The organism is Bacillus mexicanus, assembly GCF_050445615.1.
GTDB lineage: Bacteria > Bacillota > Bacilli > Bacillales > Bacillaceae > Bacillus > Bacillus mexicanus.
This window is the reverse complement of record NZ_JBCEYV010000001.1, coordinates 1,153,432-1,211,102: the sequence shown is the minus strand read 5'-3', so window position 1 is coordinate 1,211,102 and position 57,671 is coordinate 1,153,432. Positions and strand designations below refer to the sequence as shown.

General features: G+C 42.7%; 59 protein-coding genes and 1 pseudogene (2 of these 60 only partly in view). 46 read left to right on the top strand and 14 right to left on the bottom strand.

Going from position 1 to position 57,671, the window contains the following annotated elements:
- Both suhB and AAGG74_RS06370 read left to right on the top strand, forming a co-directional pair.
- Positions 1–716, top strand: partial view of an inositol-1-monophosphatase gene (gene suhB, locus AAGG74_RS06375; RefSeq protein WP_429674834.1) — the 3' portion only. It extends 82 nt beyond the left edge of the window; only the last 716 of its 798 coding nucleotides appear in the window; its start codon lies off the left edge, out of view; the stop codon is at positions 714–716.
- Positions 717–741: 25 nt separating this feature from the next.
- Positions 742–1,170 carry a GNAT family N-acetyltransferase gene (locus AAGG74_RS06370; RefSeq protein WP_429675242.1) on the top strand — a complete coding sequence of 143 codons (429 nt, stop codon included), beginning with the start codon at positions 742–744 and terminating at the stop codon, positions 1,168–1,170.
- A 73-nt stretch (positions 1,171–1,243) separates the two neighbouring features.
- Here the strand turns inward: AAGG74_RS06370 and AAGG74_RS06365 are convergent, their stop codons facing one another.
- The gene (locus AAGG74_RS06365) at positions 1,244–2,158 is read right to left on the bottom strand and encodes a class I SAM-dependent methyltransferase (RefSeq protein ID WP_429674833.1); all 915 of its coding nucleotides are present in this window, start codon (positions 2,156–2,158) and stop codon (positions 1,244–1,246) included.
- A gap of 356 nt (positions 2,159–2,514) precedes the next feature.
- Positions 2,515–4,080 (bottom strand): M4 family metallopeptidase, encoded by a 1,566-nt coding sequence (locus AAGG74_RS06360; RefSeq protein ID WP_429674832.1) that lies wholly within the window; start codon positions 4,078–4,080, stop codon positions 2,515–2,517.
- A gap of 289 nt (positions 4,081–4,369) precedes the next feature.
- Here AAGG74_RS06360 and AAGG74_RS06355 point away from each other — a divergent pair, with 289 nt between their 5' ends.
- Genes AAGG74_RS06355 through AAGG74_RS06340 form a run of 4 tightly spaced genes read left to right on the top strand, consistent with a single transcriptional unit; the run spans position 4,370 to position 7,377 of the window.
- Complete coding sequence (locus AAGG74_RS06355) at positions 4,370–6,307, top strand: hypothetical protein (RefSeq protein WP_429674831.1); 1,938 nt, start codon at positions 4,370–4,372, stop codon at positions 6,305–6,307.
- Complete coding sequence (locus tag AAGG74_RS06350) at positions 6,297–6,566, top strand: hypothetical protein (RefSeq protein ID WP_162101457.1); 270 nt, start codon at positions 6,297–6,299, stop codon at positions 6,564–6,566. The genes AAGG74_RS06355 and AAGG74_RS06350 overlap by 11 nt, the downstream gene beginning before the upstream one ends.
- On the top strand, positions 6,566–7,087 hold the full coding sequence (locus tag AAGG74_RS06345; protein WP_429674830.1) for a sigma-70 family RNA polymerase sigma factor: 522 nt from the start codon (positions 6,566–6,568) through the stop codon (positions 7,085–7,087). Before AAGG74_RS06350 ends, AAGG74_RS06345 begins: the two co-directional genes overlap by 1 nt.
- Positions 7,084–7,377, top strand: a complete 294-nt coding sequence (locus AAGG74_RS06340) for an anti-sigma factor family protein (RefSeq protein ID WP_429674829.1) — start codon at positions 7,084–7,086, stop codon at positions 7,375–7,377. Before AAGG74_RS06345 ends, AAGG74_RS06340 begins: the two co-directional genes overlap by 4 nt.
- A gap of 40 nt (positions 7,378–7,417) precedes the next feature.
- Here AAGG74_RS06340 and AAGG74_RS06335 read toward each other — a convergent pair whose 3' ends face one another.
- Both AAGG74_RS06335 and AAGG74_RS06330 read right to left on the bottom strand, forming a co-directional pair.
- Positions 7,418–8,029, bottom strand: a complete 612-nt coding sequence (locus tag AAGG74_RS06335) for a hypothetical protein (RefSeq protein ID WP_429674828.1) — start codon at positions 8,027–8,029, stop codon at positions 7,418–7,420.
- A 275-nt stretch (positions 8,030–8,304) separates the two neighbouring features.
- Positions 8,305–8,493 carry a YlaF family protein gene (locus AAGG74_RS06330; protein ID WP_429674827.1) on the bottom strand — a complete coding sequence of 63 codons (189 nt, stop codon included), beginning with the start codon at positions 8,491–8,493 and terminating at the stop codon, positions 8,305–8,307.
- Positions 8,494–8,605: 112 nt separating this feature from the next.
- Here AAGG74_RS06330 and typA point away from each other — a divergent pair, with 112 nt between their 5' ends.
- Together typA and AAGG74_RS06320 are read left to right on the top strand one after the other, a co-directional pair.
- Positions 8,606–10,444 (top strand): translational GTPase TypA, encoded by a 1,839-nt coding sequence (gene typA, locus AAGG74_RS06325; RefSeq protein WP_162101461.1) that lies wholly within the window; start codon positions 8,606–8,608, stop codon positions 10,442–10,444.
- A 55-nt stretch (positions 10,445–10,499) separates the two neighbouring features.
- Positions 10,500–10,817: a YlaH-like family protein gene (locus AAGG74_RS06320; protein ID WP_429674826.1), complete on the top strand. Its 318-nt coding sequence runs from the start codon at positions 10,500–10,502 to the stop codon at positions 10,815–10,817.
- Positions 10,818–11,463: 646 nt separating this feature from the next.
- Here the strand turns inward: AAGG74_RS06320 and AAGG74_RS06315 are convergent.
- Positions 11,464–12,096 (bottom strand): DUF1232 domain-containing protein, encoded by a 633-nt coding sequence (locus AAGG74_RS06315; RefSeq protein WP_162101463.1) that lies wholly within the window; start codon positions 12,094–12,096, stop codon positions 11,464–11,466.
- 146 nt (positions 12,097–12,242) lie between these two features.
- On the opposite strand from AAGG74_RS06315, the gene ytaF reads away from it, so the two are divergent.
- The gene (gene ytaF / locus AAGG74_RS06310) at positions 12,243–12,878 is read left to right on the top strand and encodes a sporulation membrane protein YtaF (RefSeq protein ID WP_429674824.1); all 636 of its coding nucleotides are present in this window, start codon (positions 12,243–12,245) and stop codon (positions 12,876–12,878) included.
- Positions 12,879–12,993: 115 nt separating this feature from the next.
- On the opposite strand, the gene AAGG74_RS06305 is transcribed toward ytaF, so the two are convergent.
- Complete coding sequence (locus AAGG74_RS06305; RefSeq protein WP_162101464.1) at positions 12,994–13,203, bottom strand: YlaI family protein; 210 nt, start codon at positions 13,201–13,203, stop codon at positions 12,994–12,996.
- 82 nt (positions 13,204–13,285) lie between these two features.
- The gene (locus AAGG74_RS06300) at positions 13,286–13,915 is read right to left on the bottom strand and encodes a YhcN/YlaJ family sporulation lipoprotein (RefSeq protein ID WP_429674823.1); all 630 of its coding nucleotides are present in this window, start codon (positions 13,913–13,915) and stop codon (positions 13,286–13,288) included.
- A 154-nt stretch (positions 13,916–14,069) separates the two neighbouring features.
- On the opposite strand from AAGG74_RS06300, the gene AAGG74_RS06295 reads away from it, so the two are divergent.
- Complete coding sequence (locus AAGG74_RS06295) at positions 14,070–15,398, top strand: PhoH family protein (RefSeq protein ID WP_162101466.1); 1,329 nt, start codon at positions 14,070–14,072, stop codon at positions 15,396–15,398.
- A 2-nt stretch (positions 15,399–15,400) separates the two neighbouring features.
- On the opposite strand, the gene AAGG74_RS06290 is transcribed toward AAGG74_RS06295, so the two are convergent.
- Positions 15,401–15,886 carry a peptidyl-prolyl cis-trans isomerase gene (locus tag AAGG74_RS06290; protein ID WP_429674821.1) on the bottom strand — a complete coding sequence of 162 codons (486 nt, stop codon included), beginning with the start codon at positions 15,884–15,886 and terminating at the stop codon, positions 15,401–15,403.
- Positions 15,887–15,988: 102 nt separating this feature from the next.
- Between AAGG74_RS06290 and glsA the strand changes: the two genes are divergently transcribed.
- From glsA to pyc, 4 genes are all read left to right on the top strand, one after another.
- Positions 15,989–16,918, top strand: a complete 930-nt coding sequence (gene glsA, locus AAGG74_RS06285; RefSeq protein ID WP_162101468.1) for a glutaminase A — start codon at positions 15,989–15,991, stop codon at positions 16,916–16,918.
- A 97-nt stretch (positions 16,919–17,015) separates the two neighbouring features.
- Positions 17,016–17,297: an Fpa/YlaN family protein gene (locus tag AAGG74_RS06280; protein WP_014663853.1), complete on the top strand. Its 282-nt coding sequence runs from the start codon at positions 17,016–17,018 to the stop codon at positions 17,295–17,297.
- A gap of 200 nt (positions 17,298–17,497) precedes the next feature.
- Positions 17,498–18,709 carry an FtsW/RodA/SpoVE family cell cycle protein gene (locus AAGG74_RS06275; protein WP_162101469.1) on the top strand — a complete coding sequence of 404 codons (1,212 nt, stop codon included), beginning with the start codon at positions 17,498–17,500 and terminating at the stop codon, positions 18,707–18,709.
- Positions 18,710–18,783: 74 nt separating this feature from the next.
- Positions 18,784–22,230, top strand: a complete 3,447-nt coding sequence (gene pyc / locus AAGG74_RS06270) for a pyruvate carboxylase (protein ID WP_429674820.1) — start codon at positions 18,784–18,786, stop codon at positions 22,228–22,230.
- A gap of 399 nt (positions 22,231–22,629) precedes the next feature.
- On the opposite strand, the gene ctaA is transcribed toward pyc, so the two are convergent.
- Positions 22,630–23,550 (bottom strand): heme A synthase CtaA, encoded by a 921-nt coding sequence (gene ctaA / locus AAGG74_RS06265; RefSeq protein ID WP_162101471.1) that lies wholly within the window; start codon positions 23,548–23,550, stop codon positions 22,630–22,632.
- A 350-nt stretch (positions 23,551–23,900) separates the two neighbouring features.
- Here ctaA and cyoE point away from each other — a divergent pair, with 350 nt between their 5' ends.
- The 6 genes from cyoE (at position 23,901) to ctaG (ending at position 29,907) form a co-directional block, all read left to right on the top strand.
- Positions 23,901–24,818, top strand: coding sequence for a heme o synthase (gene cyoE / locus AAGG74_RS06260; protein ID WP_162101472.1), 918 nt, complete (start codon positions 23,901–23,903; stop codon positions 24,816–24,818).
- Between the two features lie 239 nt (positions 24,819–25,057).
- Positions 25,058–26,128, top strand: coding sequence for a cytochrome c oxidase subunit II (gene coxB / locus AAGG74_RS06255; protein WP_162101473.1), 1,071 nt, complete (start codon positions 25,058–25,060; stop codon positions 26,126–26,128).
- 32 nt (positions 26,129–26,160) lie between these two features.
- Complete coding sequence (ctaD, locus tag AAGG74_RS06250; RefSeq protein WP_429674819.1) at positions 26,161–28,029, top strand: cytochrome c oxidase subunit I; 1,869 nt, start codon at positions 26,161–26,163, stop codon at positions 28,027–28,029.
- Complete coding sequence (gene ctaE / locus AAGG74_RS06245) at positions 28,029–28,652, top strand: cytochrome c oxidase subunit III (RefSeq protein WP_162101475.1); 624 nt, start codon at positions 28,029–28,031, stop codon at positions 28,650–28,652. The genes ctaD and ctaE overlap by 1 nt, the downstream gene beginning before the upstream one ends.
- Before the next feature lie 2 nt (positions 28,653–28,654).
- Complete coding sequence (gene ctaF / locus AAGG74_RS06240) at positions 28,655–28,987, top strand: cytochrome c oxidase subunit IVB (RefSeq protein WP_162101476.1); 333 nt, start codon at positions 28,655–28,657, stop codon at positions 28,985–28,987.
- 26 nt (positions 28,988–29,013) lie between these two features.
- Positions 29,014–29,907: a cytochrome c oxidase assembly factor CtaG gene (gene ctaG / locus AAGG74_RS06235; RefSeq protein WP_162101477.1), complete on the top strand. Its 894-nt coding sequence runs from the start codon at positions 29,014–29,016 to the stop codon at positions 29,905–29,907.
- Positions 29,908–29,943: 36 nt separating this feature from the next.
- Here the strand turns inward: ctaG and AAGG74_RS06230 are convergent, their stop codons facing one another.
- Positions 29,944–30,345: a YugN family protein gene (locus AAGG74_RS06230; protein ID WP_429674818.1), complete on the bottom strand. Its 402-nt coding sequence runs from the start codon at positions 30,343–30,345 to the stop codon at positions 29,944–29,946.
- A 100-nt stretch (positions 30,346–30,445) separates the two neighbouring features.
- Between AAGG74_RS06230 and AAGG74_RS06225 the strand changes: the two genes are divergently transcribed.
- From AAGG74_RS06225 to coaD, 8 genes are all read left to right on the top strand, one after another.
- Complete coding sequence (locus AAGG74_RS06225; protein WP_162101479.1) at positions 30,446–30,892, top strand: CBS domain-containing protein; 447 nt, start codon at positions 30,446–30,448, stop codon at positions 30,890–30,892.
- 84 nt (positions 30,893–30,976) lie between these two features.
- Positions 30,977–32,017 (top strand): CAP domain-containing protein, encoded by a 1,041-nt coding sequence (locus tag AAGG74_RS06220; RefSeq protein WP_429674817.1) that lies wholly within the window; start codon positions 30,977–30,979, stop codon positions 32,015–32,017.
- A 236-nt stretch (positions 32,018–32,253) separates the two neighbouring features.
- Complete coding sequence (gene ylbD, locus AAGG74_RS06215; protein ID WP_429674816.1) at positions 32,254–32,652, top strand: YlbD family protein; 399 nt, start codon at positions 32,254–32,256, stop codon at positions 32,650–32,652.
- A 15-nt stretch (positions 32,653–32,667) separates the two neighbouring features.
- A complete protein-coding gene (locus AAGG74_RS06210) occupies positions 32,668–32,907 on the top strand; it encodes a YlbE-like family protein (RefSeq protein WP_429674815.1) in 240 nt (79 codons plus the stop codon).
- 122 nt (positions 32,908–33,029) lie between these two features.
- Positions 33,030–33,479, top strand: a complete 450-nt coding sequence (gene ricF / locus AAGG74_RS06205) for a regulatory iron-sulfur-containing complex subunit RicF (RefSeq protein ID WP_162101483.1) — start codon at positions 33,030–33,032, stop codon at positions 33,477–33,479.
- 54 nt (positions 33,480–33,533) lie between these two features.
- A complete protein-coding gene (locus AAGG74_RS06200) occupies positions 33,534–33,806 on the top strand; it encodes a YlbG family protein (protein ID WP_162101484.1) in 273 nt (90 codons plus the stop codon).
- A 322-nt stretch (positions 33,807–34,128) separates the two neighbouring features.
- Positions 34,129–34,683: a 16S rRNA (guanine(966)-N(2))-methyltransferase RsmD gene (gene rsmD / locus AAGG74_RS06195; protein ID WP_429674814.1), complete on the top strand. Its 555-nt coding sequence runs from the start codon at positions 34,129–34,131 to the stop codon at positions 34,681–34,683.
- Between the two features lie 4 nt (positions 34,684–34,687).
- A complete protein-coding gene (coaD, locus tag AAGG74_RS06190) occupies positions 34,688–35,173 on the top strand; it encodes a pantetheine-phosphate adenylyltransferase (protein ID WP_162101486.1) in 486 nt (161 codons plus the stop codon).
- An 11-nt stretch (positions 35,174–35,184) separates the two neighbouring features.
- Here the strand turns inward: coaD and spoVV are convergent, their stop codons facing one another.
- Positions 35,185–36,411, bottom strand: coding sequence for a dipicolinic acid transporter SpoVV (gene spoVV / locus AAGG74_RS06185; RefSeq protein WP_429674813.1), 1,227 nt, complete (start codon positions 36,409–36,411; stop codon positions 35,185–35,187).
- Between the two features lie 180 nt (positions 36,412–36,591).
- On the opposite strand from spoVV, the gene AAGG74_RS06180 reads away from it, so the two are divergent.
- Positions 36,592–37,374: a patatin family protein gene (locus AAGG74_RS06180; RefSeq protein ID WP_162101488.1), complete on the top strand. Its 783-nt coding sequence runs from the start codon at positions 36,592–36,594 to the stop codon at positions 37,372–37,374.
- A gap of 1 nt (position 37,375) precedes the next feature.
- Positions 37,376–38,401: a protease DdcP gene (gene ddcP, locus AAGG74_RS06175; protein WP_429674812.1), complete on the top strand. Its 1,026-nt coding sequence runs from the start codon at positions 37,376–37,378 to the stop codon at positions 38,399–38,401.
- Between the two features lie 16 nt (positions 38,402–38,417).
- On the opposite strand, the gene AAGG74_RS06170 is transcribed toward ddcP, so the two are convergent.
- Positions 38,418–39,665, bottom strand: coding sequence for a nucleotidyltransferase (locus AAGG74_RS06170; RefSeq protein ID WP_429674811.1), 1,248 nt, complete (start codon positions 39,663–39,665; stop codon positions 38,418–38,420).
- Positions 39,662–39,829, bottom strand: a pseudogene (locus AAGG74_RS06165) (hypothetical protein). The gene AAGG74_RS06170 and the pseudogene AAGG74_RS06165 overlap by 4 nt, the downstream one beginning before the upstream one ends.
- A 45-nt stretch (positions 39,830–39,874) precedes the next feature.
- Here AAGG74_RS06165 and AAGG74_RS06160 point away from each other — a divergent pair.
- The 3 genes from AAGG74_RS06160 to gerR all read left to right on the top strand — a co-directional run bounded on the left by AAGG74_RS06160 (position 39,875) and on the right by gerR (position 41,321).
- A complete protein-coding gene (locus tag AAGG74_RS06160; protein ID WP_162101491.1) occupies positions 39,875–40,393 on the top strand; it encodes a YceD family protein in 519 nt (172 codons plus the stop codon).
- 21 nt (positions 40,394–40,414) lie between these two features.
- Positions 40,415–40,594 (top strand): 50S ribosomal protein L32, encoded by a 180-nt coding sequence (rpmF, locus tag AAGG74_RS06155; RefSeq protein WP_003154457.1) that lies wholly within the window; start codon positions 40,415–40,417, stop codon positions 40,592–40,594.
- Between the two features lie 145 nt (positions 40,595–40,739).
- Entirely contained in the window at positions 40,740–41,321 is a 582-nt protein-coding gene (gerR, locus tag AAGG74_RS06150) for a sporulation-specific transcriptional regulator GerR (RefSeq protein ID WP_429674810.1), read from the top strand.
- Between the two features lie 53 nt (positions 41,322–41,374).
- On the opposite strand, the gene AAGG74_RS06145 is transcribed toward gerR, so the two are convergent.
- Positions 41,375–41,857: an N-acetyltransferase gene (locus AAGG74_RS06145; RefSeq protein ID WP_429674809.1), complete on the bottom strand. Its 483-nt coding sequence runs from the start codon at positions 41,855–41,857 to the stop codon at positions 41,375–41,377.
- A gap of 159 nt (positions 41,858–42,016) precedes the next feature.
- Between AAGG74_RS06145 and AAGG74_RS06140 the strand changes: the two genes are divergently transcribed.
- From AAGG74_RS06140 to murB, 13 genes are all read left to right on the top strand, one after another.
- Positions 42,017–42,913: a 2-dehydropantoate 2-reductase gene (locus tag AAGG74_RS06140; RefSeq protein WP_429674808.1), complete on the top strand. Its 897-nt coding sequence runs from the start codon at positions 42,017–42,019 to the stop codon at positions 42,911–42,913.
- Positions 42,914–42,983: 70 nt separating this feature from the next.
- Positions 42,984–44,603, top strand: a complete 1,620-nt coding sequence (gene bshC / locus AAGG74_RS06135; RefSeq protein ID WP_429674807.1) for a bacillithiol biosynthesis cysteine-adding enzyme BshC — start codon at positions 42,984–42,986, stop codon at positions 44,601–44,603.
- A gap of 125 nt (positions 44,604–44,728) precedes the next feature.
- Complete coding sequence (mraZ, locus tag AAGG74_RS06130; protein ID WP_003221402.1) at positions 44,729–45,160, top strand: division/cell wall cluster transcriptional repressor MraZ; 432 nt, start codon at positions 44,729–44,731, stop codon at positions 45,158–45,160.
- Positions 45,161–45,229: 69 nt separating this feature from the next.
- Entirely contained in the window at positions 45,230–46,165 is a 936-nt protein-coding gene (gene rsmH, locus AAGG74_RS06125; protein WP_162101496.1) for a 16S rRNA (cytosine(1402)-N(4))-methyltransferase RsmH, read from the top strand.
- Between the two features lie 45 nt (positions 46,166–46,210).
- Positions 46,211–46,564 (top strand): cell division protein FtsL, encoded by a 354-nt coding sequence (ftsL, locus tag AAGG74_RS06120; RefSeq protein ID WP_162101497.1) that lies wholly within the window; start codon positions 46,211–46,213, stop codon positions 46,562–46,564.
- 5 nt (positions 46,565–46,569) lie between these two features.
- A complete protein-coding gene (pbpB, locus tag AAGG74_RS06115) occupies positions 46,570–48,711 on the top strand; it encodes a penicillin-binding protein 2B (RefSeq protein ID WP_488167949.1) in 2,142 nt (713 codons plus the stop codon).
- A 113-nt stretch (positions 48,712–48,824) separates the two neighbouring features.
- On the top strand, positions 48,825–50,765 hold the full coding sequence (locus AAGG74_RS06110) for a stage V sporulation protein D (RefSeq protein WP_429674805.1): 1,941 nt from the start codon (positions 48,825–48,827) through the stop codon (positions 50,763–50,765).
- 173 nt (positions 50,766–50,938) lie between these two features.
- A complete protein-coding gene (locus tag AAGG74_RS06105; RefSeq protein ID WP_429674803.1) occupies positions 50,939–52,423 on the top strand; it encodes a UDP-N-acetylmuramoyl-L-alanyl-D-glutamate--2,6-diaminopimelate ligase in 1,485 nt (494 codons plus the stop codon).
- A gap of 111 nt (positions 52,424–52,534) precedes the next feature.
- Positions 52,535–53,509, top strand: coding sequence for a phospho-N-acetylmuramoyl-pentapeptide-transferase (gene mraY, locus AAGG74_RS06100; RefSeq protein WP_429674802.1), 975 nt, complete (start codon positions 52,535–52,537; stop codon positions 53,507–53,509).
- Positions 53,510–54,865, top strand: coding sequence for a UDP-N-acetylmuramoyl-L-alanine--D-glutamate ligase (gene murD, locus AAGG74_RS06095; RefSeq protein WP_429674801.1), 1,356 nt, complete (start codon positions 53,510–53,512; stop codon positions 54,863–54,865).
- A 60-nt stretch (positions 54,866–54,925) separates the two neighbouring features.
- The gene (gene spoVE, locus AAGG74_RS06090) at positions 54,926–56,026 is read left to right on the top strand and encodes a stage V sporulation protein E (protein ID WP_162101502.1); all 1,101 of its coding nucleotides are present in this window, start codon (positions 54,926–54,928) and stop codon (positions 56,024–56,026) included.
- 120 nt (positions 56,027–56,146) lie between these two features.
- Positions 56,147–57,238, top strand: a complete 1,092-nt coding sequence (murG, locus tag AAGG74_RS06085) for an undecaprenyldiphospho-muramoylpentapeptide beta-N-acetylglucosaminyltransferase (protein ID WP_429674800.1) — start codon at positions 56,147–56,149, stop codon at positions 57,236–57,238.
- Positions 57,239–57,269: 31 nt separating this feature from the next.
- Positions 57,270–57,671, top strand: partial view of a UDP-N-acetylmuramate dehydrogenase gene (gene murB, locus AAGG74_RS06080; RefSeq protein WP_429674799.1) — the start only. It continues 510 nt past the right edge of the window; only the first 402 of its 912 coding nucleotides appear in the window; the start codon lies at positions 57,270–57,272; its stop codon lies off the right edge, out of view.

The window sequence follows — 57,671 nt, the reverse complement described above, 5'->3', positions numbered from 1 at the left end:
AAAACCTGACAATTGAAACGAAATCAAATCCAAATGATTTAGTCACCAATATTGACAAAGAAACAGAAATGTTTTTCATTGAACGCATTCAACAAACGTTTCCAGGACACCATATACTCGGTGAAGAAGGCCAAGGAGACAAACTTCACTCTTTGGATGGCATTGTCTGGATTATCGATCCGATTGATGGAACGATGAATTTTGTGCATCAGCAAAGAAATTTTGCCATTTCCATTGGAATTTTTGAAAATGGCGAAGGGAAAATCGGTTTAATTTATGATGTGGTTCATGATGAGCTCTATCATGCATTTAGCGGCAGAGGAGCTTACATGAATGAAACGAAGCTAGCTCCTTTAAAACAAACCGCCATTGAAGAAGCGATTCTTGCAATTAATGCCACGTGGGTAACAGACAATAGAAGAATTGATCCAAACGTGTTGGCGCCCCTTGTGAAAAGGGTCAGAGGCACACGCTCCTACGGTTCTGCCGCTTTAGAGCTAGCAAGTGTCGCGGCAGGAAGAATAGATGCTTACATCACAATGCGGCTTGCGCCATGGGATTATGCAGCCGGCTGTGTGCTGTTAAATGAAGTGGGGGGCATCTATACAACCACTGAGGGGGAACCGTTTACCTTTTTAGAAAATCACAGTGTATTGGCCGGAAATCCATCCATACATAAAATTGTATTCGAAGAGTATCTTCATGCTCGAAAGTAGGGCATTTGAACAGGATGATCTCTGCTTGTTAGAGAAGCTCGCGGAGGCTCATTCCATATGGAAAGAGGAGGAGTTTGGGGAAAAAGATGCAGAAAGCTATCTGATCTCCTACTCCATGTATAACGGGTCATGGCTTGTATGGGAAAAGGACGGTCAGCCTGTTGCCGTCAGCTATCATCTCGATTGGGCGCCCTCCAACGGAAAGCCGTGGCTTGGAACGGTGATGATTGACCCAGCTGAAGAAAAAAAGGGACACGCGAGGACAATCATTGAACAGATCAGCAAATGGCTTAGAGCCAAACATAAAGCAATATTTGCGGCAGTTCCCGTTGACCGCAGTGAGTGGATGCTGTTTTTGAGTCAATGCGGCTTTGAACAGCTGAAAATAGAAAAAGATGAGAAAGGCAAATCATTTATGATTTTGGTGAAGCCTTTAGCAGAAGCTGCCGTATGATGACGGCAGCTTTTTTAGTATGTCCATAGTTTAAAAAGCCTCTCGAAAAAGAGAGGCTTTGATGATTAAAAAATTATTTTTTCACCGCATGAATATAATGAATCGTTTCAAACGCTGACAAGTCGTCCGTTCGATTGTCAAAGAATTGATCATCAATATCATCTGGTGATAGGTGTTCATAGATTAGTAAACCCAATGATTCTAACAGGTTTTCAATTGCTTGATAGGTGAAACACGATTTCATCGGTTCTCCGCTTGCGGCAGCCATTTTCACCATATGTTCGACTCGGTTTGATATTCCGGTTGCAGTAAAGAGTGTTTCATCCGCATAATCAAAAACGATAGAGCTTCCTGATGGGACATGAGAAAACAAATCTCTGATCAAGCTTGCGTTTTCTTCTCGTGTTAAATAGTAAGACACTCCGAGAAAACTAAAGAATGTTTTTGTGTTTTTAAATCCTTCATCTATAAGAGGCTGATACGAAAACGTTTTAGTGAAATCCATAGGAACAAAGTGAAGCTGTTCTGGGATTGTCAGGTTTGCATCCTTCAGCTTATTTATTTTGAATTGTTGTGTTGCCAGATGATCAACCTCGAAAACTTGTAAGCTGCTTTTCAATTCAGGGTGCCGAAAACAGAACGTATCCAGTCCGGCTCCAAGAATGGTATACTGTTTTGTTCCTAACGCCAATTCGTTGTGTAAGATTTTTTCGCAAAATGAAGCACGTGCTAACGGCGTTGGCGATAGCTGGATTTGCGTAACCCATTTTAAAATTTTTTCAGGATCATTGTGCAGTCGTTCAGCGATCTCTTTGCTGAAAAACGAGATTCCTCGGATCATATTTTCGCTGATGTTGATAAACTCTTTTTGGTTGATAAGATCTTTTGCGATAACATCATCAAAAATGAGAGGTGTGTCATACCGGCTATGGTACGCACGAGCAAAAGCTGAAATTAAAGATGTTAGGCTGTACTCGTTTTTTTTCATGAAACAAATCCTCCCAAAAAAAATAAGATTCCCCCGGCCGGGAGAATCTTATTATACATACAAATATGTTAATGGTAAATTATAGCACAAATAAATTTTTTTGTCAACTTTTAACTCGTTCTTTCGTTCGTGTGATCAGAAGTGCCGGCTGTCTGTCGGAAGACCCTTCCCTTAGTCTGTGCCAATATAATAAGCTGCACCGGTTTTGCGGCTGAACGGATTATTCATATCACCGCTTTCCTGTACGGCGCGCTTGCAGCTGTGATAAATCAGCACCCTTCGTGGTAATGAATGTGATTTACAATAAAGGAAAAAGACGACCAAGAAGCCTGAGGGATCTCAGGCTTCTTGTTATATTACAATCCAACAGCCTTCCATGCTGCTTCAACTTTAGCTGCATCAGTGGAGCCGTAAAGATCACGGGCAGACTGCATAAGAGCTGCCTTGGCATCTTTGAAGGTGGAAGAAGGCGTGAGGTACGTTGTTAACGCACGATAATAGATCTGCTGTGATTTCGAGACACCAAGCTTTGTAATGGTATTATAGGCGGCTTTGTTAGGGATTCCGCTGTTTATGTGTACGCCGCCATAGTCGCCTTCATCTGTGTTGGGAAGGTTTTGATAATCGGCATAATTGTCAGGCTGGTCATACTTTGTCGGATTAGACAAACTGCGGAGAGCAGGCTGGCTGACTGTAATGTCTTCACCGATATCCCAATTTTCTGTATCGTTAAAATACCCAAATACGTCAGAGAATGATTCGTTTAATGCCCCCGGCTGATTTTCATAACTCAAGTTGGCTGTTTCTTGAGTGACGCCATGTGTCATTTCATGTGCTGTCACATCTAATGAACCGGACAGCGGAGAGAAGAATGAACCGTCGCCGTCACCGTAAATCATTTGATCTCCTGTCCATGCAGCATTATTGTACTTTGAGCCATAGTGGACGGAAGAAACAATATTACTGCCTTTGTTATCGTAGCTGTCCCGTTTAAATGTTGAATAAAAGTAATCGTACACTTTACCGAAGTTATAATGTGCATCAACGGCTGCTCGTTGTGATGAAGTTTTGAACGTTTTCGTTGAGCTTGAGACAAGCGTTCCCGGCAGGCGGCTTTCTCTTTTTTGCAAGTCATATGTAATGATTTGAGTGCCTGTTGGTTTTGAAAGATCTTTTAGAACGTATTTTCTGCTTTCATAAGAGATGTTTAAAGGAACCGTTGCACCCTTTAGTGTTGTTCCGCTTCCGGTGGCAGCAACATGTTCAACCTTGTTTTGCTGTTTTATTATGTTGCCTGTTTCAGAATCAACTATGACCTCCCAGTTGGCAGGTTCGGGTTCGATATAGCGTATCGTCACGTCGTAAGCAAGACGGTAGCTGCCATCTTTTGTTTCTATTGCTTTTAATTCGGCTTTATCGCTGTTTTTAGCGGTTCCATTAGAAACAGCGTCTGGTGATTTGCCAATGGCTTTGAAAGCGAGAGCCAGCGCTTTTTTAGAAGATATTTTTTGGTTGTTTTCTGTTTTTGCAACAGATTGATTTTGTAATTCACCATTGACCGCATAGACATTATCGGATTTATCGGCGTGGACAATCACTTGAGAATCTTTAATAGGTACTCCGTTAATAACAGGCGTATAACGAAAATGCTTATACCCAAGGTCATCAGTCGTGCTTTCAACAAGCTTCAGCCTTTTGGCAGGATCACCTTTGAAAATGTTGCTGTTTTTTTTCAAAAACTGTTTGACAGCTTTGTCATTTGGTGCAGAGAGTTCTGCTTGAGCAATCGTGTTTTTGGAATGGAAATTTGTTTGATTTTCTTTAAGCTGATGATTCTCAGCAGCCTGAACACCAGGAAGGCTGAATGATAAACTCATAAATGAAGCAGTGACAGCAATAGACAGTTTTTTACCTAAACCCATATTGCATCCCCCTTTTTTGCAAATATTGAAAAATCTTCATGTTGTTATATTAGACTAGCATTCTATCATACTCAACAAAAACTAACATTACGCGACAAAATTGATAGAATTGTCCTGGGTTTATTTTTGTTGAATAATATCGAAATGAGTCAAGTGTCATGTGATAGCACATATAAGTTTTCATGTTTGTTGTGTATCAAGGGGGAAGATGAGATATTTTTGTTTCTGATTGAAACTTTTTGATAGGCCCGCTGTCTAACCGAATGAGGCCTTAATAAGAAGTAAAGGATTGTTGGTCGTGTTGGAGTTATTCAGTCATTATGTATTGCATTTCGAACGTTATTTTATATTAAGCAGACAAAGCACCTTGCTCATTCAATGGACAATTGTAGTGTTGGCGGGCTTATATATTTTGGTGCACCATCCTAAGATAAACCAGTACCGCACAATGTTCTTAGCTGGTGTCTTACTGCGGATTGTGTTGCTGGCCGGGGTGTCTGTTGAACTTATTCATCAGGTGCAGGCGACAAACTTTACCAGTGCTTACTTACGGGAGGACGGCAATGAACTGCTGCCACTGGTGCATTTTTTGTTATATGGGTATGTGCTGCTGACGGCTTTTCACTATATGCTGATGCCTCGTAATCTTGGCGGAAAAGGCATGTTTTATATATTTGATCTCGCTGTTGTCAGTTTGCCGATCGTACAAATCGTTTTCAGTTTCTTTTCGTATTGGAAGGAATGTCCTGATGAGGTCAGGCCAATTGAATTCTTGTTTTTATTTTTCATCATTATTCTTCCTATCGTTTTAAATGTACTGTTTTTCAAGCTGTATTGGGGAACAAACAAGATTTTACTAGGTTTATTTTATACGCTGATTATTGGACTGCTTGTCAAGCTGCTTGTTCCATTTTCCCATCAAATCACCATAGATTATGGTGCAACGATGCCATTTACGATTTATTTAGCAATGGCGGGATTTTTAATGAGCTATCATCTGTTCCAAAAGTCAAGAAAATTTTATATACGTGTGAATAAGCGGCTGGCGATGGCTGTTATGGTGTTTTTTGTCTTATTCTTAAATCCAATTTATAACGTAGGATCCGCTGCTTTTGCAGTCTCAAAACCGATAAATGTCCATGATTCATTCAATTTTGTCGGGGAGCACATTTCATCTGAAAAAGCGGAACAAATAGTAAAGTCATTTTTTCCTGCGGATGAAACACTTTATTTGCACGATACAAACATGGATGTGCATTATTCTTATTCATTTGAAAGCAAAAGCTATAAAGCTGAGGTAGACGAAGTCTCACAGCTGATTCGTAATTATCAATACGTAAAAAAACCGCATGGAAAAAAGCTGACGGATCAAGAGTACATGCTTAGGTCTATCGCTTTTCTTGAACGGCGCGGCCGAGTGTTAAATAAGGACCATATCGAAACAAAGGTATCTAAAGAAGACGGTCAGACAGTCGTTCGTATATATCTAAAAAATCAACTTCATAAAAAAGATAATGATGATGGAGCGCTATTTTATTGGGAAAAGGAAACTTTAATGAGTTTTAGTGAAGACCCTTCTATTTATCAGCTTGATTCTCTTCTCCATGTTCATGTAACAGAACAAGATATTCACGACAAAGTGAAGGACATGTTTGCTGCTTTAAACATACCGAAACAGCCTTATCAGATCACTGATATTGAAAGTGATAGCATGTTAGGAAGCGTAGTGCGCGTTGAAACGAAAAGTGGAATTGTGATGGAATTTGAGGGCGAATCCGGTTCTTTACATAGTCTTTCACTTCCAATGAAAAAGAACAGTTCACTGGCTGACAGCCAGCTGCAACAGCAGATATTATCGATCTTCGATACGGATGCATCAAAAATAAAGAAATCAAGCAAGCGGAGTGACACGGTTGTGTATACGGATTCTTCTAAAGCGTATGAGTTTTTTGAAGATCAAAGTCAGCTGCAGGTTTATGTTTACAGTGATACACCTGAGCAGCCTTTCCCATATACGTATCGCAATGGGACATTGGCTTATAAAAAAGTAGCATCTTCATATCAGGATGTGATTTACAAAAAACGTATGCGGCCGATTATCGTTCACAGAGGGGATGAATGGCATTACGCTTGGCTGATCATTATTCAGCCGTTCGGTTCAAACCGTCATGATGCTTATGTGGTGGATGGAGAAACACAAGAGGTGAAAAGTCTTTATGAATCATAAAGAAAAAGAGTCTATTTTTTTAGATTTATATGACCTATATAAAGAAGGAGAACTAGAGGGTGAATCAATGGAGTGGATGAAACAGCATGAGCCCTTATATCAAAAAAATGCGGAATTCTTAAAGAGTGAATCCAGTTCAAAGAGGAGCCCGGGTGCTGAAGAAGAGAGGCAAATCAGACATATGAAAGTATACTTGTCTTCCATGTATATCTGTTTTATTTTATTGGCCATTTGGATGACGGTGTGGTTTTACTTTTAATGAAACATAGGGATTCTATTGAAGACTTGTACCGACAGTATTACCAAGAAATTTTGAATTATTTATATCGAAGGACGCATCATCTTGAAACAGCTAAGGACTTAGCGCAGGACACATTTGTGAAAGCACTTAACGGCTTGGCTTCGTTTAGGGGGCATTCTTCCATCAGAACGTGGCTTTACACGATTGCGCATCACACCTTTGTCAACTGGTACCGCAGAGATATCAAATATCAATTTGCTGATATCAGCACAAATGAAGGATTAACGCAAACAACTTATGAGCAGCCTGAACAGTATTTGTCACGGACGATTAAAAGCGAAATGCTGCGGCAGGAGCTCCTGCAGTTAAAAGATCAGCATCAGTCCGTTTTGATCTTAAAAGAATTCCAAGAGCTTTCTTATGAAGAAATCGCTGAGATATTAGAGTGGAGTCTTTCGAAGGTGAAAACTACGCTGCATCGGGCAAGATTAGAGCTAAAGAAAAACATGATGAAAAGAAGAGAGGAGGAGCGGATATGACCTGCTTTCTAGTAAGAGACCTGCTTCCTCTGTATCTTGAAGGTGATTGTAATAAAGAAACGGAACACGTCGTTGAAGAGCACTTAAAAACTTGCAGCAGATGCAAAGAAATGTATGACCTGATGGCTGAGCCGTTTGAATTGGAAAGTGAACAGGTCGTTGATGAGGTTTTTCTGCCTGAAGAAGAAAGGCGTTTTAAACAAAGGTACTATGGTTTGCAGATCGTTAAAGCTGCCTGCTGGTTTGGAGCGGCGGTCGCCTTGATGCTGATTATCAAACTGCTGATATAAAGAAAAGCGCTTGACCGATTCCGGCAAGCGCTTTTTAATATTAAGCCTGTGGATGAAGAATAGTGTAGACTGCGGCAAGCTGTTCTTGTGACAGAGTACCGAAAAAGTCTTCGTAAGCGTCAGCTTGCTGAGATGTTGCGCCTGCTTGTGCCGCTTTATCTTTATCATAACTGTATACATTATCTTGCAGCACAATGGCAGCCTGAAGAATGTGAATCTTTGAGGAAGCTGCAGTTAAAAATTTTTCAGTTGCAACTGCTTGTTTTTCTGTGATGCCAAGCTCTGCTGCCTTATCTGTATCGAGTTTGTAATTTTCACCTTCGATATACACACATTGTGAAACGGCGCTGAAAAATTTTGGCGCCGACTCCCACATTTTTGCGATGACTTGAGCCTCTTCTTTTGACATTCCTAACTCGACAGCTTTTTCACTATCAAAAGAATACACACCATCTTGTTCAGATATACATTGATTTAATAAAGCAACGTATGTATCAAAATCCTCGTTAGTGATTGTTTGGTGCTCGAGCTGAATAGCTGTGTTATCAACCATTGTTTTGGCGCTGGCTGCATGCGGGCCGAACGTTAATAAAGCAGCTGAAGTTATTGCGACCGTCGTTAGCACAGTCTTTTTTACAAATGTTTTTTTCATGTTTTGCCTCTCCCTTTTATGAATTGTGGTGCGGGTTCCATTATAGGGAGAGATTGGTGTCGAACAAATAGGTTATATGGCATTTTATGTAGAACGTGACCGAACTGCTTTTTGTCGTTCACAGCTGTCATCGCCAGAACAATTGTCTATGTATGAACGCTGCTTTACACCTTCCTGACTAAAGAATAGGGGAAATAAGGCTTAATAAAATGAAAAAACACCGCTTTTTTTTAGCGGTGTTTTTTGATTATAATGTCGCCGGCAGGGCAATGCTTTTAATCAAACAAGCCTTGCTCGCGCATTTTCTTTTTTAATGTAAACCCACCGCCCATTACGGCGCAAACAAGAACAATGCTGGCGATTGTGCCTGCAATGCTTTTTTCAGCGATAAAGACGCCGATCAGCATCATACTGAAAACCGCTGTAAATGCAAATAATAGCAAAAGCCAATTCATTTTTTTCATATTTCCCATCCCCTTTTACGTCTTATATAAAGTTTACAGAAAAACGTGACGCTTTTAAAGAGGATGTGTGATATAATATGAAAGTTATCTAATTTTATTAGGAGATGAAAAAGTGAAACTTAGAAATGACCTTCGCAACATCGCGATTATTGCCCACGTTGACCATGGGAAAACGACTTTAGTCGATCAGCTTTTACATCAGGCTGGTACGTTCCGTGCCAACGAACAGGTTGCTGAACGCGCAATGGACTCTAATGACCTTGAACGTGAACGCGGCATTACAATTTTGGCGAAAAATACTGCGATTAACTATAAAGATACACGCATCAATATTTTGGATACCCCTGGACACGCTGACTTTGGGGGAGAAGTAGAACGGATTATGAAAATGGTTGACGGCGTATTGCTTGTCGTTGACGCATATGAAGGCTGTATGCCTCAAACTCGTTTCGTTCTGAAAAAAGCTCTTGAGCAAAACCTTAATCCGGTTGTTGTTGTCAATAAAATTGACCGTGACTTTGCTCGTCCTGAGGAAGTAATCGATGAGGTTCTTGACCTGTTCATTGAGCTTGATGCCAATGAAGAGCAGCTCGAGTTCCCGGTAGTATACGCTTCAGCAATTAATGGAACAGCGAGTCTTGATCCGAAACAGCAGGATGAGAACATGGAATCTTTATATGAAACCATTATTAAGCATGTTCCTGCACCTGTTGATAATGAAGAGGAGCCGCTTCAATTCCAAGTTGCCCTTCTTGACTACAATGACTATGTAGGGCGTATCGGAATCGGGCGCGTATTCCGCGGCACGATGAAAGTCGGCCAACAGGTTTCTCTTATGAAGCTTGACGGAACGGCTAAGTCATTCCGTGTTACAAAGATTTTCGGTTTCCAAGGCTTAAAGCGTGTGGAAATTGAAGAAGCAAAAGCGGGAGATCTTGTTGCTGTTTCCGGTATGGAAGATATTAATGTTGGTGAAACAGTATGTCCTGTTGACCATCAAGATCCGCTTCCAGTGCTTCGAATTGACGAACCGACACTTCAAATGACATTTGTCGTAAATAACAGTCCGTTTGCAGGCCGTGAAGGCAAATACGTGACATCCCGCAAAATCGAAGAACGACTCCATTCTCAGCTTCAGACTGATGTGAGCTTGCGTGTTGAGCCCACAGCTTCACCTGATGCTTGGGTTGTTTCCGGACGCGGTGAACTCCATTTGTCAATTTTAATTGAAAATATGCGCCGTGAAGGTTATGAGCTTCAAGTTTCAAAACCTGAAGTTATCATAAGAGATATTGACGGTGTACGCTGTGAGCCTGTTGAGCGAGTGCAAATCGATGTTCCTGAAGAGCATACTGGCTCAGTAATGGAATCAATGGGTGCGCGTAAAGGCGAGATGGTTGATATGATCAACAACGGTAACGGGCAAGTTCGTCTCATCTTTACAGTTCCTTCTCGCGGATTAATCGGATACTCTACAGAGTTTTTATCTTTAACACGCGGATTCGGTATCCTGAACCATACGTTTGACAGCTACCAGCCTATGCAGGCGGGCCAAGTTGGCGGACGCCGCCAAGGTGTGCTTGTATCAATGGAAAACGGAAAAGCGACAGCATATGGAATTCAAGGAATTGAAGACCGCGGTGTCATCTTCGTTGAGCCAGGTACTGAAGTATACGAAGGAATGATCGTTGGAGAGCATAACCGCGACAACGACCTTGTTGTTAACGTCAGCAAAATGAAACAGCAGACGAACGTTCGCTCTGCAACAAAAGATCAGACAACAACAATTAAAAAAGCGCGCATCATGTCTCTTGAGGAGTCTCTAGAGTACTTAAACGAAGATGAATACTGTGAAGTAACACCAGAATCCATCCGTTTAAGAAAGAAAATCCTCAATAAGAATGAACGTGAAAAAGCAGCTAAAAAGAAAAAAACAGCAGGATTGTCTTAAGCTCTTGCAGAATTTGAAAAGATAGAACCCGTACGTTTAAGGGGAGGGAATCTTTTTGAATGATGTAAGCGAACGCCTGTCGCTCTTTGCCGCTCTATTTCAAGTAGACCGGCAGCCTGCGCCAGGCATGTGGCTGCTGTATGGCACAATTTTTGTGTTGGCCGTTATTGTATTTAAGCTTGGATTTGCTAAAAGGCTTCCGGTATTAAAATCAGCAGTGGTGTATGTATTTCTGGCTTTGGGCTGCACTGTTTTGACCTTTTTAGGTGTGTTTTTGCCCGTGGCGGAGGGATTGATCGTCGCTGCCCTGATTTTAATTGTTTATAAAATTCGGCTGTATCAGTCGAAAAAGGGACAGTCTGCAAAATCATAAAAAGACTCAGCTGAGAAGCTGAGCCAGCTTGTAGAGAAAACAATGTTTTTTCTACAAGCTTTTTTATTTTGCGCTGCTTTTTTTAGGTATTCACCAGATTTCAAAAAACAGAAAAAGAATTTTTGTGAGGTTTTTCCGTAAAAACACAAACGGTTTTGACTGACCTTTCATTTACGGCCGGAAATCGTTCTGTCTTCGTTTGAATGATAATGTGTCATCGGTGCGAAGAAAGACTGTTTGGTATGTGACATCTCTTTAAGGCTCAACCAGCGCTTTTTTTGTTCCCTTCGCTATTTGTTTTTTTCATGATCGGCTGAACCTTTCTCTATTCGTTTCAGGCGGCAGCAAAGAGGATATGCTTAACTTCTTTCTTATTTTTTATAAGGTTATTTATACACATACGTTTATGCGAAAAAACCATCAATTTTTCTTTTACTCTTTTTTCCACTTTCCTGCGGCGAATATCGTTCCAATCTGAATCACCACACTTAACAGAGCGCATACTGCCACAACTGTGTTGCTGTCCATAGAAGACACCCTCCTTTTTATTAGGTTGATGTATCATATGACAGCTGTCTCTGTTTTGACAAAACTGCAATGCGATGTTTCACATTTTTCAACAAAAAGGGCGCTTTTTTAAGCGCCTTTATTTTTTTTTCAGCCGGTGTAAAACGATTTGAACGGCGATGGCGTCATCCAGATAGCCAATGGGAAACATGTAATCCGGAATAACGTCCGTTTCTAAAATATAATACAGCAGCGCGCTCCCGAGAATCATACGGTCTTCAGTCAGTGTTGCTTCATCCATATACTGACAAAACATGTTTTTTAAATGATCAATAAAAGGGCCGACGCTTTCTTCATTATTTATTTTCTTTTGAAACTGATCGCAAATGAGGCGATGGCCTTGCTGGGTTTTGGCGTATTGTTCATATCTGGTCAGCTCGCGTTCAATTTGCTGCCGGGAAAAAGGCTGATCAAACATCTCCGCCATATTGAGCATATCCTGAATCGCGTGCATCGGATCTTGCGGCGCAGCCTTTTTTTCATGGCCGATATTTATGCCTGATGCCTCGAGTAATTCTTCCAGCGGGGTGCAAAGGTGTTTAGAAAATTCCTGAAGATGCTTTAAATTGGCCTTCTGCTTGCCATTTATAATCCGGGAGATGGTAGCTGTATCAATATTGGTTAAGGTGCTGAGTTTTCTCATGGAGAGCGAGTGCTTAGTAAGCAGTGATTTTAAAAGGGGGCCCAATGTCGTCTTTTTATTTTCTTCCAATGGTGTCACCTCATTTCCAACGGAATGATGATAACCAATCAATCATTTTTGCGAAAAAGGTACCTTTCCTGTGCTGTTGCATAGGATAGGGTAGATTCAACAGCGCAACATGTTGAGAAGACATCAAAGAATGGAGAGATCATAATATGGCTTGGTTATTGATTTTAGGTTTGGCAATATCCTCGAGCATTGATAATTTAGGGGTAGGAATGTCGTACGGTATCAGAAAAATTAAAATATCTCACACATCAAATATGATGATCGCTTTTATCTGTTTTTTATTCAGTTATATCGGAATTTATTTCGGTAAATGGATTTCAGTCATTTTACCGGGCATTCTTCCTGTGTTGCTGGCAGCTTTTATTTTATCTGTTATCGGCATCCGCATCATCCTGCTGGCTGTGCCGAGAAAAAAAGAAAGCTCAGCGTGTGTTGATGTATCATCAAGAAAAAAAGGCCGTTTTGCCGGTCTGTTACAACATCCGGAGACGGCGGATGCTGACCGTTCGGGAGAAATCAGTATATTAGAGTCTATCGTTCTTGGGGTAGCTGTATCTGCAAATGCACTGACCAACGGATTAAGCGCGGGTTTGATCGGGCTTTCTCCTGCTGCAATTTCCATCACTGCAGCGCTCGGCAGTTTCTTGACCATATGGCTCGGCTGCTCGCTCGGAAAAAAAGCTGCCTCATTGCGCATTGGATCTTTTCGTGTCGGACAGTTCAGCACGATGCTGAGCGGAGTCATTATTCTTATCATTGCCGTCAATACGCTGCTCTTTTAAGTTGTCCCGTTCATTTTATGAAAAACATCAAATAAATATGAAGGTTCCTGTTCGGAGAGCGCCTGACTCAGCTAGGAAGCTGAGTCTTTTCTGTTCTGTATGGTAAAGCGTCTGCTTATTTTTTAACTTTTTCTTTCTTCTGTCTGCCTGGATGAAACGTGAATTTCCCCGTTTTCAGCCGTTCTTCTGTTTTTTGGGCAATCCGGTCGTGGCATTTCTGGCACATATATGTATGGATTGGGCGGTTTCGAAGCCGTTTCGCGATCAGGGTGTCATCATTAATTGTTTCAATTTTATCGCAAATAGAGCATTGGACCCTCATCATATCACCTCTTTCACTAACATGTATTATAGCACGGATCAGAAGATGTCCGAAATAAGAAAAAACTAAAGCGCAGGGCTTTAGCTTAATCGTTGGTATTCTTGTTCATATGATGATCGGATTGATCGTTTTGCTCCTGTTCCATTTCCTGCCGTTGCTTTCTGTTTAATTGGTCATTTTGCTGCTTTGTTTGCGGCTCATCTTCATTGTCAATTACATCGTTAGGCACTTCCGGAAGCACTCGGCCGACAATCGCAGCTAATTCATCTAGTATGCCTGTTACTGGACGGCCTTCACTTATTTCTCTGCCCATTTCTTTTAGGCGGCTGACCGTATCAGGATCAGCAATGACTACTGCGTTGGCGCCATACCTATCGTTTTTTAGAGCCTGTGCCACAGAATATTTAATCGTTTCCACTTTGCTTCTGTCCAAAGTATCGTCGACATCAATCCCAATAACGGCATAACTCCCAAGCACAACAGCTGTTGCATCTTTAACATCAGGGTTTTTTTCAGCAACGCTGACAAGATGCTTGGCAATATCGTTTCTTGTTCCATTGTCTTTCGTTTCTTGAGTTGTGTCTTTTACGTGAATCGGTGTGGTATCCTGCTGTCTTGTTGATTCTTTTTCAACATTTTGATTCTGCTTTCCTTGTTGGTAGGCACATGCGGACAGGATAAACGTCAGTTGTATCATAATGAAAAGAATTCGCACTTGCGGGTTCCCTCCTTGAAATGCATTCATTAATTTTATTGTTGAATTAACCTTCTATCTTTATACACAAAATCATATATTTTAGCAGGCATTCACCTTTTTCATCGTAAGAGAAGCAGGAGAAACTTTGACCCTTATATCGGGAGGCTGAGACTTGAGTAAAATTTATGTGTTAGATACGAATGTGTTATTACAGGATCCTAACGCGATATTTTCTTTTGAAGAAAATGAGGTTGTCATCCCTGCTGTCGTATTAGAAGAGGTTGATTCAAAAAAACGATATATGGACGAAGTCGGGAGGAATGCAAGGCACGCATCTAAGCTGATTGATGCGTTAAGGCAAAAGGGCAGGCTGCATGAGCATGTACCGCTCGATAGCGGCGGCACACTGAGAATTGAATTGAATCATCGTTCGTTTCATCAGCTGCAAGAGATTTTTATTGAAAAAACAAATGATAATCGCATATTGGCCGTTGCGAAAAACTTAAGCCTTGAGGAAGAAACAAAGGAAAAGGGCAGGCCGGTTATTCTCGTCAGTAAAGATGTGCTTGTCAGGGTTAAAGCGGACGCAATCGGACTGCTTGCCGAAGATTTTTTAAGTGACCGGGTTGTGGATCATGATGAAATGTACAGCGGCTATAAAGATTTATTTATTAGCCGGCAGCTGTTCAGCTCTTTTTACGGAGAAAATCAAATTTCGGTAAATGATATAAAACAGCATGCCTTTTATCCGAATCAATTCGCAATAATGAAGGATGAGCTGGGAGGATCCTCCTCAGCAGTTGGAATTGCAGATAAAACAGGAACGGTATTAAAAAGACTCGTGTTTGATGATGAACACATATGGGGAATCAGGCCGAAAAATGTGCAGCAAAAAATGGCATTAGAGCTTTTGCTGCGCGAAGATATTCCGCTCGTCACCCTGATCGGAAAAGCGGGAACCGGCAAGACGCTTTTAGCATTGGCGGCAGGGCTATTACAGACAGAAGACTTAGGAATATACAAAAAGCTGGTCGTAGCAAGACCGATTGTTCCTGTTGGCAAAGACATCGGGTACTTGCCCGGCGAAAAAGAGGAAAAGCTTAAGCCTTGGATGCAGCCGATTTTTGACAACTTGGAGTTTCTGTTTAATGCGAAAAAACCCGGGGAGCTTGAAGCTATTCTGGCAGGGATTGGCTCAATTCAGGTAGAGGCGCTGACCTATATCAGAGGGAGGAGCATTCCAGATCAATTTATCATCATTGATGAAGCGCAAAATTTGACCAGGCATGAGGTGAAAACGCTGCTGACGAGAGTAGGCGAGGGCAGTAAAATTGTCTTAATGGGCGATCCAGAACAAATTGATCACCCATATTTAGACAGTCTGAACAATGGTTTGGCTTATGTGGTTGAGCGGTTTAAAGGACAACCTGTCTCAGGCAGCGTGAAGCTGTTAAAAGGTGAGAGATCAGGCCTCGCTCAGATTGCCGCTGATTTGCTGTAATACTAAATAATTTCGATTTCTTTTATATCGGTGATCGGCTGTTTGTGATCAACTGAATCTTCAAAGTAAATATGAATGGGACCGCCTTCTTGAAGCGGCTTGCCAGCTTCACTGAAATGGACAATACTGTTCAGAGCGGTTTTCAGAGGAACAAATGTATTCCCTGAACTTGTGACAAACACGCATTGTGCTGCAGAGCTGAGGGGCTCGGCATTTTTCAGCACATTCCCAAGTTTCATTGCAAAACTGCCGTTCATCAGCTTTTGCTTCTCGTATTGCTTTTCCGTCTTTAATGTCGGTGGCGAAATCCGGCCCTCTCTAATGATTCGTTCAGGATCAAGATCGGATTCATCCCCGGCTGATTGTAAATATGTGTCTTGACTGTCCCCTTTGCGGTCAAACGGAAATTTGCGATCGTCAAAAATCCATACGCTTGGATCGATGGTGATCGGATATGTAACCTTTCCCTTCACTTGTATAACGCTCATGATATAACCCCCTTCTCTCAAAATTATAAAAGTTTTCGCATGAATTGTCACTTTGTGTACAAATTAGGTGTATTGACATGCTCAGGGAGCGAGGGTGGTTGCATGGTATGCCGGCATAATGACGAGCTTGAAGCCTTAGTAAAAGAGGCAAAAAAGGTGACGGACAAAGGGGAGGTAGCCAGCTATATTCCCGCATTGGCAAAAGCCGATAAACACGATCTGTCAGTGGCGATTTATTATTCCAATAATATTTGTCTGTCAGCAGGTGACATAGAAAAGACATTTACGCTTCAAAGTATATCAAAAGTTCTCTCGCTTGCTTTAGTGCTAATGGAATACGGCAAAGAGAGGGTTTTCAGCTATGTTGGACAGGAGCCGACCGGTGATCCGTTTAATTCAATAATCAAGTTGGAAACAGTGAATCCGAGCAAACCGTTAAACCCTATGATCAATGCCGGGGCTTTAGTCGTGACAAGCTTGATTAGAGGGAAAACGGTGAGGGAGCGGCTTGATTATTTACTTTCTTTTATCAGAAGGCTGACAAATAACCAAAACATTACTTATTGCCGGGAGGTGGCTGAATCAGAATACAGCACGTCAATGATTAATCGGGCAATGTGTTATTATATGAAGCAATACGGCATTTTTCAGGATGATGTTGAAGCGGTAATGGATTTATACACGAAGCAGTGCGCGATTGAGATGAACAGTTTGGACTTGGCGAAAATCGGCTCTGTATTTTCGCTGAACGGCAGGCATCCTGAGACTGGGGAGCAAATCATTTCAAAAGATGTCGCAAGAATTTGCAAAACGTTTATGGTGACGTGCGGAATGTATAACGCAAGCGGAGAATTTGCAATTAAGGTCGGAATTCCTGCAAAAAGCGGTGTTTCCGGAGGGATTATGGGCATTTCACCCTACGATTTCGGGATCGGTATTTTTGGCCCGGCATTAGACGAAAAAGGGAATAGTATTGCAGGTGTAAAGCTATTGAAAATAATGTCTGAGATGTACAGGCTGAGTATTTTTTAATTTATGTCATCTGCTTAAATCCTCTTGCATTTTCTGCTGATACCCTTTATGATAAATAGAAGAATTAGGTACTCGCCTGGGGAACGGAGGGATACTTTTGGCTTCAGAGATGATCGTTGACCATCGGCAAAAAGCTTTTGAACTTTTAAAAGTAGACGCTGAGAAGATTTTGAAGCTGATCCGAGTGCAAATGGATAACTTAACGATGCCTCAATGCCCTCTATATGAAGAGGTTTTAGATACTCAAATGTTCGGGCTTTCGAGGGAAATCGATTTTGCTGTCCGCCTGGGATTGGTTGATGAAAAAGACGGTAAAGACCTTTTATACACATTGGAGCGCGAATTGTCTGCTTTGCATGACGCGTTTACAAGTAAATAAATGATCAAACTCAAACTTATTAACAGTTTGGGTTTTTTTATAACCGCTCATTTTCTCTCATTAAAGACGGTCTTTTTTTACACATTCCTTCCGAATCGTATAGAGATACTTCGTCTCGTTTGATAAATTGTAGTAAAATAAAAAAGATCAATACATAGAAACCATAGACAATGGAAGCTAGAAGCAGGGAAGAGGATGTTATGTTAAAAAAAATGCTAAAATCATATGATTACTCACTAATATTCGCAATTGTATTACTATGCGGGTTCGGTTTAGTGATGGTATACAGCTCAAGCATGATTACGGCTGTCTCTCGGTATGGGGTGAGCAGTAATTTTTTCTTTATGCGGCAGTTGTTCGCTTTAATTGCAGGTGGCGCTCTATTTATTTTCATGGCTTTGTTTCCTTATAAGGCACTGGCCCGCCAAAAGTTTCAGAAGGGGATATTGCTTGCTTCTATTCTGGCGCTTATTTGCCTGTTCGTATTCGGGCATGTTGCCGGAAACGCGCAAAGCTGGTTTAAAATTGGTGTATTGAGTATTCAGCCAGGGGAATTTGTGAAATTAGTCGTGATTTTATACCTTGCAGCTGTATACGCCAAAAAACAAAGATATATTGACAATCTTTTGACTGGAGTAGCCCCGCCGGTAGTGATGACGCTTGTGATTTGCGGGTTAATTGCCCTGCAGCCGGATTTTGGTACAGCCATGATTATCGGATTAATCGCGACATGCATGATCTTGTGCTCGGGTTTCAGTGGGAAAACGCTGATGAGGCTGGTTTTGCTTGGCGGCATTGTTTTCATTTTAGTCAGTCCGATTCTCTTTTTAAACCAGGACAAAATTTTAAGTAGCGGACGTATGGCGCGTTTTGAAAGTCTTGAAGACCCATTTAAGTATGCAAATTCATCAGGTTTGCAAGTGGTTAATTCTTATTATGCGATTGGTTCAGGTGGTATTTTCGGTCTGGGACTTGGTGAAAGTATCCAAAAATACGGGTATCTGCCTGAATCACACACTGACTTTATTATGGCTGTTATAGCCGAAGAACTTGGTATCTTTGGGGTATTGTTTGTCATTTTTCTGCTGGGTTTTGTCGTCATAAAAGGGTTTTATATAGCCAGAAAGTGCGAGGACCCGTTTGGAAGTCTTCTAGCGATCGGCATTTCAAGCATGATTGCCATCCAATCATTTATTAACCTTGGCGGTGTCAGCGGATTAATTCCGATCACAGGGGTTACGCTGCCATTTATCAGTTACGGTGGCTCTTCTTTATTACTATTACTGGGCAGTATGGGAATATTAGTGAATATCAGTATGTTTGTGAAATATTCAGAGAATAAGAAAAAGAGAGAGCCCTTGGCGCCGAAGGGAATGAAAAAGAAACAGCATAAAAAATCTGTTTATCTATAAGAAACAGGTGTGTACAGGAAAAAGATATTCCGCTATGATAGATTATATTCCATTCGGGTAAGGGGGAGAAAAGTTTGTCACAGCAATCGATACAAAAAGTATTAGTAGCAAACAGGGGAGAAATTGCAATCCGAATATTCAGAGCATGTACTGAGCTGAATATTCGTACGGTTGCGGTCTATTCAAAAGAAGATTCCGGTTCCTATCATCGGTACAAAGCCGATGAAGCATACCTGGTCGGTGAAGGAAAAAAACCGATTGATGCTTACCTGGATATTGAAGGTATTATTGAAATTGCGAAAAGAAACAAAGTAGATGCCATTCACCCGGGATATGGTTTCTTATCAGAAAATATCCATTTTGCAAGACGGTGTGAAGAAGAAGGCATCGTGTTCATTGGACCAAAATCCGAACATCTAGATATGTTTGGTGACAAGGTAAAAGCACGTGAGCAGGCAGAAAAAGCTGGAATCCCTGTGATTCCCGGAAGCGATGGACCTGCAGAAGCGCTTGAAGCAGTCGAACAATTCGGAAAAGTAAATGGCTATCCGATTATTATTAAAGCTTCACTGGGCGGGGGCGGCCGCGGTATGCGGATTGTCAGGTCTGAAAGTGAAGTCAAAGAAGCATATGAGCGTGCAAAATCCGAGGCGAAAGCAGCCTTTGGCAATGATGAAGTTTATGTGGAAAAATTGATTGAAAATCCGAAGCATATTGAGGTTCAGGTCATTGGAGATAAAGAGGGCAATGTCGTTCACCTTTTTGAGAGGGACTGTTCTGTTCAAAGACGCCACCAAAAAGTCATTGAAGTGGCGCCAAGTGTCTCTCTGTCACCTGAATTAAGAGAACAAATTTGTGAAGCGGCAGTTGCGCTTGCGAAAAATGTAAACTATATAAACGCCGGTACGGTGGAATTCCTTGTTGCAAACAATGAATTCTACTTTATTGAAGTTAACCCTCGGGTCCAAGTTGAACATACGATTACAGAAATGATTACAGGTGTCGATATTGTTCAAACTCAGATTCTTGTTGCGCAAGGGCACAGCCTTCATGGCAAAAAAGTAAATATTCCTGAGCAAAAGGATATTTCTACAATCGGCTACGCGATACAGTCACGAGTGACGACTGAGGACCCCCAAAATGATTTTATGCCTGACACAGGAAAAATTATGGCTTACCGCTCAGGCGGCGGTTTTGGTGTCCGCCTTGATACCGGAAACAGCTTCCAAGGCGCCGTCATTACCCCTTATTATGATTCACTCCTCGTTAAGCTTTCAACTTGGGCTTTAACGTTTGAACAGGCGGCGGCCAAAATGGTTCGCAATCTTCAGGAATTTAGAATCAGAGGCATTAAAACAAACATTCCTTTTCTTGAAAACGTTGCAAAACATGAGAAGTTCCTGACAGGACAATATGATACGTCTTTCATTGATACAACACCTGAATTATTTAATTTCCCTAAACAGAAAGACCGCGGAACGAAAATGCTCACTTACATAGGCAATGTGACAGTGAACGGCTTCCCTGGAATCGGAAAAAAAGATAAACCAGCGTTTGACAAGCCATTAGACGTAAAAGTAGATGCTGCTCAGAAGCCTGCCGGAGGTACAAAGCAAATCCTCGATGAAAAAGGTGCTGAAGGGCTTGCGCAATGGGTGAAGGAACAGAAATCTGTCCTTTTGACTGATACGACATTCAGAGACGCTCACCAATCATTATTAGCGACGAGATTCAGATCGCATGATTTGAAAAAGATCGCGAATCCGACGGCGGCGTTATGGCCTGAGCTGTTTAGTATGGAAATGTGGGGAGGCGCGACCTTTGATGTAGCCTACCGATTCCTGAAAGAAGATCCGTGGAAACGGTTGGAGGATCTTCGCAAGGAAGTGCCGAATACGTTATTCCAGATGTTGCTTCGTTCATCAAACGCGGTCGGCTATACGAATTATCCCGACAATGTGATTAAAGAATTTGTGAAGCAATCCGCTCAGTCCGGGATTGATGTGTTCCGTATTTTCGATAGCTTAAACTGGGTAAAAGGCATGACGTTAGCCATTGATGCTGTTCGGGATACCGGCAAAGTGGCAGAAGCTGCGATTTGTTACACAGGAGATATTCTTGATAAGAATCGCACCAAATATGATCTTGCCTATTATACGTCGATGGCGAAGGAGCTTGAGGCTGCCGGAGCCCATATTCTCGGAATTAAAGATATGGCAGGGCTGTTAAAACCGCAGGCTGCATATGATCTTGTTTCTGCATTGAAAGAAACGATTGATATTCCGGTTCACCTTCATACACATGATACGAGCGGAAACGGTGTTTATATGTATGCAAAAGCCGTTGAAGCTGGTGTTGATATCATAGACGTGGCGGTCAGCTCAATGGCAGGATTGACGTCTCAGCCTAGCGCGAGCGGCTTTTATCATGCGATGGAAGGGAACACCCGCCGCCCGGCAATGAACGTTCAAGACGTTGAATTGTTGTCTCAATATTGGGAGTCAGTTCGTAAATACTATTATGAATTTGAAAGCGGGATGAAGTCTCCGCATACAGAAATTTATGAACATGAAATGCCTGGAGGCCAATACAGTAACCTGCAGCAGCAGGCGAAGGGAGTAGGCCTGGGCGACCGCTGGAATGAAGTGAAAGAAATGTACAGACGCGTTAACGATATGTTCGGCGACATTGTAAAGGTTACACCTTCCTCTAAAGTAGTCGGAGATATGGCGCTTTACATGGTGCAAAACAATTTGACTGAAGAAGACATTTATGAAAAAGGCGAACAATTGGATTTTCCTGATTCTGTTGTGGAGCTTTTCAAAGGAAATATCGGCCAGCCACATGGCGGGTTCCCGGAAAAACTGCAAAAGCTGATCTTAAAAGGACAGAAGCCGATTACGGTCAGACCGGGAGAACTGCTTGAATCGGTATCTTTTGAAGCGATCAAACAGGAATTAAAAGAGCAGCATGACTTGGAGATTTCAGACCAAGATGCTGTAGCGTATGCTCTTTACCCTAAAGTCTTCTCTGATTATGTGAAAACTTCGGAAAGCTATGGAGATATTTCGGTATTAGATACGCCGACATTCTTCTATGGTATGACATTAGGTGAAGAAATAGAAGTGGAAATTGAGCGCGGAAAAACACTGATCGTTAAGCTGATTTCAATCGGTGAGCCGCAGCCTGATGCCACTCGCGTCCTTTATTTTGAACTGAACGGGCAGCCGCGTGAAGTAGTCATTAAAGATGAAAGCATTAAGTCTACCGTTCAGGAAAGATTGAAAGCAGATCGGACAAACCCAAGTCACATCGCGGCCTCAATGCCGGGAACGGTTATTAAGGTATTGACGGAAGCGGGTGCAAAAGTCAATAAAGGTGATCATTTGATGATCAATGAAGCGATGAAAATGGAAACAACGGTTCAGGCACCTTTCTCAGGAACAATCAAACAGGTTCATGTGAAAAATGGCGAACCGATCCAAACGGGTGATCTGCTTCTTGAAATTGATAAAGCCTAATATAAACAAGAGTGTGTATCTTTTGATACACACTCTTGTTTTTTATATTCGATGACAGTTGTATTTGCGTGGTTTAAAAGGGATGTAAGCAGGCCAATATCAGCTCCATGACAAGCCATCTCTTTTTCAAACGAAAACAGGCTTAACTGCTGCCAGTCTTTCAGATGCTTTGCAGTATGATACAGACCATGAATAGTTTATTAAGACATGATGTTTAAAAAATGGAGTGCTGCAAAAGAGCTATTGCCTGCACACTTTTCATTCTGACACGGTCCATATGTTTGATGATACATATAACATTGCTGCGCTCTTATAAGCAGGAAGACGCAAGTACGGAGCGCAGAAAGCTAGGAAACGATAAAAAAAGACCAAAGCGCAGAAAGCTTTGGTCTAGAGTCATTATGGCTGTCTGGATTCATAACGGAAGCGTGCAATCAATAATAAGAAGTAGCATAAAATGCCAAACAGACAGGCAATAAAGAATGAGTGGGCAAGTGCAAAGCCCAGAGCCAGTTCAGTATACACGATCATAATACCGGACAATGCCTGTAATATGATAAAAATAAGGCATGCAATCCAGCCCCAAAAGATCTGTCTTTGATCTTTATATGAAGAAATAGCATGAACAGCTGCAACGATAATCCATATAAACAACAGCAAGGCTGCTGCTCTGTGGCCCATTTGCACCCATTCATGGAATTGAGTCGGTAGTCCATTCTTCACCGGACTGCACAGCGGCACATCAGGACATGCCAGACTTGATTTTGTATGCCTTACATACGCGCCTGTATACACAACGATATAGGAATAAATTAAAATTCCAATCATGTGAAATTGCATTTTTTTGCGGATTTGAAGCGGCTTGACCAGTTTTCTAACTGATTTATCAGCTTCAAATATGAGCAACGTCAAAATGAGCACTGAAGCGAAAGATATCAATGAGATGCCGAAGTGAAGCGCCATAATCAGCGCGTTTGAACCGAATACAACAGCCAGTGCGCCAAGCAATGCCTGTAAAAATAAAAAGATAATAGACATGATCGCGAGAAACGTTGTTTCACGGAAAATAGGTGTAATTTTTCGCCATGACCAAAACGCAAGGCTTAACACAAGGACAATAGAAATTCCGCTTGCGAATCTGTGACTCCATTCAATAATTGAAGCGGGATTTAATTCAGGGAAGAAACGTCCGTGACATAGCGGCCACTGTCTGCCGCAGCCTTGGCCGGAACCTGTTTTTGTAACAAGGGCACCCCCGATTAAAACAATAAGCATGACAAATGTTGTCAGTACACCGAGAGCTTTTAATGCTTTATTCATTATTATCCACCTTCTTAACATACTGCTACAATTTTATATACGTTCCAAGTGTAAGCGAATATGTGTTTTGAGGCAATTCCTAGCGTCTTTTGTTCACAAAAATATAATAGAATGCGCCTTTCTGGAAAATGTATACTTGATTATTTATGCCGGGTCTGATAGAAATAAGGTAAACGCACTGCCGATTTAGCAAATGTCTTCATTTGTGATAAAATTCATAAAAAGTTCACAAATAAATTCCTGTTTGTCGTTTAATATTTAATAGGATGTTTTTTTACAAGATGTTATCTTGTATGATAGAGTAGCAGGTTTTTTTCGCCTGCTTTAGGTTTGTAAGGGAGGTTTACGTTATGGCTAACTCCAGAATCTTAAATGATACAGCTATAGACGGACAAATTGAAGAAACAACAGCATGGAAAGATTTTCTGTCCCTCATTAAAATAGGGATCGTCAATTCTAACCTCATCACGACTTTTACTGGAATGTGGCTTGCACTTCATATTTCCGGTTTGAGTTTTTTAGGCAATATAAACACCGTTCTTCTGACATTAATCGGGTCTTCTCTGATTATTGCTGGTTCCTGTGCGATCAATAACTGGTATGATCGAGATATCGACCATGTCATGGAGCGTACGAAAGTAAGACCGACGGTTACAGGTAAAATTCAGCCGAATCAGGCATTATGGTCTGGAATTTTGCTGGTTGCTTTAGGATTGATCATGCTGCTGATGACAACTGTCATGGCTGCTGTTATTGGTTTTATCGGAGTCTTTACGTATGTTGTATTGTACACAATGTGGACGAAGCGCCGCTATACGATTAACACAGTAGTAGGAAGTGTTTCCGGTGCAGTGCCGCCGCTTATTGGATGGACGGCAGTAGAAGGCCATATCGGTGTCGTAGCATGGGTATTATTCATGATTTTATTTATTTGGCAGATTCCTCACTTCTTAGCATTAGCTATTAAGAAAACAGAGGATTATAGAGCTGCAAATATCCCGATGCTTCCTGTCGTATATGGATTTGAAGTGACAAAAAGACAAATTATTGTGTGGGTTGCATGCCTGATGCCGCTTCCATTTTTCCTTGGAAGCCTTGGTCTTCCGATTGTCATCCTCGGTGTGCTGTTAAATATCGGCTGGCTGATTCTCGGTTTAATGGGCTTCCGCTCCAAAAATATCATGAAGTGGGCAACGCAGATGTTCGTTTACTCGCTCAACTACATGACAATCTATTTTGTTGCCATGGTAGTCTTAACTCTTTTCTAAAAAATAGATATGTTGTATGTTTTATTGCTTCAAAATAAACGATGACAACTAGTAAATGCCGCCTTGACCTCTTGTTTAATCAGGCGGCTTTACTTTTATACATAGATGGCATTTTGAGTAAAAAAAATCATAATTTAAGAGAAGTGGAAATGTAAGTGCTTTATTTTGGGTAGGCTGGATTGCGATAGATTTCAAGTCTGCTTTCCGCCTTTGTATTGACAAAAAAGGGGTTGGGTGAAATGGTAAAGCATTGGCGTCTTATTTTATTACTAGCCGTAGTGCCGCTTCTATTAAGCGGATGTGGAAAACCTTTTTTATCCACGCTCAAGCCTGCTGGCGAGGTGGCTGATAAGCAGTATCATCTGACAGTGCTCAGCACATTGATTATGGTGATCGTTGTTGCAGTAGTATCTGTTATCTTCTTTTATGTGATTGTGAGATTCAGAAGATCACGGATCGGTGAGAACACGATACCGAAACAGGTAGAGGGGAATAAATTTTTAGAAATTACATGGACTGTGATACCGATTCTGCTGCTCATTATTCTTGTGATCCCTGTTGTATTATATACCCTTGAGCTGGCAGATACATCACCAATGGATAAGAAAAGCCGCAAAGCTGAGGATGCGCTTGTAGTCAATGTCCGGGCAAATTTATATTGGTGGGAGTTTGAATATCCTGATTACGGCATTATCACAAGTCAGGAGCTGATTGTGCCGACAGACCAGCGTGTATATTTTAATCTAAAAGCTTCAGATGTAAAACATTCCTTCTGGATTCCTTCAGTTGGAGGAAAACTTGATACGAATACCGATAACGAAAATAAGTTTTTCTTGACATTTGATTCAAAAAGAAGCAAAGAGGCAGGAGATATGTTTTTTGGGAAGTGTGCAGAGCTTTGCGGCCCGTCACACGCGCTGATGGATTTTAAGGTGAAGACGATGTCTGCAAAGGATTTTCAGGGCTGGACAAAAGAAATGAAAAGCTATAAGTCCACAGCTGAGAGTGATCTGGCTAAGCAGGGCGAGGAACTGTTTAAAGAGAAAAACTGCCTGAGCTGCCATGCGGTAGAGCCGAATGATAAGCGTGCTGAAGCAGCAAGAACAGCCCCTAATTTGGCGACATTTGGCGAAAGGGCAAAAGTGGCAGGAGTGAAAGACGCCAACGAAGAAAATGTGAAAGCTTGGATGAAAGATCCTGAGAGCATAAAACCGGGCAACAAAATGACAGGAACTTATCCGAAGCTCTCAGACAGTGAAACAGATGCGCTTTATGAATACTTAAAAGGCTTAAAAACGGAAAGCAAGTAGGGAAGAAAGGGAGATATTGGGGGAGGTCACATATGTTGAATGCGCTTACAGAAAAGCGGACGCGCGGATCTATACTTTGGGATTATTTGACGACGGTGGACCATAAAAAAATTGCAATTCTTTACTTGATCGCCGGAGGATTCTTCTTTCTTGTCGGCGGAATCGAAGCGATGTTTATCAGAATTCAGCTTGCACAGCCGGAAAATGTGTTTCTCAGTGCTCAAGCGTACAATGAAGTAATGACAATGCACGGGACGACAATGATTTTTCTGGCTGCGATGCCGCTTTTATTTGCCTTGATGAATGCGGTTGTGCCTTTACAGATTGGCGCCAGAGACGTTTCGTTTCCATTTTTAAACGCGCTCGGTTTTTGGCTCTTCTTTTTTGGGGGTATTTTCTTAAATCTAAGCTGGTTTTTAGGCGGAGCGCCAGACGCAGGATGGACGGCATACGCCTCACTTTCGCTTCATTCTGCCGGGCACGGCATAGACTTTTTCGTCCTGGGACTGCAAATATCCGGGCTTGGGACGCTGATAGCCGGGATTAACTTTTTAGCCACGATTATCAATATGAGGGCCCCTGGCATGACGTATATGAGGCTGCCTCTGTTTACATGGACGACATTTGTGTCTTCTGCTTTGATTTTATTTGCGTTTCCGCCGCTTACGGCCGGATTGGCTCTCATGATGCTCGATCGGCTGTTCGGCACCAATTTCTTTAATCCGGAGCTTGGCGGAAATACGGTTATTTGGGAGCATTTATTTTGGATTTTTGGCCATCCGGAGGTTTATATCTTAATTTTACCTGCATTCGGTATTTTTTCAGAGGTCATCCCTGTGTTTGCCAGAAAACGTTTGTTTGGATATTCATCAATGGTTTTCGCGATTGTTCTCATTGGGTTTCTGGGCTTTATGGTTTGGGTGCATCACATGTTTACGACTGGTCTCGGCCCGATTGCAAATGCGATCTTTGCGGTTGCTACAATGGCTATCGCGATACCGACAGGAATTAAAATTTTTAACTGGCTTTTGACGATTTGGGGAGGGAATGTGAAGTATACGACCGCTATGCTGTATGCTGTCTCCTTTATTCCTTCCTTTGTGCTCGGCGGTGTGACGGGAGTCATGCTGGCAGCGGCTGCGGCTGATTATCAGTTTCATGATACGTATTTTGTGGTGGCACATTTCCACTATGTCATTATTGGCGGTGTGGTATTTGGCCTTTTAGCCGGTGTTCATTTCTGGTGGCCGAAAATGTTCGGTAAAATGTTGCATGAAACGATGGGGAAAATTTCATTTGTTTTGTTTTTTATCGGTTTTCATCTCACGTTTTTCATTCAGCATTTTGTCGGTTTAATGGGAATGCCGCGCCGGGTTTATACCTTTTTGCCAGGGCAGGGTCTTGAGACCGGAAACTTGATCAGTACGATCGGGGCGTTTTTTATGGCAGCAGCAGTTATTCTTCTGCTGGTCAATGTCATTTGGACATCGGTAAAAGGCGAATATGCAGGAGCTGATCCATGGCAGGACGGACGTACGCTTGAATGGACTGTTTCTTCACCGCCGCCTGAGTATAACTTTAAACAGCTTCCTTTTGTCAGAGGGCTTGACCCGTTCTGGATCGAGAAGCAGGCGGGACACAAATCAATGACGCCGGCTGAACCGGTTGATGATATTCATATGCCGAACGGCTCAATCCTGCCGCTTGTCATTTCCTTCGGTCTTTTTGTCGCAGCGTTCGGGCTGCTGTACAGAAGCGATTACGCTTGGGGCCTGCCAGTGATCTTTATCGGACTCGGCATTACTTTTATTACGATGCTGCTTCGTTCAGTCATTGATGATCACGGCTATCATATTCATAAAGAGGAACTGCCGAACGATGATAAAGGGGTGAAGGCATAATGCAAACGCAAGAAAAATTCACCGCGGAAACCTTTCCAGCTTCTCCTGAAAAAGTAACACTGGAAGGAAAAAATAAATTTTTAGGGTTCTGGCTTTTTCTTGGGGGAGAGACAGTTTTGTTTGCGTCTCTCTTCGCAACATTTCTCGCACTCCGGAATTCAAACGCCGGTGATCCGCCTACAACGGAAATGTTTGATGTAACACTTGTGTTTATCGCCACAATGCTATTATTAACGAGCAGTTTAACGAGTGTGTACGCGATGTACCACATGAAGAACTTTTCTTTCGGCAAAATGCAGCTTTGGCTTGGAATGACAATCTTATTGGGGGCCGGCTTTTTAGGATTGGAAATCTATGAGTTTAAGCATTACACTCATGAGTATGGTTTTACGATCACAAGCTCTGCGCTCGGTTCCGCGTTTTACACGCTTGTCGGTACACACGGCGCTCACGTGGCATTTGGGCTGATGTGGATCAGCGCACTGATGATTCGCAATGCCAAAAGGGGCTTGAATCTGTATACGGCGCCTAAGTTTTATGTTGCCAGTCTTTATTGGCACTTTATTGATGTCGTGTGGGTCTTCATCTTTACCGTTGTATATTTAATGGGGATGGTGGGATAAACATGGTCGGTAAAAAAAGCAAAGAGCCTATCAACAGCGATCTTGAATTCAAGAAAAAGAAGCATGCTCAGGAGATGAAATATCAGGTTCTGTCTTTTGGGTTAATGATCGGTCTTACGATTGTTGCATTTCTGACAGTGGCAGCAGACGGTGTAGGCAGCTGGTTTACGATTCCTTTCATTATTTTGCTTGCTGCAGTTCAAGTCATCTTCCAGCTGTATTATTTCATGCATATGAATCAAAAAGGGCATGAAGCGCCGGCACTGTTTTTATATTCAGGAATGTTTGTCGCATTCATCACTGTGCTTGCGTTTGTCACAATAATATGGTGGTAATTTGAACAGCCGCCGGAGGTGAAGAAATGAATCAGTTAGATGTGTTTGGGTTTCGCGCGATGTGGAGCCCTTATCTTTTTTGTATCCTGTTAGGCATTACGGTGCTTTATGTTTATTTTTATAGGCGAATGCGCTCAAAACCAAATCGGATAACAGGTAAAGAGATGGCGTGCTTTCTTTCGGCAATGCTGTTTTTATATGCAGCCGAGGGAAGTCCGGTTGATCTGCTCGGACATATTATGTTCAGCGCGCATATGGTGCAGATGGCTGTTTTGTATTTGGTCGTCCCGCCGCTGTTGATTGCGGGAATTCCTGCATGGCTTTGGGAGAAAATCATTTTCAGGCCTGCCATTAAACCGTTTTTTATATTTTTTACGACCCCTTTAATTGCTTTGCTTTTGTTCAACGGCATTTTTTCTATGTATCATGTTCCGCTTATTTTTGATACTGTCAAAACAGATTTGCTTTCTCATACATTAATGACTTGGCTCATCTTTGTGCTTGCGTTTTTCATGTGGTGGCCGCTTGTTCATAAGGTAGAGCGGCTTCGGCAGCTCAGCGGCTTGATGAAGCTGGGTTATATTATGGCAGACGGTATGCTGCTTACGCCTGCTTGCGCGCTGATTATGTTCAGCGGCGCGCCTTTATATGCCACCTATACAGATCCGACAATATGGGCAGAGGCCATGAAGCTTTGTGTGCCCGCGGATATGATGGGACAGGTTCCATTAACAGGACCGGAGATGTTAAATACTTTGCCTTTGTTAGAGGATCAGCAGCTCGGAGCAGTTATGATGAAAATTATTCAGGAAATTGTGTATGGTACTTTTTTGGCGATTGTTTTTTTTCAATGGGTAAAGAAAGAGAGAGAAAAGGACGGGCAGGAGGAGCCGCCGTATATTCAGCAAACGATATCATAAAAGGTACAGCGAAGATGCTGTACCTTTTTATTTTTATTACATTTGAACGGTTTTTAATAAGTCAGATATGTCTTGAATCAATGCCTTGCTTTTTGTCACAACCTGTACGGGAAACGCTTCCGTTTCTCCATATTCTACGCCGTGCGGGTAGTAATGCTTTCCTAAGAGAGGGGACATTAATTGAATCACGGCTCGGCCGCTTCCGATATCACCTTCTGTGGCAATACCCTGTATTCGCAGATAAAACGTACCCTCAACCGTCGAAAACTTCTTATCATAGGTGACTCTTTCGTAATCCCATTGACCTGCCCTGACGAGGCCTTTGCTTTCCATCAAGTCATCCAGCCAACTGAGCTCAGCCTTTACCCCTTCAAGTCCGCTTTCATTAAACTTCAATACCAACCCCTCCTTATAAAAATGATCTTTCCTGACAATCATAGTATGAAAGCGTTAAACTTTCAATGAATCTTCTTCTTTTGAAAGTATGCAAAAATGAAATAATGACGACAATAGCACTAGGCTAAAGGAGGTTATACGGATGACAAAAATAAAGGAACTAATGACAGCCAGCTTGCAATATTGTACGGTATTAGATAATGTATATGAAGCTGCAGTAAAGATGAAAGACGCGAATGTAGGTGCAATTCCTGTAGTTGATAAGGATGGAGAAACACTGGTCGGCATTGTGACTGACCGTGATCTCGTGCTAAGAGGAATCGCCATGAAAAAACCAAACTCGCAAAAAATCACTGATGCGATGACCGAAAAACCTGTCAGTGTAGAGGAAGACGCATCAGTTGATGAGGTTCTTCATTTGATGGCATCCCATCAGCTCAGAAGGATACCTGTTACAAAAAACAAAAAGCTGATTGGTATTGTCACGCTGGGTGATCTTTCATTATCTGAGCAAACGGATGAACGTGCCGGCAGCGCCTTATCGGAAATTTCCGAGGGGGATAATAGAGAAGAAGGCTTTTTTCATTAACACATAAATCTTTGACATGTGAAATAGGCTGTATTGTAATGAGGTGTAAGTCAAGACTTTGTGATTCACCACGGGGGTGATAGATTGAAAAATATATTGAGAGCAATGGTAATCCTCTTGATTATTGCCGGAACTTATGTTCTGTTTATTCAATATGGATCTGTTCCTGAAAAAAAATCAAATGACAGCGAACCTCAGGTGTCGAATGAGGAAGCGCAAAGCGGCAAACGAATACATATGCCGACTTCAGGATTGTTGTCCTTTATGGGCAAGTCTGCTGATGATGTAACGAAAAAGCTGGGGAAACCTGAACGCATTGACCCGTCAGCTTATGATTACGATTGGTGGATTTACAATCAAGGAAAAGACCAATATATCCAAATCGGGGTATTAAACAACAAAGTGGTTACATTATTTGCGGCTGGGAATGATATCAACGCAAAACCTTTCAAAATTGGTGAATCTATCGGAGAAGTATTCAAGACGACTCAGGTGGCACCGTTTGTAAATGTGGAATATAAAGGAAATTCCTACCGGTTTGAGTTTTCTGAAGAGGACATCAATACGAGACCGACTGTTAAGGTAGGAAAGATGTATGTACAGCTGTATATGGACAAATTTGAAGGGAAGCTATCCAGCATAAGGGCGTTTGATGCGCAAACTTTTGTCAAGCAGAGGCCTTATGAGGTTGTATATCGCGGTGAATTAATGAAGCCGGAAGCTGTTTCAGATGAGAAGTGGGAAAAAATCCAAACAACGAGCGAAAAGCAAATACTTGATTTGACGAATGTCATTCGCGTTAAATACGGGCTTGCGAAGCTTGAGTGGGATCAGCCAACAGCGGAGGTAGCATTTGGACATAGCGAGGATATGAAGGAAAATAATTATTTTTCCCATGTCTCTAAAACATATGGCACCCTGAAAGACCGCTTAGAAGATGGGCATGTTGACTTTCAGCAAGCGGGAGAAAATATTGCATACAATTATGTCGATGGTCCGGCTGTCGTAGAAGGCTGGCTGAACAGCGAAGGCCATCGAAAGGCGCTTCTGAATTCAGATTATACACATCTCGGTGTTGGGGTAGACCGAAAATATTACACACAAAATTTTATTAAGCGATGGTAACGAAAAGCCGCGGACAAATGGTTCCTCGGCTTTTTTTATTTTCATAAAAGTATAGGAGATGAATACACATGCTGATCGTAATAGAGGGATGTGAATTCCCAATCTTTCAATAAGGCGGCTATAGAGAAGTATGAGGCAAGCTAAACATATTTATGCAGGAACGAATATAGGCGAACACAAGGCCTGACAAAACGATACATTGTAGTAGGTAACGATTTTCGGAGGGGGTGAGGATTGTGGCGAAGCAATCTGCCGAGCATTCAATTAATGACTTTAAACAATTCGTTAAAAAGCATCCCAAGCTGATAAAAGAAGTGCGCAAAGAACAAAGAAGCTGGCAGGACGTCTATGAAAATTGGGTCCTTTTCGGGGAGAGCGATCCGATTTGGGATCCATATCGGGAATCGAAAGAAGTTGTGGAAACTGTGCCAGAGCCATCGGAAAAAAATGATTTTGTTTCGAAAATGGTCACAGCGGTGAAAAAGATGGATGCCAATCAAATGAACGAACAAATCAATAAAATGAGCCAGTCGATTTCATCTTTGCAAAGTCTTCTTCATACATTTTCCGGAAGTGGCCAGAAGCAATCTCAGCCAGGTTCTGGACAGCAGCCTTTTTCTTTTCGAAAGGATTAAAAAAGGGGAGCTCGTATGCGCAAAGAGGTTCAGGAATTTATTTCAGCAAACGAAGAACGAAAACGATTTATCAGAGAACAGCCGATATGGTACCGCAGACTCTCGAGAAAACCGGATGATCTGTCTACCTTTCAGCTTGAGATGATGAATTTTTATGAAAAAACCATCCCGCACCGGGTGAACCAATTTACAAATGGGATTCAAATGGCGCAGATGATGATGCAAATGTTTCAAACGATGCGGACAAAAGATTAAAAGACCCTCTCCTCGGGTCTTTTTTTATCCTATAAACACACGGAGATTATTTTCGGACGTCGGGGTTAAGCATTTTCCAATTGGCTGGTTTCGTGGTAAACTAACAACTGGAGGTGCATGTTATGTATGCTACGATAGAATCCGTGCGGCTTCAAAGCGAAGCTCAGCAGCTTGCCGAGATGATTCTGCAGTCGGAGACGGCTGAGAACTACCGCAATTGTTACAAGCGTCTCCAGGAAGATGAAGAGGCAGGGCGGATTATTCGTTCTTTTATCAAAATAAAAGAGCAGTATGAGGATGTACAGCGTTTTGGCAAATATCATCCTGACTATAGAGAAATATCCCGGAAAATGAGGGAGATCAAGCGGGAGCTGGACCTGAACGATAAGGTGGCTGACTTCAAGAGAGCTGAAAATGAGCTCCAGTCTATTTTAGATGAGGTTAGCGTCGAGATTGGGACGGCTGTTTCAGCGCATGTTAAAGTTCCGACTGGGAACCCTTATTTTGACGGTTTGTCTTCATGCGGAGGCGGCTGCGGTTCAGGCGGAAGCTGCGGATGCAAAGTATCCTGACGAGACTGGCCGTCTCGTCTTTTACATATAAGAGAGATCAGGCAGGTGATTGTATTGGAGAATAAACGCCAGGGCATGGTTGTGTATCTGCATTCCTTAAAGCAAAGCAAAATGCTGAGGAAATTCGGAAATGTGCACTATGTATCAAAACGCTTGAAATATGTCGTGCTGTATTGTGATATGGAGCAAATTGAAAAAACAATGGACAAGATTGCGTCTTACTCTTTTGTGAAAAAAGTAGTGCCTTCTTATAAACCGTTTTTAAAATTGGAATTCGAGTCAAAGCTGGATAAAGCAAAAGAATACGATTATAAAATCGGCATATAGCTGTATAAAAAAATCCCCGCAGACTTCTGCGGGGTCCTTCTATTCCTTAACATGTTAAGGAGAAGGCAAAGGGAGAGGAGAAACCGGAGGAAGAACTTATGGGGAAACGTAAGTCTTCTCCGCGGTTGGCAACAACATCCTCTAGATGCTGTTGCTTATAGTATGGACAAGGATTATTCTGCCTATACACCCGTTTATTAAGAATAGTGTTCATTGTTTGAAAGAATGCTTTGTGTTAAGATAGGATTGATTTTTTTCTATGTACATAGCGGCGCTTGTCCGCCATAAAACAAAATAGCTTTTAGAAAAAGTGGTGTGGAACATGAGAGTAATTTCTGGATCAAAAAAAGGCCGTTCACTAAAGGCTGTGCCGGGAACATCAACAAGACCGACAACCGACAAAGTGAAGGAATCCATTTTCAATATGATTGGCCCTTATTTTGACGGGGGCAGAGGCCTTGACTTATTCGCAGGAAGCGGAGGTCTTGGAATTGAAGCGCTTTCACGCGGGTTTGAGCATTGTATATTTGTTGACCGCGATTTCAAAGCGATTCAAACAGTAAAGTCAAATTTAAAAACGCTGGAGCTTACAAAACATGCACAAGTATACCGCAATGATGCGGAGCGGGCTTTACACGCCGCTGCAAAAAGAGAAAATGGCTTCCGCGGAATTTTTCTTGACCCGCCGTATAAGGAACAAAAGCTGAAAGCCCTTTTAACGATAATTGATGAATATCAAATGCTGGAAGAAGGCGGCTTTATCGTTGCTGAACATGACAGAGAGGTCGAGCTTCCCGAAAGCGTAGGAGATCTTGAGATAACAAGAAAAGAAACCTACGGGCTTACTGGTGTCGCGATCTATAAAAAGAGGGGGTAGTGATGTGGCGAGTATAGCTGTCTGTCCCGGCAGTTTTGACCCGGTGACCTATGGGCATCTGGACATCATCAGACGCGGGGCGCATATTTTTGAACAAGTGTATGTATGTGTGCTGAATAACTCTTCAAAAAAGCCTTTGTTCAGTGTTGAAGAGCGGTGTGAGCTTCTGAGAGAAGTAACAAAAGACATTCCGAACATCACAGTTGAAACGTCACAAGGGCTGTTAATTGATTATGCAAAAAGTAAACATGCGAAAGCGATTTTAAGAGGCTTGAGAGCGGTATCTGATTTTGAATACGAGATGCAGGGGACATCTGTAAACCGTGTGCTTGACGAATCCATTGAGACGTTTTTTATGATGACAAACAACCAATATTCATTTTTAAGCTCAAGCATCGTAAAAGAAGTGGCAAAATACAATGGGGCGGTATCAGAGTTTGTGCCGCCGGAAGTAGAGCTGGCGCTTCAGCGAAAATTCAGACAAGGATGAGGGTTTTTGACTCATCCTTTTTTTGTGCCGTTTGTCAGTCTGTAAGAAAAAATGATAATGTACGTAAACAGCGCGCATAATGTGACAGCAGGCCCACTCTGCACGAGCAAATTCCAGCCGTTGATAAAAGCAGTTGGCATTTCACTGTCATGAAGAGACTTGAATACATACTGATACGGAGCATGCCATGATGTGTAAAGCGGCTTCCATAAAAGCATGACGAAGACGGCGGCATAAACACCCTGCAGCAAACGTGCGATAAAGAATGGTTTGAATCTGATATCGGTTTCCGATAAAATACCTGCCACTTGAGCTTGCACAGAAAAACCGCTAAACCCGAGAATGAAGCTGACGACAATGGCTTTTTGTAGAAGGGAAACATCTGTCTCGCTGACAAGCTTGCTTCCTAATGTAATTTCAAACATTCCGGATAAAAGAGGAATGTCCAATTTTGCCGGAAGCTGAAACAAGGCCAGCACGCCTTTTGTGAAAACAGACAGAATATCAGTCAGCTGCACGACAGATAACAGCCGGTTAAAGACAGAAAATAAAATAATAAAGCCGCCAACCATAAGAAGCGTTTGAACAGAAGACGTTACAGCGTCGCCTAAAATTTTGCCAAGAGGCCGTTTTTCCGCAAGCCTTGCTGTATGCAGAGCGTGTAAAGCATCTTTGACCGAAGGGAAAGGTATAGTTTTCTTTCTTCTGAGATATTGCTCCTCCTTACGGCCATAAGAGCGCATCGTTAAACCGACAGCCAGATTCCCTAAATAGTGTGCGGAAGCCAATAAAATGCCTAATGACGCGTTTTGAAAGAAACCGACAGCAACAGCGCCGAAAATAAAGAGCGGGTTTGAAGAATTGGTAAACGACGCCAGCCGTTCTGCTTCTACTCTTGAAATCTGTTTTTCCTGGCGCAGACGGGCGGTAAGTTTTGCTCCCGCCGGGTTGCCAGAAGCCATTCCCATAGCAAGAACGAAGCCGCCGACACCGGGTACGCGAAAGATCGGCCGCATAAAAGGCTCAAGCAAAACACCGACAAACCGCACGATGCCAAAACCGATGAGAAGTTCAGACAAAATGAAAAATGGGAGCAATGACGGAAACACAACCTCCCACCACATAGAAAGCCCGGTTTTAGAGGCTTCGAATGAGGCCTGCGGATGTGAGATGACAGTCGCTGTTAAAAAAAGAAAAAATGAAGCAATCAAAAGTGTATGAATCTTCGACAAGTTCATTCTTACCTCCCCGATGCTAAAAATGCCCAATGATATGTATATCATGGTAAAATAATGTATGACACGAAACGGCCAAGCAGTACCTGTCCTCTTGATTCTTTGTACTAATATACGAGCATAGGGGTTCAGTTTAGACCATAGAATTCGGTATACAGAGAATTCAGGCAGGAGGTTAACATGTTGGCCAAACCTAAAATCGGGTTAGCATTAGGATCTGGAGGGGCCAGAGGCCTCGCTCATCTCGGTGTGCTTTCCAGTTTACATAAGCACCAAATTGAAGTTGATATGATTGCGGGGAGCAGCATGGGCGCTTTGGTGGGCAGTTTCTATGCCGCCGGCCAGGACGTGGAAACGATGAAAAAGGTGGCCAAAGCCTTTAAACGGAGGTTTTATGCTGATTATACCGTGCCTAGACTTGGGTTTCTAAAAGGTGACCGCGTCAGGCAGCTTGTATATGCTTATACTTTCGGAAAACCGATCGAAGAGCTCCAAATCCCGCTGGCTATTGTGGCGTGTGATTTACAGACAGGAGAAAAGATTGTGTTCCGCGAAGGGTCTGTGTCAGATGCGGTGCGGGCCAGCATCAGCATTCCGGGTATCTTTATTCCGCAGAGGCTGGATGGCCGTCTTCTTGTAGACGGTGCTGTCGTCGACCGAATCCCGGTTTCTGTTGTAAAAGACATGGGGGCTGATATCATCATCGCCTCGGACGTCTCCAGAGTTCGAAAAACCGAAACGGCGGCGCATATTTTTGATGTGATTATGCAAAGTATGGATATACTGCAAAATGAATTGGTGCGACATCAAACGATCGCTGCAGATATCATGATTCGCCCTTCTCTTGAAACATACAGCTCCAGTTCGTTTGCCAATATTGAAGCCATGATATCAGCAGGCGAGGAGGCAACAAACCGAATGATCACTAAGTTAAGAAAAGAAATAGAGAATTGGGAGGGCTCATAATTTGCTACGTAAAAAACATTTTAGCTGGATGCTTGTCATCCTCATTCTGATTGCCGTTTTATCATTTATAAAACTTCCATACTATATTACAAAACCGGGAGAAGCGACAGAGCTTGCTCCGCTGATAAAAGTGGAGGGAGGCTATCCGGAAACAGGGAGTCTTTCCTTAATGACTGTCAAAGTGGGGCCGGCTAACCCATTTACATATGTGTGGGCAAAGATGCACCCTTATTATGAAATTGTTCCTGATGAAAGCATCAAGGCAGAAGGTGAATCTGATAAGGAGTATATGAAAAGGCAGCTCCAAATGATGAAAAGCTCGCAAGAAAACGCGGTGATAGCTGCCTATCAAACGGCAGGAAAAAAAGTCAGCTATTCCTTTAATGGCATATACGCAAGCTCGGTTGTTAAAAACATGCCTGCAAAAGGGAAAATAGAAGTTGGTGATAAAATCATCAGCGCAGACGGAAAAATCTATCAGTCTGCTGAAAAGCTGATTGATTATATCAGCAGCAAAAAAGCAGGAGACAAAGTCACATTAAAAATCGAAAGAGAAGAAAAGGAAAAACGCGTCACCCTTACGTTAAAACAATTTCCTGATGAGCCAGATCGGGCAGGAATCGGAGTTTCGCTCTATACGGACAGAAACGTCAAAGTGAAACCTGATATCGATTTTGAAATCGAAAATATCGGCGGCCCGTCAGCAGGGTTAATGATGTCTCTTGAAATCTATAATCAGCTGACAAAACCGGACGAAACAAAAGGATACGATATTGCGGGAACAGGAACGATTGATGTTGACGGAAAAGTAGGCCCGATCGGCGGCATTGATCAAAAAGTCGTTGCTGCAGACAAAGCCGGAAAAGACATTTTCTTCGCGCCGAATCAAAATGGCGCCAGCAATTCCGATTATCAAAACGCAGTAAAAACAGCAAAAGATATTGATTCAGATATGAAGATTGTGCCTGTTGATACAGTGCAGGATGCGATCGGTTATTTGAATAAGCTGAAAGCGAAAAGCACCTGATCCTCAGGTGCTTCTGCTATCTGTTCAAAAAACATTGTTCATCCTCGTCATATCGAAGCGGTGCGTGTCCGTACTCCTGCAGGTCAAATTCAGTTCTCAGCGGTTCTTTTATCGGCAGGCTGTAGATTCTGCTCGCTTTTATATCCATATCGAGAGCTGGATGAGAGAAAGAGGACAATTTGCTGACAAGCGGAACGGACATCGCTTTTTTCTTTTTCGATAAATAAGCCTGACCCTTTTTCGTCATGCCAAGAAGCCTGATATACGGCACCTCTTCGTCTTTTAGCAGCTTGTGCACATCTTGTTTTTTCGTTCTGGTTAAAATGTGTGTGTTCATTCGTTGCAGTCTTGTCCACGTATAACGTTTCGTTTTCAGCAGCTCCATAAATTCCTGATAGGAGCTGCTGTTTCTGATTGAACGGAGAATTCTGTGCTCTAAGCCTTCCTCCACTTCGTATATTTCCTGTAATTCCTGTGAAGTTACAGTTGAAAGGCTGTATTTCAGGTAAGAAAAATAGCTTTCATTCGTATGCCACAGTCCGAAGGATTTACGGTAATGTGCTAATTCGCGTGCAGATGCAGCAGGAAGAAAACGAAGGCAGGCTTCAAGTTCCTGTTCAATCATGGCCTTTCTGATGCTTGTGGCGCTTGCAATATGGTTTTCATCTTTAGGAAGGGCGGCATCATGATAGTCCGAGGAGATGCGCGCCGCAGTATAAGGTTTGATCGGATATCCTCGGGAAAGAATGGAAGTCACATAATGGTATCCCAGAATATTATTTGGTTTTGACAAATCAAGTGCGCTTTCGGTATGTAAAATGGAGCTGAAGGCGATAGCTGACGCGGCCGGATAACTGGCACCTTTTTTAAGTTCTTCTTTCAGGCGCTGATCAAATGTATGTTTATGCTTATCAATAAGTTTTGCCGTTTCTAAAAACGGCTTAATATCACCATTTTCACTCCCGAAAAACAACGCCTCGCAGCCAAGCTTATTCAGGATAGAAACACTGCCGTGTGCAAAAATCTCCGCTTTTTGCACCGCATACAAATATGGCAGCTCAATGACAAGATCGACTCCGCTTTGCAGTGCCATTTTTGTTCGGGCCCATTTTGATACGACAGCCGGTTCGCCGCGCTGTAAAAAATGTCCGCTCATAACCGCGACAGCCGTGTCGCATCCGGTTTGCCGCTTTGCTGTTTGGGCATGATAAAGATGACCGTTATGAAAGGGGTTATATTCAACCACCAATCCGACTGCTTTCATATTTTTTCCGCCTTTCTTGCTATGTTTAAAAACGTATGGTACATTTGCAAATGAAAACTCTTACGTCATATTTTTATTTTAAGTGTATGCATCGTATATTCGGCTGTCAATGATGCTTGGATGGCAGCATTATGCTGTAAAGAAAAAATATTGACAAAAACAATCTAAAAAGCTATAATCATGTTTGTTGCTTTCATGAGGTGATACAAATGAAATGGACGATTTATCAGCTGCATCAAATGTCGAAACAAAGTTTTGAGTTTGATGAAACAGTTGAGTTAAATGAGCTGACAAAGCTGAATTCTGACATTCGCAGTATTTCTCCCGTTCGGGTGAAGGGCAGAGCGGATATCGAATCCAAACAGGTTTCGTTTGATTTTACGATATCAGGCGAAATGATTTTGCCATGCTCAAGAACTCTCGTTGATGTTCCGTATCCATTTGAAATTTCAACAAAAGAACTGTTTATATTTCATCAGACGGATGATATAGAAGATGATGACGTTCACATCGTTGAGGACGATACTATCGACTTGACTCCGATCGTGAAAGAAGAAATTCTTTTAGAAATCCCTATGCAAATCTTTTGTGAATCTGAACAAAAAAAAGGAGCTGCTCCTCAAGAAGGAAAGGACTGGCAAGTCATTTCAGAGGAAGACAAGAAGAATCAAGTTGATCCGAGACTTGCAGCCCTCGAAAAGCTCTTAAAACAAGATGATGAATCTTAACTCTTTAAGGAGGTGGGAATAATGGCTGTACCTTTTAGAAGAACTTCTAAAATGAAAAAAAGATTGCGCCGTACACATTTCAAACTTAATGTACCTGGTATGACAGAATGTCCGTCATGCGGAGAGATGAAATTGTCTCACCGTGTATGCAAAGCATGCGGATCATACAACGGCAAAGACATAAATGTAAAAAGTAACTAATAAGAAAAGCGCAGGGTGAAAACCCTGCGCTTTTTCTTTTTCTCTCCCTGTCAGCTTGCGGAAATTTTGTGAGTGCAAATAGTCTATCTAATCTATTACCGGCATATGTATGAGATAAATAAGCTGACATGGAGGGGGATTGAATTTGACCATTACAAGACAAGATGCTTGGACTCAGGATGAGGATTTGCTGCTGGCAGAAGTGGTGCTTCGCCATATTCGAGAGGGGGGGACACAGCTTTCCGCCTTTGAGGAGGTTGGAAGAGCGCTGACCAGAACCGCGGCAGCCTGTGGTTTCAGATGGAACTCCTATGTGAGAAAACAATATCAGTCAGGCATAGAACTTGCGAAAAAACAGAGAAAAGAACTAAGGAAGCAAATTGGCGTTCATTCGGTCAATATGCCGAATTCCGTGAAGCAGGCTGCCGGGGCAGCGTCGGAAGGAAAACGAGATCTGTCCATTCAGGATGTGATCCAATTTCTCGAACAATTCAAAGAAACACCGTCTGCACAAGAATTTCAGCTCGAAAGGGAAAGGTTGAAGGAGCGAATCGAAGCGCTGCAAAAAGAGCTAGAGGATTTACGGAGCGAAAATCAAACATTGAGGAACCAGCTAGAGATGACAGAAGAGGATTACAAGGCACTGATCGATATTATGGATCGGGCTAGAAAAATGGTTGTTTCAAAAGAAGACGGAAGAATGAAAAAAGCGGCTCAAGAAACGTAAGACGCCTGAAATGAACCGGCCCTAGAGTGAAAATAGGCCGGTTGTTTTTATTTCTATGCAGACTCTCCCGGCGTCATTTCGTGATCCATATCAGGATGCCAGGTGAGCGGGTTTTCCCCTTTATCCCGCGCCGCATCATACTTAACAGTTTCAAAGTTCATTTTATTCCAAAACTCCGCTGATTTCATTCGCGGATTTGTCCGAATCGGCATTTTGAAAGATTTTGCGAATTCAACCAAGGCTCTCCCATATCCCCGGTTCTGGTAGCCTGGAAGAACTTCAAGCTTCCGCAGCTCCAAATAATCCTGACGGTTGTCGAAATATGGGTTTGATTTGCCATTAACCTGATATAGGCTCATTCGTGCTACAAGTTTATCCCCAAAATAAATCCCGTAAAAAGGCGAGGTGCTGTCATTTTCGATCATATTATCCTGGAGATCCTCAAGCATTGAAAGCTCCTGAATGCCGTATTCTTTGAATTCCTTGAATTCTTCCAGCGTTTTATAGTTGATGAGCAGACGTTCAACCTTTACCAAATCAATCTCCCCCTTTGCTGTTTCTACATATATTGTAAACGCTTTATTTAAAAAATCCAAATATTAAAACTTTAATTCTCGCCACACGAGATCTTTAAGAAGTAATTTCTTCACACTTCTGCTATGATAATACGTAAATGCTAAATTGGGTGTGACATCATGAATATTGGAATTATCGGCGGAGGCTCAGTCGGTCTTTTATGTGCCTGTTATTTGTCACTTCATCACGATGTAACTGTTGTGACAAGGCGGAAAGAACAGGCTGCGGCTATTCAGTCTGGAGGGATTCAGCTTTATAAAGGCGGAGAAGAATTCAACGCTGATTGCAGTGCGGATACGAGTATCAATTCGGATTTTGACCTTCTTGTCGTGACAGTAAAGCAGCATCAGCTTCAGTCTGTTTTTCCTTTGCTTGAACGGATCGGGAAAACGAATATACTATTTTTACAAAACGGCATGGGGCATATCCACGACCTAAAAGACTGGGGCGCTAAGCATTCTATTTATGTTGGAATCGTTGAGCACGGAGCTGTAAGAAAGTCAGATACAGCTGTTGATCATACTGGCATAGGTGCGATAAAATGGAGCGCGTTTCGCGATAGTGATCCAAATCAGCTGAACAACTTGCTTCACTATAATCACCCGGATTTTCCAATTCGTTATGAAACGGATTGGTACCGCCTGCTGGCGGGCAAACTGATTATAAATGCTTGTATCAATCCATTAACCGCGTTATTGCAGGTGAAAAATGGCGCTCTGTTGACAACGCCAGCATATCAAGCATTTATGAAGCTGGTTTTTCAGGAAGCGTGCCGCATTTTAAGGCTTGAAGACGAAGCGGAGGCTTGGGAGCGGGTTCAGTCCGTTTGCAGGCAAACGAAAGAAAATCGCTCTTCAATGCTAGTCGACGTCACTGAAGGCCGGCAGACGGAAGCTGATGCTATTATCGGGTATTTATTGAAGGAAGCAAGCCAGCATAACTTTGATGCCGTTCATTTGGAATTTTTATACGGCAGCATGAAAGCTTTGGAGCGAAATGCAAACAAAGTCTTTTGAGCTTTTTCTGTAACATGCTATACTCATTTCGGATCACTAACTATTTATTGGAGAAAGGAAGTTCTAGAAGATGCAGCTAACTGAACTTTCCATCAAAAATCAAAATGTGTTTGTACAGCACTATATAGATGGCAAAGAAGGAATGTCTTCTTTTTTTGATTACAGCATTCATCATAAGGACATGTGGCGCGAAAGGCTGAAAGACTTATCTTCCCGTTCTTTCGCAAGAGAGGAACTGGCGGCGTACTTATCCTCTTATCATCAAAAATTCGGGTCAAATGCGATGCAGTCTGCTATTGAAAAGCTGAAGGACCCGTCAAGTGCCGCTGTTGTCGGCGGGCAGCAGGCTGGTCTTTTAACAGGGCCGCTTTACACTATACATAAAATCATTTCAATCATTGTGTTAGCAAAGGAACAAGAAAAGCAGCTGCAAGTGCCTGTTATACCGATCTTCTGGGTGGCTGGAGAAGACCACGATTTAGATGAAATTAATTTTATTCATTCTTCTGAAGAAAACGGTCCTGTGAAAAAAAAGCTGCCCCAATCATATTGGAAGAAATCTTCGGCAGCGAGCACATCGCTTGATCAGGAAAAATGCGCCGCGTGGATAGATGATGTATTTGCTGCTTTTGAAGAAACTGACCACACGAATTCACTTCTCGACAATGTAAAACGATGTTTAAGGGAATCTGTTACATTCACTGATTTCTTTGAACTGCTCATTGCGGACCTATTCCAGAAGGAAGGACTAGTTTTACTCAATTCTGGAGATCCGGGGATCAAAAAGCTGGAAACGGCTATGTTCCAAAAGATTCTTCGGGAGAATGATGAACTAGCCCGCGCGCTTTCAGATCAGCAGGCCTTCATGCGTGAGGCTGGCTATAAGCCGATTATCGAGTCTGGAAAAGAGCAGGCGAATCTGTTTTACGAATATGAAGAAGAGCGCTTTTTAATTGAAAAAGATAACGGCCGTTTTGTCATCAATGAGCTTGATCTCGGATGGACGATGGATGAACTTTATACACATATGGAAGAGCATCCTGAGCGCTTCAGCAACAATGTTGTGACTAGGCCGTTAATGCAGGAATATCTCATTCCAACGTTAGCGTTTATTGCAGGTCCCGGAGAAATCAACTATTGGGGGGAGCTCAAACAGGCCTTTGCGGTAATGGGCTTTAAAATGCCTCCTGTTATGCCGAGATTGAACATTACGATAGTAGAACGGCATATTGAGAAAAAGCTGTTTGAACGGAATATTTCATTGCAAGACGCGATTGTACGCGGAACGGAGAATCAAAGAGAGACATACTTTGAGCGCCAGATTCCAGAAGAGTTTACCGCGGTGATGGATAAGGCAAAGAGCCAAATTGAAGCGATTCATAAAACGGTTCGGCAACAAGCGTTAAAGGTTGATCAAAGCATGGAACCCTTGCTTTTGAAAAATGCCGGCTTTATTCAGGATCAGCTTCAGTTTTTAGAGCGTACGGTGACGAAGCGGATTGAAGAAAAAGAAGGCTACGTCTTGAAGGATTATGAGAGAATTCAAAATAGCATTAGGCCCCTCCTTGCACCGCAAGAACGAATATGGAATATTATGTATTATTTGAACAGGTATGGTCCGGAATTCTTCACATCATTCAAAAATCTGCCATTTTCTTTTCAAAATCAACATCAAGTTGTCAAACTTTGAAATAAAGTTTTAAAGAACCCTGACTAGTTCAGGGTTTTTTTTTATGAATAAACAGTGTAAAATGAATCTGTGGAGAAAAGTGGTGTATAGTGGTGAGTTAAGGAGAGAAAGTGGGGCAAGAGATCATGTTTATGGGTGAATATCAGCATACTATTGATGCGAAGGGCCGCATGATCGTACCCGCTAAATTCAGGGAAGGACTCGGTGAGCAGTTTGTGCTGACCAGAGGACTTGACCAATGTCTCTTCGGCTATCCTATGCACGAATGGAAACAAATTGAAGAAAAACTAAAAGCACTTCCTCTCACTAAAAAAGATGCCCGTGCGTTTACCCGATTCTTCTTTTCTGGGGCGACAGAATGCGAACTGGACAAGCAAGGCAGGGTAAATATCGCCTCATCTCTATTGAATTACGCCAAACTGGAAAAAGAATGTGTTGTTATCGGGGTTTCTAATCGAATTGAATTGTGGAGTAAAGTAATTTGGGAACAATACACAGAAGAGCAAGAAGATTCATTTGCTGAAATTGCTGAAAACATGATTGGGTTTGATATATAATGATTCTTCGTGTATAACACTCTAAAAACAATTTCAATTCATCCTGATAAAAGGTGGGACCAACACAATATGTTTCAACACAAGACAGTACTTCTTCGTGAAACCGTAGACGGGCTTCAGATTAAACCAGACGGTACATATGTAGATTGCACACTCGGCGGAGCTGGGCACAGTACATACTTATTGCAGCAATTATCCGAGAAGGGGCGTTTAGTCGCTTTTGACCAAGATGATACGGCATTACAGCATGCAAAAGAAGTGTTGTCCGATTATAAAGGACAGCTCATTCTAATGAAAAGCAATTTCAGGTATTTAAAAGAATGTTTGAATGAACAGGGTATTACAGAAGTAGACGGTGTTTTATTTGATTTAGGGGTGTCCTCTCCGCAGCTGGATACACCGGAACGCGGCTTCAGTTACCATCATGACGCACCGTTGGACATGAGGATGGACCAGTCGGCCACGCTTTCAGCGAAAGAAGTCGTGAATGAATGGCGCTATGAAGATCTCGTCCGTATTTTCTTTAAATACGGCGAAGAGAAGTTCAGCAAACAGATCGCCAGAAAAATTGAAGAGGCAAGAATCAAATCTCCTATTCAAACTACGGGCCAACTGGTCGATCTAATAAAAGACGCGATTCCCGCTCCAGCGAGAAGGAGCGGAGGACATCCTGCTAAACGTGTGTTTCAGGCAATCAGGATTGCCGTAAATGACGAACTGAAAGTGTTTGAAGAGGCTTTGGAGCAGGCAATTGAGGTGCTGAAGCCAGGGGGAAGGGTTTCTGTTATCACCTTCCACTCGCTAGAAGACAGAATTTGCAAATCCACCTTTAAAGAAAAATCGTCACTTCCGGAACTTCCTCCGGGGCTTCCTGTCATACCTGAAGAGTTTGAGCCGGAGTTGAAGCTCGTTACACGAAAGCCGATTACGGCATCTCAAGAAGAACTTGAAGAAAACAACCGAGCTCGTTCTGCGAAGCTTCGGATTGCCGAAAAAAGAAAATAACAAAACCAAAACGCGAAAGCAAAACTAAAAGGAGGTCATCAGCCTATGAGCAATTTAGCTTACCAACCAGAAAAACAGCATCGGCATACGGTCAATCCTGAGAAAAAAATGATTGTCAAGAAAAGGGCTTCCATTACTCTCGGAGAAAAAGTGCTCCTTGTCCTTTTTGCTGCAGCAGTGCTCAGTGTATCGCTTTTGATTGTATCGAAGGCGTATGCGGCATATCACACCAATATGGAGGTACAAAAGCTAGAGGAGCAAATTTCATCCGAAAAAAAGCAAGTTGGTGACCTCGAAAAAAGCGTTGCTGACTTAAGTAAACCGCAGCGCATTATGGACATTGCGAAAAAGAACGGCTTGAATTTAAAAGATAAAAAAGTGAAAAACATACAGGAATGATTCAAATGCCAAAAAAGAATAAATTTATGAATAGAGGAGCGGCAATTCTAAGTATTTGTTTCGCTCTCTTTTTCTTTGTCATCCTCGGGAGAATGGCATATATTCAAATAACCGGAAAAGCGAGCGGTGAGGTGCTGGCGACAAAAGCGACAGAGCAGCATGAAAAGAAAAGAACGATCGATGCAAGCCGCGGCCCAATTTTAGATCGGAACGGCAAAGTGATTGCAGAGGATACAGCGACATATAAGCTGATTGCCGTTCTCGATAAAAAAATGTCACCTGATATAAAGCACCCTCAGCATGTTGTAAACAAAGAATCGACAGCGGAAGCCTTGTCTAAAGTAATAAAAATGGACAAGGCTGATATCCTTGATATCTTAAATAAGGATGTAAAACAAGTCGAGTTTGGCTCAGCGGGACGGGATATCACATATTCGCAAAAGCAAAAAATTGAAAAGCTAAAACTTCCGGGTATTTCATTTTTGCGGGATACAAAACGCTATTATCCAAACGGTATTTTCGCATCCAACTTGATCGGCTATGCCGAGGTTGATCAAAAAACAAATGAAATTTCCGGCGCGATGGGACTAGAGAAAGTGCTGGATAAGTATTTGAAAGAGCGGGACGGATATGTGACATATGAAAGTGACAAATCCGGCTGGGAGCTCCCAAACAGCAAAAATAAAATTACATCGCCAAAAAATGGTGACAAAGTATATTTAACCCTTGACCAGAAAATTCAAACCTTTTTGGAAGACAGTATGACGAAAGTGGCGAAAAAGTATAAACCGAAAAAAATCATGGCCGCAGTCGTCGATCCGAAAACAGGAAAAGTGCTTGCTATGGGACAGCGCCCAAGCTTTGATCCGAACAAACGCGATGTGACAAACTACTATAATGATTTGATTTCATATGCGTATGAACCCGGATCAACGATGAAGATTTTTACACTCGCTGCCGCGATGCAGGAAAACGCGTTTCCTGCGAATGAAAAATATAAATCAGGTACGTTTGAAGTTGGCGGGGAGCCTGTCAATGACCATAATGGTGGTGTAGGCTGGGGCCCGACAACCTATCATGATGGCGTTCTAAGATCGTCAAATGTTGCATTTGCGAAGCTGGCAAAAGAAAAACTAGGTTATGACCGCCTCAATCAATATTTACACAAGTTTCATTTTGATCAAAAAACAGGTATTGACTTGTCTGGAGAGGTATCCAGTAAAATCAACTTTAAATATGAGTTTGATAAAGCATCAACTGCATACGGACAAGCGTCTGCTGTTACACCGATTCAGCAGCTTCAAGCAGCAACGGCAATTGCGAATAACGGCAAAATGATGAAGCCTTATGTCATTGACCATATCGTTGATTCTGATAAAGATAAAACCGTCTATCAAAATAAGCCGGAATCAGTCGGGAATCCAATTACCGCAGAGACAGCCAAAAAGGTGCGAAATATATTGGGTGAAGTCGTGACCTCGAAAATCGGAACAGGAAAACCCTATAAAATTGAGGGATTTGATGTTGCCGGGAAAACAGGTACAGCGCAAATAGCAGGTAAAGGCGGATATTTACGCGGAGCAGATAACTATATCTTTTCGTTTATGGGCATGGCGCCAAAAGATGATCCTGAACTTTTAATTTATGTTGCTGTACAGCAGCCGCAGTTAAAAGAAGGACAAAGCAGCTCAGCTCCAGTATCAGAAATCTTCAATCCAACTATGAAAAACAGCCTGCACTACCTGAATATTGAACCGACCGAAAAATCCAGCTCCAAGCAAGAAGAAACAAAAGCGCAGACGATGCCTGATTTAACAGATCGAACGGCAGCTGGTGCGCAAAAGAAAGCAAAAGAAGAGAATCTTACACCGATTGTCATCGGCAGTGATGTCGCTGTAAAAGAACAGTATCCAAAAGTGGATGAGGAAGTTCTTACTAATCAGAAGGTCTTTCTGAAAACGGGCGGCAAAATCAAAATGCCTGATATGACCGGCTGGTCGAGAAGAGAGGTTCTTCAGTACGGCGAGCTGGCGGGCATTCATATTGAAGTCAGCGGGCAAGGCTACGCTGTCAGCCAAAGCATCAAGAAGGATAAAGAAATAAAAGACAAAAATGTCATCAAAGTTCAGTTTAAAAATCCTGATTAAAAAGAAAGCTTGCGTTATGCAGGCTTTCTTTTTTTTATACAGAGGAGCACCGTTCTACCTGTCCAATATCAGGCATAAAATGAAACAAGCCTAAATAAGGAGTGAACGGTCTCTTGCGCGTCTCGAATGTAACGGTTAGGAAACGTTTATTATTGGTTTTGCTTTTTGGTGTGATCGTATTTTTGATCATTGATACAAGGCTGGGATATGTTCAGTTTGTGATGGGAAATAAACTGACTTCACTGGCGAAAGATTCCTGGAGCAGAAACTTGCCGTTTGAGCCGGAGAGAGGCGAAATTCTCGATCGGAACGGTGTAAAGCTCGCAACAAACAAAAGCGCGCCGACCGTATTCGTCGTGCCGCGCCAAGTCCAGAATCCGATGAAAACAAGCAAGCAGCTTGCAGCGGTTTTAAACATGTCAGAAGAAAAAGTATATAAGCATGTGACAAAAAAAGCATCAATTGAAAAGATCACTCCTGAAGGAAGAAAGATTTCAAATGAAAAAGCGAAAGAAATCAAAGCGCTTGATTTAAAAGGTGTATATGTTGCGGAGGACAGTATCCGCCATTACCCGTTCGGCAGCTTTTTATCTCATGTGCTTGGGTTTGCCGGGATTGACAATCAAGGACTCCTTGGACTTGAAGCCTATTATGACGATGACTTAAAAGGGATAAAGGGCTCTGTGAAGTTTTATACAGATGCCAAGGGGAAGAAAATGCCTGATGAAGCGGACGATTACACACCGCCTAAGGACGGGCTTGATATGAAGCTGACAGTTGATTCGAAGGTTCAGACGATAATGGAAAGGGAGCTTGATAACGCTGAAGCCAAATACCATCCTGATGGCATGATTGCCGTAGCTATGAATCCGAAAAACGGAGAAATATTGGGAATGGCTAGCAGGCCTGATTTTGACCCAGCTGATTATCAATCAGTCGATCCGTCAGTCTACAATCGAAATCTGCCGGTATGGAGCACGTATGAGCCGGGGTCTACCTTTAAAATTATTACACTTGCGGCAGCACTTGAAGAGCAAAAGGTAAATTTGAAGCGTGATCAATTTTATGATAAAGGGCATGCAGAAGTGGACGGAGCGAGACTGCGGTGCTGGAAAAGAGGAGGACACGGACTCCAGTCGTATCTAGAAGTTGTCCAGAACTCCTGTAACCCGGGATTCGTGGAATTGGGCGAGCGCTTAGGAAAGGAGAAGCTTTTCAAATATATCAAAGACTTTGGTTTCGGCCAAAAAACGGGAATTGATCTGCAAGGCGAGGGCACGGGAATCCTATTCCCGCTTGATAGAGTGGGTCCGGTCGAGCAAGCGACTACCGCTTTCGGACAAGGGGTCTCTGTTACGCCGATTCAGCAGGTTACAGCCGTATCTGCCGCTGTAAACGGAGGGACGCTCTACACACCTTACATTGCAAAGGAATGGATCGACCCTGTAACGAAAAAAACGGTTAAAAAGCAATCACCAATCGCAAAGAAACAAGTTATTTCTGAGGAAACGTCCAAACAAATCCGCTATGCTTTAGAAAGCGTTGTTGCAGAAGGAACCGGCCGTAACGCCTTTGTTGAAGGCTATCGTGTCGGCGGGAAAACGGGAACAGCACAAAAGGTTAAAGATGGGAAATACCTCGAAAACAACCATATTGTATCATTTATCGGTTTCGCGCCGGCTGACGATCCGAGCCTTGTTGTCTATGTCGCAGTTGATAACCCAAAAGGCACCATTCAGTTTGGGGGAACGGTTGCCGCGCCAATTGTCGGGAATATGATGAGGGACAGCCTGCCGGAGATTGGTGTGAAGCCTCGGAAAAATCAAATCGAGAAAAAGTACAAATGGAACGACACAAAAACAATAGAAGTTCCGAATGTTGTAGGGATGTCTGTCTCAGATCTTGAGTCACTATTGGTGAATCTCAATGTAGATGCTTCCGGGAAAGGAAGCAAAATCGTTAAACAATCGCCAGCTGCCGGAACGAAAGTAAAAGAAGGCTCAAAGATACGCGTTTATTTGACTGAAGAAGATGAAAAGAAGGCAGCCGATTGATTCGGGTGCCTATTATTTTTATTGCGGAAAATGCCGATATCTTTCAAGATTAGCTGGATGTCTCCTTTTATTTACGCTAAAATATGAACTGTATGCTCAAAATCATTATCACATCGTCTGACGTGACTTCAATGATAAAAAGAACGAATTAGAAAGTTGAGAGGTTTGATACGATGAAACTTACAAAGCTGCTTACATACTTAACAACCGAACCTTCTGTAAACGATTCACAAGACCCTGAAATCACTTCAATTGAGATGGACTCCAGAGAAGTAAAGGAAGGGAGTCTTTTTGTATGTGTTAAAGGGTATACGGTGGATGGCCATGATTTTGCCCAAAAAGCAGTAGAAAGCGGCGCGGCGGCTATTGTGGCAGAAAAAGAACTCGATGTGGATGTGCCTGTCATTATTGTCCGCCAGTCTCTGCGCGCGCTCAGCGTTCTGTCTGATGCGTTTTACGGACAGCCGACAAAGAAGCTTCAGCTAATCGGGATCACAGGCACAAATGGCAAAACGTCAACAACCCATATGGTCGATGAGATTTTGAAAAAAGCCGGAAAACGAACTGGCTTGATCGGCACCATGTATATGAAAATCGGCGACGAAACACTTCCCGTGAAAAACACGACACCGGAAAGTGTCACACTGCAGAAAACGTTTAAGAAAATGAATGACAAGCAAGTTGATACTGCCATCATGGAAGTTTCTTCTCACGCGTTATCTTTAGGACGTGTTCATGGCTGTGATTATGATATTGCTGTGTTTACGAATTTAACGCAGGACCATCTGGACTATCATAAAACGATGGATGAGTACCGACAGGCAAAAAGCCTGCTCTTTTCTCAGCTTGGCGGGGCTTTTAACCATGAACGTCCAAAGCGTGCCGTACTGAATGCTGACGATGAGGCGAGCGCATATTTTGCAAAGGTAACAGCAGCTCATATCTCTACATACGGAATTAAAAACAACGCTGATGTGATGGCGAAGAATATCACGATCGCTGCACAGGGCACAAGCTTTGATCTTGTGACAAACAAAGGCACTAAGCACATTACGATGTCACTTGTCGGACAATTTAATGTGTATAACGTGCTGGCGGCAGTTGCAGCATGTATCGCAGCAGGCATCCCGTTTGAAACGATTACTGAAGCTGTTGAGGAACTGCATGGCGTAAGAGGCCGGTTTGAATTGGTCAATCAGCAACAAGAGTTTCCGGTCATTGTAGATTACGCGCACACACCGGACAGCCTTGAAAATGTATTGAAGACTTGCAGAGATATGACAGAAGGAAAGCTTTTTGTCGTTATTGGCTGCGGGGGAGACAGAGATAAGACGAAACGCCCGAAAATGGCTGAAATCGCTGTGAAGCTGGCTGACGAACCGATTTTCACTTCAGATAACCCGAGAAGCGAAGATCCTCGCGCGATTTTAAAAGATATGGAAGCTGGAGTAGAGGGCGCATACTATCACAGCATCGCAAACCGCGAGCAAGCCATCTTTTTTGCGATTGCCAATGCCAAAAAAGGCGACGTTGTCCTCATTGCAGGAAAAGGGCATGAAACCTATCAGCAGATCGGGAACGAAACGTTCGATTTTGACGATGCTGAAGTGGCGGCAAGAGCCATTGTCGACCTCAATAAAAATATGACGAATTCATAGGAAAGAGATGTTATTGAATAATGGAGTTTGAAAAGATATTTCATATGAGAAAAAATCATGAATATTATAACTACGTATGTCGTTTGAAAGAAACAGGAGGAGAAAAGGACAATGCTTGAGCAAGTCATTCTGTTTACAATTTTAATGGGGTTTTTAATTAGTGTTCTGATCTCTCCGATTCTTATTCCGTTTTTAAGAAGGTTAAAATTCGGCCAGAGTATTAGAGAAGAAGGACCGAAATCACATCAGAAAAAATCAGGGACGCCGACAATGGGCGGGGTCATGATCATACTTTCTATCATTGTGACAACAATTGTGATGACACAGAAGTTTTCAGAAATAAGCCCGGAAATGGTGCTGCTTTTGTTTGTTACGCTCGGATACGGTTTGCTGGGCTTTTTAGATGATTACATCAAGGTCGTCATGAAGCGCAACCTTGGATTGACGTCAAAGCAAAAACTGATTGGACAAATTATCATTGCGATTGTATTTTATGCCGTATACCATTACTACAATTTTGCGACGGATATTCGCGTGCCTGGAACCGACTTATCATTTGATCTTGGCTGGGCTTACTTTATTCTTGTGCTCTTTATGCTTGTCGGCGGATCAAATGCGGTTAATCTGACTGACGGCCTTGACGGCTTATTGTCTGGTACAGCTGCGATTGCTTTTGGCGCCTTTGCCATTCTGGCATGGAACCAGTCGCAATATGACGTTGCGATTTTCTCAGTTGCTGTTGTCGGTGCAGTGCTGGGCTTCCTCGTATTTAATGCTCATCCCGCTAAAGTCTTTATGGGAGATACGGGATCACTTGCATTGGGTGGAGCTATCGTTACCATTGCCATTTTAACGAAATTAGAGATCCTGCTGGTTATCATTGGCGGTGTATTCGTTATCGAGACATTATCCGTTATTCTGCAGGTTATCAGCTTTAAAACGACAGGCAAACGAATCTTTAAAATGAGTCCGCTTCATCACCATTATGAACTTGTCGGTTGGTCTGAATGGAGAGTAGTCGTGACGTTTTGGGCTGCGGGACTTTTGCTTGCCGTTTTAGGAATTTACATCGAGGTGTGGTTATAAGTGGAAAACGATCAATTTTTACAGAATCAGCATTTTTTAATCCTTGGACTCGCGAAAAGCGGGTATGCGGCGGCATCCATTCTTCATGAAAAAGGTGCATATGTTGCTGTCAACGACCAAAAGCCATTCGAAGAAAACGAACCAGCGCAAAAGCTTTCTGAAAAAGGAATCGAGGTTGTGTGCGGAGAGCATCCAGTTTCACTGTTTGATCAGCATCAAATCACGGTTCTGATCAAAAACCCGGGAATTCCTTATGAAAATATTATGGTTCAGGAAGCGGAAAAAAGAGGCATACCGGTTTGGACGGAAATTGAGCTCGCTTACTACCTGACAAACGCCAAGTTTATCGGGATTACCGGATCCAATGGAAAAACGACCACGACAACGCTGATTTATGAAATGCTCAAAGCTGACTCGCAAAAAGCACTGATTGCCGGAAACATCGGCACAGTCGCAAGTGAGGTTGCCTATCATGCTGATGGGGATGAATGGATCGTTACTGAATTGTCTTCGTTTCAGCTGATGGGAACACACGCTTTCAGACCGGAAATCAGCCTGATTTTAAACATATTTGACGCCCATTTGGATTATCATCATACGCGAGAAAATTATGAAAAAGCGAAACAGAAAGTGTACCTTCACCAGACTGCTTCAGATAAAGCCATTGTCAACCAGGATGATGACACCGTCGTGCGTCTGGCTGAAGCCGGCAAAGCCGGTATCATTCCATTTTCAGTCAGCAAAACGCTTGAAGAGGGCGCTTATGTAAAAGACGGTATGCTGATGTTCAACGGGGAAGCCATTCTTCCTCTGGAAGAGGTTGTGCTGCCAGGCGCTCATAACCTAGAGAACATTTTAGCCGCCATTGCAGCTGTGAAAACGGCAGGAGTGTCCAACGAAGCAGTCAAAAAGGTGCTGACAAGCTTTACTGGCGTGAAGCACCGTCTCCAATATGTCACAACAGTGAAGGACCGTAAGTTTTATAATGACAGTAAAGCGACAAACATTCTTGCGACAAGCAAGGCGCTTTCTGCTTTTGACAAACCGGTCATTTTGCTTGCAGGCGGGCTGGATCGCGGAAATGGTTTTGATGACTTAAAGCCGTATATGCAGCATGTCAAAGCAGTGCTTACTTTTGGCCAAACAGCGCCAAAACTCGAGAAGCTCGGCAACGAGATGGGAATACAACATGTCAAACGTGTCGATAATGTTGAACAAGCAGTATCTGCGGCGTTTGCGCTCTCAAATGAAGGAGATGTCATCCTGTTATCACCTGCGTGTGCGAGCTGGGATCAATTCAAAACATTTGAAGAACGCGGTGACATGTTTATAGATGCCGTGCATATGCTTAAGTAAGGGCTTGTCTTGAAGTGAATCGGCAGCCCTAATGACTTTAAGCTTGGGGTGTCGATTGCTTTGACTACTAAAAAAACATCGCCTGATTTGTTATTGGTCATCATTACGTTATTATTATTAACAATCGGATTAATTATGGTGTACAGTGCGAGTGCGGTTTGGGCGGATTATAAATTTGAAGACTCATTCTTTTTCGCAAAACGGCAGCTGCTGTTTGCGGGAATCGGCGTCATTGCCATGTTTTTTATCATGAATGTTGAGTATTGGACATGGCGGACATGGTCAAAATTGCTGATGATTATCTGTTTTTTTCTTTTGATTCTTGTCTTGATACCGGGCGTCGGAATGGTGCGGAACGGTTCAAGAAGCTGGATCGGAGTTGGAGCGTTCAGCATACAGCCTTCAGAGTTTATGAAGCTTGCGATGATTGCATTCCTAGCTAAATTTCTCTCTGAAAAACAAAAAAACATTACATCATTCAGACGGGGATTTATCCCGGCGCTTGGTATCGTGTTTTCAGCGTTTTTGATTATCATGTGCCAGCCTGACCTCGGAACGGGGACGGTAATGGTCGGAACTTGTATTGTCATGATTTTTGTAGCCGGCGCCCGAATCGCCCATTTCGCCTTTCTAGGATTGATCGGCCTTAGCGGGTTTGTCGGGCTCGTCCTATCGGCACCATATCGGATTAAGCGGATTACCTCATACTTGAACCCATGGGAAGACCCGCTCGGAAGCGGCTTTCAAATCATTCAATCGCTTTATGCGGTGGGTCCCGGCGGGTTGTTCGGAATGGGGCTTGGACAAAGCAGACAGAAGTTCTTTTATCTGCCTGAGCCGCAAACAGATTTTATTTTTGCCATCTTGTCAGAGGAACTCGGCTTTATCGGTGGAACACTTATTTTGCTCCTTTTTAGCGTTCTGTTGTGGAGAGGGATCAGAATTGCGCTCGGTGCGCCTGATCTGTACGGAAGCTTTGTCGCGGTCGGCATTATTTCAATGATTGCCATCCAAGTCATGATTAATATTGGCGTAGTGACGGGCCTTATCCCGGTAACAGGTATCACGCTCCCGTTCTTGAGCTATGGAGGCTCTTCATTGACCTTGATGCTGATGGCGGTCGGGGTCCTTCTGAATGTGAGCCGCTACTCGCGGTATTAATGAATGTATTGCCAGGCGTCCTATCAACAGATGCCGGCAAACCACGAATGCGATAACCCTGTCCAACAAAACAGGGTTATCGTTATGTTATAGAGAAACTTAGACTGGGGGAAGAGAGATATGCGAATTGCAATAAGCGGAGGCGGTACAGGGGGACATATATACCCTGCGCTTGCTTTTATTAAAGAAGTGCAGCGCCGCCATCCTGATGTGGAATTTTTATATATCGGAACAGAAAACGGACTGGAGAAAAAAATTGTTGAGCGGGAGGATATCCCGTTTCGCTCAATTGAAATTACAGGATTTAAAAGAAAACTGTCATTTGAAAATGTCAAAACTGTGATGCGTTTTCTCAAGGGTGTAAAAAAGAGTAAATCATATTTAGCGGAATTTAAGCCTGATGCCGTGATTGGAACGGGCGGTTATGTATGCGGGCCTGTTGTCTATGCCGCTGCGAAAATGGGAATTCCCACTATCGTCCACGAACAAAACAGCCTGCCGGGCATCACGAATAAGTTTCTTTCAAAATATGTTAATAAGGTAGCGATTTGTTTTGACGAAGCAAAATCGCATTTTCCTAGTGAGAAAGTTGTATTTACGGGAAACCCGAGAGCTTCTGAAGTCGTCTCAATAAAGACGGGTCGATCTATGACTGAATTTGGGCTTTCTGAAGAGAAAAAAACCGTCTTAATCTTTGGCGGAAGCCGAGGTGCTGCACCGATTAACCGTGCTGTCATTGACATGCAGGATGCGCTGAAAACAAGAGACTACCAAGTGCTGTATATTACCGGTGAAGTTCACTATGAAAAAGTGATGGATGAGCTGAAAAGCAAAGGTGCTGCTGATAATATGGTCACAAAGCCGTTTCTTCATCAAATGCCGGAATATCTTAAAGCCGTTGATGTTATTGTGGCCAGAGCCGGTGCGACGACGATTGCCGAAATTACAGCCCTCGGAATCCCAAGTGTTCTGATCCCAAGCCCATATGTAACAGCGAATCATCAGGAGGTCAATGCGCAATCTCTCGGCCAGCATGACGCGGCTATTGTTCTGAAAGAAGCAGAGCTTAGCGGAGAAAAACTGATTGGTGCGCTTGACAGGATTGTACTGAATGAGCAAACGTTAAAGGAAATGAGCGAACAAACAAAGTCACTCGGTGTTCCTGATGCGGCTGCCCGTTTATACAGCGTGCTTGAAGAATTGAAAAAATAATAGAAAAGCAAATGGAATGCGGAGGTTTACGATGGAGAATGTGATACAGGAATTAAAAGAACGCGAAGTCGGCAAGGTTCTTGCAAATGAACCGCTCGCGAATCATACAACGATGAAAATCGGCGGACCTGCTGATGTATTGGTCATTCCAAGCAGTGTAGATGCTGTCAAAGATATCATGGACGTTATCAAAAAATATGATGTGAAATGGACAGTCATCGGCCGGGGATCAAACCTTCTTGTTTTAGATGAGGGAATCAGAGGCGTAGTGATTAAGCTTGGCGAAGGTCTTGACCATATGGAGCTTGAAGGGGAACAAGTGACGGTTGGAGGCGGTTATTCGGTTGTCCGTTTGGCTACATCATTGAGCAAAAAAGGTCTGTCCGGTTTAGAATTTGCAGCCGGTATTCCAGGATCAGTCGGCGGAGCGGTT

Coding starts and splice junctions, on each gene's coding strand:
- AAGG74_RS06170 (WP_429674811.1), bottom strand. CDS start 39,665: ATGAAAGCAGTCGGATTGGTGGTTGAATATAACCCCTTTCATAACGGT.
- AAGG74_RS06210 (WP_429674815.1), top strand. CDS start 32,668: ATGCGCAAAGAGGTTCAGGAATTTATTTCAGCAAACGAAGAACGAAAA.
- AAGG74_RS06275 (WP_162101469.1), top strand. CDS start 17,498: ATGTTAAAAAAAATGCTAAAATCATATGATTACTCACTAATATTCGCA.
- ctaF (WP_162101476.1), top strand. CDS start 28,655: ATGGTCGGTAAAAAAAGCAAAGAGCCTATCAACAGCGATCTTGAATTC.
- AAGG74_RS06305 (WP_162101464.1), bottom strand. CDS start 13,203: ATGATGAGGGTCCAATGCTCTATTTGCGATAAAATTGAAACAATTAAT.
- ctaA (WP_162101471.1), bottom strand. CDS start 23,550: ATGAATAAAGCATTAAAAGCTCTCGGTGTACTGACAACATTTGTCATG.
- rsmD (WP_429674814.1), top strand. CDS start 34,129: ATGAGAGTAATTTCTGGATCAAAAAAAGGCCGTTCACTAAAGGCTGTG.
- murG (WP_429674800.1), top strand. CDS start 56,147: ATGCGAATTGCAATAAGCGGAGGCGGTACAGGGGGACATATATACCCT.
- ytaF (WP_429674824.1), top strand. CDS start 12,243: ATGGCTTGGTTATTGATTTTAGGTTTGGCAATATCCTCGAGCATTGAT.
- mraY (WP_429674802.1), top strand. CDS start 52,535: ATGCTTGAGCAAGTCATTCTGTTTACAATTTTAATGGGGTTTTTAATT.
- AAGG74_RS06330 (WP_429674827.1), bottom strand. CDS start 8,493: ATGAAAAAAATGAATTGGCTTTTGCTATTATTTGCATTTACAGCGGTT.
- cyoE (WP_162101472.1), top strand. CDS start 23,901: ATGGCTAACTCCAGAATCTTAAATGATACAGCTATAGACGGACAAATT.
- AAGG74_RS06340 (WP_429674829.1), top strand. CDS start 7,084: ATGACCTGCTTTCTAGTAAGAGACCTGCTTCCTCTGTATCTTGAAGGT.
- rsmH (WP_162101496.1), top strand. CDS start 45,230: ATGTTTCAACACAAGACAGTACTTCTTCGTGAAACCGTAGACGGGCTT.
- AAGG74_RS06365 (WP_429674833.1), bottom strand. CDS start 2,158: ATGAAAAAAAACGAGTACAGCCTAACATCTTTAATTTCAGCTTTTGCT.
- glsA (WP_162101468.1), top strand. CDS start 15,989: ATGGTATGCCGGCATAATGACGAGCTTGAAGCCTTAGTAAAAGAGGCA.
- ftsL (WP_162101497.1), top strand. CDS start 46,211: ATGAGCAATTTAGCTTACCAACCAGAAAAACAGCATCGGCATACGGTC.
- AAGG74_RS06360 (WP_429674832.1), bottom strand. CDS start 4,080: ATGGGTTTAGGTAAAAAACTGTCTATTGCTGTCACTGCTTCATTTATG.
- bshC (WP_429674807.1), top strand. CDS start 42,984: ATGCAGCTAACTGAACTTTCCATCAAAAATCAAAATGTGTTTGTACAG.
- coxB (WP_162101473.1), top strand. CDS start 25,058: ATGGTAAAGCATTGGCGTCTTATTTTATTACTAGCCGTAGTGCCGCTT.
- ctaE (WP_162101475.1), top strand. CDS start 28,029: ATGCAAACGCAAGAAAAATTCACCGCGGAAACCTTTCCAGCTTCTCCT.
- AAGG74_RS06345 (WP_429674830.1), top strand. CDS start 6,566: ATGAAACATAGGGATTCTATTGAAGACTTGTACCGACAGTATTACCAA.
- AAGG74_RS06105 (WP_429674803.1), top strand. CDS start 50,939: ATGAAACTTACAAAGCTGCTTACATACTTAACAACCGAACCTTCTGTA.
- AAGG74_RS06335 (WP_429674828.1), bottom strand. CDS start 8,029: ATGAAAAAAACATTTGTAAAAAAGACTGTGCTAACGACGGTCGCAATA.
- AAGG74_RS06350 (WP_162101457.1), top strand. CDS start 6,297: ATGAATCATAAAGAAAAAGAGTCTATTTTTTTAGATTTATATGACCTA.
- ctaG (WP_162101477.1), top strand. CDS start 29,014: ATGAATCAGTTAGATGTGTTTGGGTTTCGCGCGATGTGGAGCCCTTAT.
- pbpB (WP_488167949.1), top strand. CDS start 46,570: ATGCCAAAAAAGAATAAATTTATGAATAGAGGAGCGGCAATTCTAAGT.
- ctaD (WP_429674819.1), top strand. CDS start 26,161: ATGTTGAATGCGCTTACAGAAAAGCGGACGCGCGGATCTATACTTTGG.
- rpmF (WP_003154457.1), top strand. CDS start 40,415: ATGGCTGTACCTTTTAGAAGAACTTCTAAAATGAAAAAAAGATTGCGC.
- ricF (WP_162101483.1), top strand. CDS start 33,030: ATGTATGCTACGATAGAATCCGTGCGGCTTCAAAGCGAAGCTCAGCAG.
- mraZ (WP_003221402.1), top strand. CDS start 44,729: ATGTTTATGGGTGAATATCAGCATACTATTGATGCGAAGGGCCGCATG.
- AAGG74_RS06290 (WP_429674821.1), bottom strand. CDS start 15,886: ATGAGCGTTATACAAGTGAAGGGAAAGGTTACATATCCGATCACCATC.
- spoVV (WP_429674813.1), bottom strand. CDS start 36,411: ATGAACTTGTCGAAGATTCATACACTTTTGATTGCTTCATTTTTTCTT.
- AAGG74_RS06230 (WP_429674818.1), bottom strand. CDS start 30,345: ATGATTGTCAGGAAAGATCATTTTTATAAGGAGGGGTTGGTATTGAAG.
- AAGG74_RS06225 (WP_162101479.1), top strand. CDS start 30,446: ATGACAAAAATAAAGGAACTAATGACAGCCAGCTTGCAATATTGTACG.
- AAGG74_RS06160 (WP_162101491.1), top strand. CDS start 39,875: ATGAAATGGACGATTTATCAGCTGCATCAAATGTCGAAACAAAGTTTT.
- AAGG74_RS06140 (WP_429674808.1), top strand. CDS start 42,017: ATGAATATTGGAATTATCGGCGGAGGCTCAGTCGGTCTTTTATGTGCC.